52 protein-coding genes and 1 other annotated feature (2 of these 53 running past the window's edge) are annotated in these 55,869 nt (G+C 61.5%); of the genes, 30 read left to right on the forward strand and 22 right to left on the reverse strand.

Going from position 1 to position 55,869, the window contains the following annotated elements; genetic code table 11:
• Window positions 1-1,002 carry the 3' portion of an AAA domain-containing protein gene (locus AC6I7Z_RS12510; RefSeq protein ID WP_497814442.1) on the forward strand. The gene continues 2,604 nt to the left of window position 1, outside the view, so only the last 1,002 of its 3,606 coding nucleotides appear in the window; its start codon lies beyond the left edge, outside the window; it ends in the stop codon at window positions 1,000-1,002.
• A 34-nt stretch (window positions 1,003-1,036) separates the two neighbouring features.
• Here the strand turns inward: AC6I7Z_RS12510 and AC6I7Z_RS12515 are convergent, their stop codons facing one another.
• The gene (locus AC6I7Z_RS12515; RefSeq protein WP_497814443.1) at window positions 1,037-2,248 is read right to left on the reverse strand and encodes an MFS transporter; all 1,212 of its coding nucleotides are present in this window, start codon (window positions 2,246-2,248) and stop codon (window positions 1,037-1,039) included.
• Between the two features lie 245 nt (window positions 2,249-2,493).
• Here AC6I7Z_RS12515 and AC6I7Z_RS12520 point away from each other — a divergent pair, with 245 nt between their 5' ends.
• Window positions 2,494-3,690 carry an MFS transporter gene (locus AC6I7Z_RS12520; protein WP_048782253.1) on the forward strand — a complete coding sequence of 399 codons (1,197 nt, stop codon included), beginning with the start codon at window positions 2,494-2,496 and terminating at the stop codon, window positions 3,688-3,690.
• A gap of 43 nt (window positions 3,691-3,733) precedes the next feature.
• Here AC6I7Z_RS12520 and AC6I7Z_RS12525 read toward each other — a convergent pair whose 3' ends face one another.
• Window positions 3,734-4,756: an LLM class flavin-dependent oxidoreductase gene (locus AC6I7Z_RS12525; protein ID WP_497815442.1), complete on the reverse strand. Its 1,023-nt coding sequence runs from the start codon at window positions 4,754-4,756 to the stop codon at window positions 3,734-3,736.
• A gap of 210 nt (window positions 4,757-4,966) precedes the next feature.
• Here AC6I7Z_RS12525 and AC6I7Z_RS12530 point away from each other — a divergent pair, with 210 nt between their 5' ends.
• Both AC6I7Z_RS12530 and AC6I7Z_RS12535 read left to right on the forward strand, forming a co-directional pair.
• Window positions 4,967-6,025, forward strand: a complete 1,059-nt coding sequence (locus tag AC6I7Z_RS12530) for a fatty acid desaturase (RefSeq protein ID WP_497814444.1) — start codon at window positions 4,967-4,969, stop codon at window positions 6,023-6,025.
• A complete protein-coding gene (locus AC6I7Z_RS12535) occupies window positions 5,931-6,689 on the forward strand; it encodes a phosphate/phosphite/phosphonate ABC transporter substrate-binding protein (protein ID WP_497814445.1) in 759 nt (252 codons plus the stop codon). Before AC6I7Z_RS12530 ends, AC6I7Z_RS12535 begins: the two co-directional genes overlap by 95 nt.
• A gap of 1 nt (window position 6,690) precedes the next feature.
• Here the strand turns inward: AC6I7Z_RS12535 and AC6I7Z_RS12540 are convergent, their stop codons facing one another.
• The 8 genes from AC6I7Z_RS12540 to fusA all read right to left on the reverse strand — a co-directional run bounded on the left by AC6I7Z_RS12540 (window position 6,691) and on the right by fusA (window position 17,706).
• A complete protein-coding gene (locus AC6I7Z_RS12540; RefSeq protein WP_497814446.1) occupies window positions 6,691-8,025 on the reverse strand; it encodes an LLM class flavin-dependent oxidoreductase in 1,335 nt (444 codons plus the stop codon).
• 11 nt (window positions 8,026-8,036) lie between these two features.
• Window positions 8,037-9,638, reverse strand: a complete 1,602-nt coding sequence (locus AC6I7Z_RS12545) for a dipeptide ABC transporter ATP-binding protein (protein WP_497814447.1) — start codon at window positions 9,636-9,638, stop codon at window positions 8,037-8,039.
• Entirely contained in the window at window positions 9,635-10,468 is an 834-nt protein-coding gene (locus AC6I7Z_RS12550; protein ID WP_497814448.1) for an ABC transporter permease, read from the reverse strand. Before AC6I7Z_RS12550 ends, AC6I7Z_RS12545 begins: the two co-directional genes overlap by 4 nt.
• Window positions 10,468-11,457 (reverse strand): ABC transporter permease, encoded by a 990-nt coding sequence (locus tag AC6I7Z_RS12555; protein WP_497814449.1) that lies wholly within the window; start codon window positions 11,455-11,457, stop codon window positions 10,468-10,470. The genes AC6I7Z_RS12550 and AC6I7Z_RS12555 overlap by 1 nt, the downstream gene beginning before the upstream one ends.
• Window positions 11,458-11,469: 12 nt before the next feature.
• Window positions 11,470-13,083: an ABC transporter substrate-binding protein gene (locus AC6I7Z_RS12560; protein ID WP_497814450.1), complete on the reverse strand. Its 1,614-nt coding sequence runs from the start codon at window positions 13,081-13,083 to the stop codon at window positions 11,470-11,472.
• Between the two features lie 39 nt (window positions 13,084-13,122).
• Window positions 13,123-13,647 (reverse strand): GNAT family N-acetyltransferase, encoded by a 525-nt coding sequence (locus AC6I7Z_RS12565; protein WP_497814451.1) that lies wholly within the window; start codon window positions 13,645-13,647, stop codon window positions 13,123-13,125.
• Window positions 13,648-13,820: 173 nt separating this feature from the next.
• Window positions 13,821-15,437 carry an ABC transporter substrate-binding protein gene (locus AC6I7Z_RS12570; RefSeq protein ID WP_497814452.1) on the reverse strand — a complete coding sequence of 539 codons (1,617 nt, stop codon included), beginning with the start codon at window positions 15,435-15,437 and terminating at the stop codon, window positions 13,821-13,823.
• Window positions 15,438-15,609: 172 nt separating this feature from the next.
• Window positions 15,610-17,706: an elongation factor G gene (fusA, locus tag AC6I7Z_RS12575; protein ID WP_497814453.1), complete on the reverse strand. Its 2,097-nt coding sequence runs from the start codon at window positions 17,704-17,706 to the stop codon at window positions 15,610-15,612.
• 141 nt (window positions 17,707-17,847) lie between these two features.
• On the opposite strand from fusA, the gene AC6I7Z_RS12580 reads away from it, so the two are divergent.
• Both AC6I7Z_RS12580 and AC6I7Z_RS12585 read left to right on the forward strand, forming a co-directional pair.
• The gene (locus tag AC6I7Z_RS12580) at window positions 17,848-18,153 is read left to right on the forward strand and encodes an ArsR/SmtB family transcription factor (protein ID WP_033750046.1); all 306 of its coding nucleotides are present in this window, start codon (window positions 17,848-17,850) and stop codon (window positions 18,151-18,153) included.
• 71 nt (window positions 18,154-18,224) lie between these two features.
• A complete protein-coding gene (locus tag AC6I7Z_RS12585; RefSeq protein ID WP_497814454.1) occupies window positions 18,225-19,136 on the forward strand; it encodes a ketopantoate reductase family protein in 912 nt (303 codons plus the stop codon).
• Here the strand turns inward: AC6I7Z_RS12585 and AC6I7Z_RS12590 are convergent, their stop codons facing one another.
• Entirely contained in the window at window positions 19,137-19,916 is a 780-nt protein-coding gene (locus tag AC6I7Z_RS12590) for an ElyC/SanA/YdcF family protein (protein WP_497814455.1), read from the reverse strand. It lies immediately after the preceding gene.
• 85 nt (window positions 19,917-20,001) lie between these two features.
• Here AC6I7Z_RS12590 and AC6I7Z_RS12595 point away from each other — a divergent pair, with 85 nt between their 5' ends.
• From AC6I7Z_RS12595 to AC6I7Z_RS12605, 3 genes are read left to right on the forward strand one after another with little or no spacing between them, the layout of a single operon-like run.
• Window positions 20,002-21,063, forward strand: a complete 1,062-nt coding sequence (locus AC6I7Z_RS12595) for a LacI family DNA-binding transcriptional regulator (RefSeq protein ID WP_497814456.1) — start codon at window positions 20,002-20,004, stop codon at window positions 21,061-21,063.
• A 52-nt stretch (window positions 21,064-21,115) separates the two neighbouring features.
• The gene (locus AC6I7Z_RS12600) at window positions 21,116-21,352 is read left to right on the forward strand and encodes a DUF4160 domain-containing protein (protein ID WP_497814457.1); all 237 of its coding nucleotides are present in this window, start codon (window positions 21,116-21,118) and stop codon (window positions 21,350-21,352) included.
• Window positions 21,333-21,596, forward strand: a complete 264-nt coding sequence (locus AC6I7Z_RS12605; RefSeq protein WP_096073440.1) for a DUF2442 domain-containing protein — start codon at window positions 21,333-21,335, stop codon at window positions 21,594-21,596. The genes AC6I7Z_RS12600 and AC6I7Z_RS12605 overlap by 20 nt, the downstream gene beginning before the upstream one ends.
• A 122-nt stretch (window positions 21,597-21,718) precedes the next feature.
• On the opposite strand, the gene tmaR is transcribed toward AC6I7Z_RS12605, so the two are convergent.
• Both tmaR and AC6I7Z_RS12615 read right to left on the reverse strand, forming a co-directional pair.
• Window positions 21,719-22,039: a PTS system regulator TmaR gene (gene tmaR / locus AC6I7Z_RS12610; protein WP_033791495.1), complete on the reverse strand. Its 321-nt coding sequence runs from the start codon at window positions 22,037-22,039 to the stop codon at window positions 21,719-21,721.
• Between the two features lie 161 nt (window positions 22,040-22,200).
• Window positions 22,201-23,259: an FUSC family protein gene (locus AC6I7Z_RS12615; protein WP_497814458.1), complete on the reverse strand. Its 1,059-nt coding sequence runs from the start codon at window positions 23,257-23,259 to the stop codon at window positions 22,201-22,203.
• A 207-nt stretch (window positions 23,260-23,466) separates the two neighbouring features.
• On the opposite strand from AC6I7Z_RS12615, the gene AC6I7Z_RS12620 reads away from it, so the two are divergent.
• Genes AC6I7Z_RS12620 through AC6I7Z_RS12630 form a run of 3 tightly spaced genes read left to right on the forward strand, consistent with a single transcriptional unit; the run spans window position 23,467 to window position 27,190 of the window.
• A complete protein-coding gene (locus tag AC6I7Z_RS12620; RefSeq protein ID WP_497814459.1) occupies window positions 23,467-24,219 on the forward strand; it encodes a gluconate 2-dehydrogenase subunit 3 family protein in 753 nt (250 codons plus the stop codon).
• Complete coding sequence (locus AC6I7Z_RS12625; RefSeq protein WP_497814460.1) at window positions 24,216-25,979, forward strand: GMC family oxidoreductase; 1,764 nt, start codon at window positions 24,216-24,218, stop codon at window positions 25,977-25,979. Before AC6I7Z_RS12620 ends, AC6I7Z_RS12625 begins: the two co-directional genes overlap by 4 nt.
• Complete coding sequence (locus AC6I7Z_RS12630; protein ID WP_497814461.1) at window positions 25,976-27,190, forward strand: cytochrome c; 1,215 nt, start codon at window positions 25,976-25,978, stop codon at window positions 27,188-27,190. Before AC6I7Z_RS12625 ends, AC6I7Z_RS12630 begins: the two co-directional genes overlap by 4 nt.
• 34 nt (window positions 27,191-27,224) lie before the next feature.
• Here AC6I7Z_RS12630 and dacD read toward each other — a convergent pair whose 3' ends face one another.
• Window positions 27,225-28,388 carry a serine-type D-Ala-D-Ala carboxypeptidase DacD gene (gene dacD, locus AC6I7Z_RS12635; RefSeq protein ID WP_497814462.1) on the reverse strand — a complete coding sequence of 388 codons (1,164 nt, stop codon included), beginning with the start codon at window positions 28,386-28,388 and terminating at the stop codon, window positions 27,225-27,227.
• A 169-nt stretch (window positions 28,389-28,557) separates the two neighbouring features.
• Between dacD and sbcB the strand changes: the two genes are divergently transcribed.
• From sbcB to AC6I7Z_RS12670, 7 genes are all read left to right on the forward strand, one after another.
• On the forward strand, window positions 28,558-29,988 hold the full coding sequence (sbcB, locus tag AC6I7Z_RS12640) for an exodeoxyribonuclease I (protein ID WP_497815443.1): 1,431 nt from the start codon (window positions 28,558-28,560) through the stop codon (window positions 29,986-29,988).
• 675 nt (window positions 29,989-30,663) lie between these two features.
• Window positions 30,664-31,278, forward strand: coding sequence for a helix-turn-helix transcriptional regulator (locus AC6I7Z_RS12645; RefSeq protein WP_497814463.1), 615 nt, complete (start codon window positions 30,664-30,666; stop codon window positions 31,276-31,278).
• A gap of 20 nt (window positions 31,279-31,298) precedes the next feature.
• Entirely contained in the window at window positions 31,299-31,844 is a 546-nt protein-coding gene (locus AC6I7Z_RS12650) for a fimbrial protein (protein ID WP_497814464.1), read from the forward strand.
• Window positions 31,845-31,887: 43 nt separating this feature from the next.
• Window positions 31,888-32,655 carry a fimbria/pilus periplasmic chaperone gene (locus tag AC6I7Z_RS12655; protein ID WP_497814465.1) on the forward strand — a complete coding sequence of 256 codons (768 nt, stop codon included), beginning with the start codon at window positions 31,888-31,890 and terminating at the stop codon, window positions 32,653-32,655.
• Window positions 32,627-35,188: a fimbrial outer membrane usher protein gene (locus AC6I7Z_RS12660; protein ID WP_497814466.1), complete on the forward strand. Its 2,562-nt coding sequence runs from the start codon at window positions 32,627-32,629 to the stop codon at window positions 35,186-35,188. Before AC6I7Z_RS12655 ends, AC6I7Z_RS12660 begins: the two co-directional genes overlap by 29 nt.
• Before the next feature lie 4 nt (window positions 35,189-35,192).
• Window positions 35,193-36,521: a fimbrial usher protein StbD gene (gene stbD / locus AC6I7Z_RS12665; protein ID WP_497815444.1), complete on the forward strand. Its 1,329-nt coding sequence runs from the start codon at window positions 35,193-35,195 to the stop codon at window positions 36,519-36,521.
• Window positions 36,487-37,209 carry a fimbrial assembly chaperone gene (locus AC6I7Z_RS12670; RefSeq protein WP_497814467.1) on the forward strand — a complete coding sequence of 241 codons (723 nt, stop codon included), beginning with the start codon at window positions 36,487-36,489 and terminating at the stop codon, window positions 37,207-37,209. Before stbD ends, AC6I7Z_RS12670 begins: the two co-directional genes overlap by 35 nt.
• Window positions 37,210-37,244: 35 nt before the next feature.
• Here the strand turns inward: AC6I7Z_RS12670 and AC6I7Z_RS12675 are convergent, their stop codons facing one another.
• From AC6I7Z_RS12675 to ltnD, 5 genes are all read right to left on the reverse strand, one after another.
• Window positions 37,245-38,600, reverse strand: a complete 1,356-nt coding sequence (locus tag AC6I7Z_RS12675) for a GntP family transporter (protein WP_497814468.1) — start codon at window positions 38,598-38,600, stop codon at window positions 37,245-37,247.
• A gap of 108 nt (window positions 38,601-38,708) precedes the next feature.
• Window positions 38,709-39,494, reverse strand: a complete 786-nt coding sequence (locus tag AC6I7Z_RS12680; protein ID WP_497814469.1) for an HPr family phosphocarrier protein — start codon at window positions 39,492-39,494, stop codon at window positions 38,709-38,711.
• Entirely contained in the window at window positions 39,494-40,120 is a 627-nt protein-coding gene (otnC, locus tag AC6I7Z_RS12685; RefSeq protein ID WP_497814470.1) for a 3-oxo-tetronate 4-phosphate decarboxylase, read from the reverse strand. Before otnC ends, AC6I7Z_RS12680 begins: the two co-directional genes overlap by 1 nt.
• A complete protein-coding gene (otnK, locus tag AC6I7Z_RS12690; protein ID WP_497814471.1) occupies window positions 40,113-41,381 on the reverse strand; it encodes a 3-oxo-tetronate kinase in 1,269 nt (422 codons plus the stop codon). Before otnK ends, otnC begins: the two co-directional genes overlap by 8 nt.
• Before the next feature lie 2 nt (window positions 41,382-41,383).
• Complete coding sequence (gene ltnD, locus AC6I7Z_RS12695; protein WP_497814472.1) at window positions 41,384-42,283, reverse strand: L-threonate dehydrogenase; 900 nt, start codon at window positions 42,281-42,283, stop codon at window positions 41,384-41,386.
• A 261-nt stretch (window positions 42,284-42,544) separates the two neighbouring features.
• Here ltnD and ygbI point away from each other — a divergent pair, with 261 nt between their 5' ends.
• Window positions 42,545-43,306 carry a DNA-binding transcriptional repressor YgbI gene (gene ygbI, locus AC6I7Z_RS12700; protein WP_497814473.1) on the forward strand — a complete coding sequence of 254 codons (762 nt, stop codon included), beginning with the start codon at window positions 42,545-42,547 and terminating at the stop codon, window positions 43,304-43,306.
• 64 nt (window positions 43,307-43,370) lie between these two features.
• Here ygbI and AC6I7Z_RS12705 read toward each other — a convergent pair whose 3' ends face one another.
• Entirely contained in the window at window positions 43,371-44,726 is a 1,356-nt protein-coding gene (locus AC6I7Z_RS12705; RefSeq protein WP_033750099.1) for an APC family permease, read from the reverse strand.
• A gap of 349 nt (window positions 44,727-45,075) precedes the next feature.
• On the reverse strand, window positions 45,076-46,491 hold the full coding sequence (locus AC6I7Z_RS12710; protein WP_497814474.1) for a glutamine synthetase family protein: 1,416 nt from the start codon (window positions 46,489-46,491) through the stop codon (window positions 45,076-45,078).
• 209 nt (window positions 46,492-46,700) lie between these two features.
• On the opposite strand from AC6I7Z_RS12710, the gene puuD reads away from it, so the two are divergent.
• The 3 genes from puuD to AC6I7Z_RS12725 are packed head-to-tail and all read left to right on the forward strand — an operon-like array spanning window position 46,701 to window position 49,321.
• Window positions 46,701-47,465, forward strand: a complete 765-nt coding sequence (gene puuD / locus AC6I7Z_RS12715) for a gamma-glutamyl-gamma-aminobutyrate hydrolase (protein WP_497814475.1) — start codon at window positions 46,701-46,703, stop codon at window positions 47,463-47,465.
• On the forward strand, window positions 47,462-48,019 hold the full coding sequence (puuR, locus tag AC6I7Z_RS12720; RefSeq protein WP_033750109.1) for an HTH-type transcriptional regulator PuuR: 558 nt from the start codon (window positions 47,462-47,464) through the stop codon (window positions 48,017-48,019). The genes puuD and puuR overlap by 4 nt, the downstream gene beginning before the upstream one ends.
• Before the next feature lie 24 nt (window positions 48,020-48,043).
• A complete protein-coding gene (locus AC6I7Z_RS12725; protein ID WP_497814476.1) occupies window positions 48,044-49,321 on the forward strand; it encodes an NAD(P)/FAD-dependent oxidoreductase in 1,278 nt (425 codons plus the stop codon).
• A gap of 7 nt (window positions 49,322-49,328) precedes the next feature.
• On the opposite strand, the gene AC6I7Z_RS12730 is transcribed toward AC6I7Z_RS12725, so the two are convergent.
• A complete protein-coding gene (locus tag AC6I7Z_RS12730; RefSeq protein ID WP_497814477.1) occupies window positions 49,329-50,156 on the reverse strand; it encodes an SDR family oxidoreductase in 828 nt (275 codons plus the stop codon).
• A 147-nt stretch (window positions 50,157-50,303) separates the two neighbouring features.
• On the opposite strand from AC6I7Z_RS12730, the gene hisL reads away from it, so the two are divergent.
• From hisL to hisA, 7 genes are all read left to right on the forward strand, one after another.
• Window positions 50,304-50,351 (forward strand): his operon leader peptide, encoded by a 48-nt coding sequence (gene hisL / locus AC6I7Z_RS12735; RefSeq protein WP_100396937.1) that lies wholly within the window; start codon window positions 50,304-50,306, stop codon window positions 50,349-50,351.
• Window positions 50,327-50,447: a sequence feature (His leader region), on the forward strand. It overlaps the preceding gene by 25 nt.
• Before the next feature lie 50 nt (window positions 50,448-50,497).
• Complete coding sequence (hisG, locus tag AC6I7Z_RS12740) at window positions 50,498-51,397, forward strand: ATP phosphoribosyltransferase (protein WP_434122924.1); 900 nt, start codon at window positions 50,498-50,500, stop codon at window positions 51,395-51,397.
• A 3-nt stretch (window positions 51,398-51,400) separates the two neighbouring features.
• Window positions 51,401-52,708: a histidinol dehydrogenase gene (gene hisD, locus AC6I7Z_RS12745; protein WP_497814478.1), complete on the forward strand. Its 1,308-nt coding sequence runs from the start codon at window positions 51,401-51,403 to the stop codon at window positions 52,706-52,708.
• Window positions 52,705-53,781, forward strand: a complete 1,077-nt coding sequence (gene hisC / locus AC6I7Z_RS12750) for a histidinol-phosphate transaminase (RefSeq protein ID WP_497814479.1) — start codon at window positions 52,705-52,707, stop codon at window positions 53,779-53,781. The genes hisD and hisC overlap by 4 nt, the downstream gene beginning before the upstream one ends.
• Window positions 53,778-54,845: a bifunctional histidinol-phosphatase/imidazoleglycerol-phosphate dehydratase HisB gene (gene hisB / locus AC6I7Z_RS12755; protein ID WP_497814480.1), complete on the forward strand. Its 1,068-nt coding sequence runs from the start codon at window positions 53,778-53,780 to the stop codon at window positions 54,843-54,845. The genes hisC and hisB overlap by 4 nt, the downstream gene beginning before the upstream one ends.
• Window positions 54,846-55,436 carry an imidazole glycerol phosphate synthase subunit HisH gene (hisH, locus tag AC6I7Z_RS12760; protein WP_239954500.1) on the forward strand — a complete coding sequence of 197 codons (591 nt, stop codon included), beginning with the start codon at window positions 54,846-54,848 and terminating at the stop codon, window positions 55,434-55,436.
• Window positions 55,436-55,869: the 5' portion of a 1-(5-phosphoribosyl)-5-[(5-phosphoribosylamino)methylideneamino]imidazole-4-carboxamide isomerase gene (hisA, locus tag AC6I7Z_RS12765; RefSeq protein ID WP_497814481.1), read on the forward strand. 304 nt of this gene lie beyond the right edge of the window; the window shows 434 of its 738 coding nt (coding positions 1-434); it begins with the start codon at window positions 55,436-55,438; the stop codon falls past the right edge of the window. The genes hisH and hisA overlap by 1 nt, the downstream gene beginning before the upstream one ends.

A 55,869-nucleotide genomic window follows, 5' to 3' on the forward strand; every position in this document is an offset into this window, starting at 1 on the left:
TTTGAGAAATCGGGTGGCCACCATTTAATGTTCTACAGCGTTGAGGGCCAGAAAGGCGATATGGTCAACACCAATGTAGATGAAGTCGATGCTATTGAGCTGCTGCTGAATAAACTGGAGGAATGCGGTTACGATTTGACCGCCGATGTTGGCATCGTCACGCCCTATAGCAATCAGAAATCATTACTGATTAAGCGCCTTGCCCAGCGTATGAATCACTGGCAGAAAAACTGCATTGGTACAGTTCATCAGTTCCAGGGCGTAGGCTTTGAGGTCATAATTTACAGCCCAGTAATTTTTCATCCTCTCGATAAGCCAGCTTTTCAAAACGACGCGCCAAACATGTTGAACGTTGCCGTTTCACGCGCAAAACAGCAATTTATTGTGGTGGGCAACCATCACAGACTACGCCAGGCTGGTGGATATCTAAAAATTCTTGCGGACAGCGTTGCTGAAGACTTTCTTCTTGAACAGGGCAGCCAGCATCCGAACTTTGCCAGCCTGAGCCAGACGCCGCGTTTACAGCGTTATTATCGCGACTGTGAACATATCGCCGCATTTAGTGCCCTGGCGAGCCGCTGTGAGCAGGAGCTGGTTATTATTACTCCCTGGATCCGTCGCGGAGGCAGCCAGTATCAGAGGCCAGAACTGGCGCAACTTATAGCAGCACAGCAGCGTGGCGTCCGGGTTAAGGTTTATTACGGCTACTATCATCAGCATCTGGATCGTGCAGAAGATAATGATGAGTCCCTGGTTGCTGAGTATCGAGAAAAGCTTGGAAAAGACAATGTTATCCGGTTGACGGAAGGGACGCATGAAAAGGTCATAATGATCGATGGCCGCTTCATCGTTCTTGGAAGCTGGAACTGGCTGTCTCATGGCTACCATCATAGCTGCGAGCGTAGCGAGCAGTTCATTCATGCTATTCGTCATGAGATTAGCGCGGAGCTGGATGATGTTTCGCTGGTGAAGGAGCTGAGGGAGAGGTTAACGCTGGAATAGCATTTCGGTTTGAAAGTTGCGGTTATTGTCTTCGCTACTCAGCCTGCCGCAGTTTTCTGATCCCCGGCACCAGGCAGGCCGCCAGCGTCGCCGCCAGCACCGCCGCCACGCAGCCCAGCAGCACCGTCTGGTTGCCGAAGCGCATCGCCAGCGGCCCGGCGGCCAGCTCGCCCAGCGGAATGGTAATAAAAGACCCCATCGCGTCATAGGCGTAAACCCGCGCCAGCCGGTCGCGCGGAATATGGGTTTGCAGCGCCTGCGCCCAGATCACGCCGAACTGGCCGAACCCCATCCCGGCGATGCAGAACGCGACCATCAGCCAGGCCGCTGATGCGCCGCCCGCCAGCAGCAGCATGGGAAACACGCAGAGCGCCACCAGCATCACGCCGGTGAACATGGCGCGGCGCGGACGCCAGCGCAGCGCGATGCCGGAGCCGATAATCAGCCCGACGCTTTGCGCCGCGATCATCACGCCCCAGCGGGCGCGGCCAAAGGCGTCGTCGGCGATAACCGGTCCCAGCACCATCATCATGCCGGTAAAGGCGGCGTTGACCACGGCGAACTGCGCCACTACCGTCCAGACCCAGCTGCGCGAAATGAACTCTCGCCAGCCGTCGCGCAGATCCTGCCACAGCGTAGTGTGAGAATCCGCAGGCGGCGCGCCGGTGCGCACCGCGTAGTAGAGCGGCGCGGCCAGCGCGAAGCCGAGCGCGTCCACCGCCAGCCCCCAGCCCGCGCCGATCGTGCTGGTCAAGATGCCGCCCAGCGAGGCGCCGAGAATGGTGCCGCCATAAACCCCCGACTGAATAAAGGCGTTCGCCTGGCGCAGCTTTTGCGCCGGCACGGTTTGCGGCACCAGCGCCGACGAGGCGGGCAGCGCGATGCCTGCGGCCGCGCCGTTGATGGCGCTCAGCATCGCCAGAGTGATCAGGGTGGCGGCCTGCTCGAGCACCAGCCAGGCGACGCAGCTCTGAGAGAGCGCGGCGACAAGCGACGAGAGCAGCAGCACCCGATTGCGCGAATAGCGATCCGCCAGCACGCCGCCAAACAGCAGAAAGAGAACGTTAAAGAGCGAGCGCGCGGCGACCACTACGCCGAGGTCGGCGGCGGAACCGCCCATATCGAGCACCGCAAAGGCGAGCGCCACCGGCGCGACGCTGTTGCCCAGCACCGTCAGCGTGCGGGCGAAAAAGAGATGGCGGAACGGCGCGTAGTAAAAGGCGTGACGCGGGGTGTTAAGCTTCATGGCCGCGCCCCCGGCTCTCTGTTGTCATCCTGATGCTGCTGATGGTGCCTCCCTGCCGCTGGTTGATAACTGTTCAGGGGATCATAACCGCAGTCAGGCGCGCTGCCCAGATAGATCCTGGTCGTTCAGCGGACTTTGTGGCCGCCGCCTGTCACCCGGCGGCCGAATAAAGGCTGTGCTGCCGCTCGCGTCGCGCTATTTTTCGATTATCCTCCTGTACATCCGTACGACAAACAGGAGTCGTGATGACGCCTCAACAACAGGCTCGCGGCAAGTGGGCCATTTTCGGTCTGATGTTTATTCCCGGCTTTACCTGGGCCTCCTGGGTCAGCCGCACGCCCTTTATGCGCGATACGCTCGACGCCTCAACCGAGCTGATGGGCATGATTCTGTTCGGCTTCTCCTGCGGGTCGATGCTCGGCGTGCTGCTGGCCGGCAAGCTGATCGCCCAGCTCGGCACCCAGCGGGTAATGCGCTACGGCATGGTGCTGCTGCTGATCGGTCTGGTGCTGATGGCGCTCAGCCTGACGATGGCGAGCGCGCTGGGCGTCTTCGCCAGCCTGACGCTGCTGGGCGGCGGCACGGCGCTGATGGATGTGGTGATCAACGTCGAGGGCGCCGCGTTCGAACGGGCGCTGGGCCGCTCTGTCATGACCATTATTCACGGCTTTTTTAGCCTGGGTACGCTGGCGGGCGCGCTGGCGGGGCTATTGATGACCGCCGCGGATATCAGCACCAGCCTTCACTTTGCCGCCGTGCTGCTGGCGGATGTGCTGATCGCTGCCGTGGCGCTGCGCCATCTGCCTGCGACCAGCGACGGCGAACGCAGCGAACAGACGCACAGCGGCGGCTTTATCGCGCAGGTGCGCCATGAGCTGCGCGATCGCCAGCTGCTGATCCTCGGCGTGGTGATCCTGGCGATGGCGCTGGCGGAAGGCTCCGCCAACGACTGGCTGCCGCTGCTGATGATCGATGGCCATAACCTGAGCCACACGCAGGGCACGCTGGTCTATGCCGGTTTCACCGCGGGCATGACGCTGGGCCGTTTCCTCGGCGGCTATGTGGTCGATCGCATCGGCCGCGTCTGGATGCTGCGCGTCAGCGCCTTCTCCGCCGCGTTCGGCCTGATGCTGGTGATTTTCTCCGATAATTCATGGCTGGCTGCGGCCGCCGTGCTGTTCTGGGGCATCGGCGCGGCGCTCGGTTTTCCGCTCACGGTCTCCGCGGCAGGCGACGGCAACAACAGCGCGATTCGCGTCACCATCGCGGCGACCCTCGGCTATCTGGCTTTTCTGGTGGGGCCGCCGGGACTCGGCTTTATCGGCGAGCACGCCGGGCTGCGCATGGCGATGCTGCCGGTGCTGGCGCTGGTGGTGATAGCCCTGTTCTGCGCCGGGGCGGCGGGCAGCCGCAAGCTGGAAAAAGCGCAACAGGCGAGTTGATCCCTGCAAAAAAAACGGCGGCCGAGGCCGCCGTTCTTCACGCTTAGCGCCAGCCTAACTCCGGCGCGACATATTTCAGAATCGCTTCAATCACGTGCGCGTTGTAGGCGACGCCGAGCTGGTTCGGCACCGTCAGCAGCAGCGTGTCCGCTTCGGCAATCGCTTCATCCTGCGCCAGCTGCTTGATCAGCGTTTCCGGCTCCGCCGCGTAGCTGCGGCCGAAAATGGCGCGCGTCTTCTCGTCGAGGAAGCCGACGGAATCCTGCTCCTGGCCGCTGCGGCCGAAGTAGGCGCGGTCCATATCGTTCACCAGCGCAAAAATGCTGCGGCTGACCGAGACGCGCGGCTCGCGCTTGTGCCCCGCCGCTTTCCAGGCTTCACGGTAGGCGCGGATCTGTTTCGCCTGCTGCACGTGGAACGGCTCGCCGGTTTCGTCATCCTTCAGGGTAGAGCTTTGCAGGTTCATGCCCATTTTCGCCGCCCACTCGGCGGTGGCGTTGGAGCCGGAACCCCACCAGATGCGCTCGCGCAACCCTTCCGAGAACGGCTCAAGGCGCAGCAGGCCCGGCGGATTCGGGAACATCGGCTGCGGATTCGGTTTGGCGAAACCTTCGCCGCGCAGCACCTCTAAAAAGGCTTCCGTATGGCGACGGCCCATATCGGCGTCGGTTTCGCCCTCCTGCGGCGCATAGCCGAAGTAGCGATAGCCTTCCACCACCTGCTCCGGCGAGCCGCGGCTAATGCCGAGCTGCAGACGGCCATTGCTGATCAAATCCGCCGCGCCGGCATCTTCCGCCATATAGAGCGGGTTTTCGTAGCGCATATCGATTACGCCGGTGCCGATTTCGATTTTGCTGGTGCGCGCGCCGACCGCCGCCAGCAGCGGGAACGGCGAGCTGAGCTGACGCGCAAAGTGGTGCACGCGGAAATAGGCGCCGTCCGCGCCCAGCTCTTCAGCGGCGACCGCCAGATCGATAGACTGCAGCAGCACGTCCTGCGCAGAGCGGGTGGCGGACTGTGAAGAGGGTGTCCAGTGACCGAAAGATAAGAAGCCAATATTTTTCATCATTCATTTCCTTTCGCGGGCAGATTTCGCCCCTGCGTGAGAGATAAGATTCGATGAGCAAAGGTTACGTCAGCCGCGTCCGCACTGATAGCCAATAGTTTTCAACCGCATCATCAAGTTTTTCGACATAAGTAAGTCACTCAGGATCTTTCTCTTTTTGCTCGCCTTCACGCATGTTGTGCTGAATTCCGTCACCTTCGGCAGGTTGCTATGACAAGAGGCTCGTCCGACTACCTTAACGCGCAGCAGCGCGCGCAAATCCGGCAGTGGAAACAAAGCTGGCTATGGCGCAGCGAGCTGCCGACCTGGCTGCTGATGGCGACGATCTACGGCGGCTGGTTCGCCACGCTGGCCTGCTGGCAGACGCTGGGCCGGTGGCCCGCCACGGGGTTGCTGATCCTGTTTACCAGCTGGTATCTGTCGCTGCAGCATGAGCTGATCCACGGGCATCCGACGCGCTTTCCGCGCCTGAACCAGCTGTTTGGCACGCTGCCGCTGGCGGTCTGGTATCCCTACGGGCTTTATCGCGATTCGCATCTGGCGCACCACCGCAACCACAGCCTGACCGATCCCGACGACGATCCCGAAACCTGGTATGTGTCACCGGCGCGCTGGGCGCGGCTACGGCCCTGGCAGCGCCGGGCGATCCACCTGCGCAATACCTTTCCCGGCCGGTTGCTGCTGGGGCCGCTGCTGGATATTTACGCGTCGCTTCAGTCGCTGCTGCTGGCGATCTGCCGTGTGGAAGGGCGCGCCCTCGTCATGTGGGCGATCCATCTGGCGCTGCTGGCCGTGCTGTTCGCCTGGATGGCGCGCCAGGGCTTCTCGCCGCTCCTGTTTATACTGGCGGTAAGCTACCCCGCGCTGATGCTGACCAAAGTGCGCTCTTTCTATGAGCACCGCGCCGATGCCGATCCGCTGGCGCGCTCGGTCAACAACGAGGCGGGCTGGGCGTGGCGGCTGCTGTTTCTTAATCTCAACTATCACGCGGTGCATCACGACCTGCCCGGCCTGCCGTGGTATGGTCTGCGCAGGGTCTATCTGCTGTGGCGCGACGACTATCACCAGCGCAACCGCGGTTTTCGCGCGGCAGGCTACGGCGAATGGATCAGGAATTTCACCACCACGCCCGTTAACGTTAACGCCCATCCGGGCTGGCAACAGGATCGCTCGCATGAGACGGCTTTCGCTACCGATGTACGACATCCACCGTCCGCACACCCAGAGGCTGACCGCCAGGCTGGCGCAGCGGTTACGGGCGGATGTTGAATGGCCGGAGGATCTGCTGGCGCACTGGCGCGCCGACGATCTGCTGCTGAGCCAGACCTGCGGCTACCCGCTGATGACGCAGCTGCCCGATGTGCAGCTGGTCGGCGCCTTTGAACTCAGCGCGCCGGGCTGCCACGGCGCGCGCTACCGCAGCTGGCTGGTGGCGCGCGAGGAAGATGAAAACCGCGCGCTGGCCGATTTCCGCGGCCGCCGCGCGGCGGCCAACAGCCTCGATTCCCACTCCGGCTATAACGCGCTGCGCTACCTGATCGCGCCGCTGGCGCAGGATGGCCGCTTTTTTAGCGCCACGACGCTGAGCGGCAGCCACCGCCAGTCGCTGGCGCATCTGCGTGACGGGAAAGCGGATATTGCGGCGATTGACTGCCTGACCTGGGCGCTGCTGCGGCGGCACGCCGCGCAGGAGCTGGCGGGGCTGGCGATCGTCGGCGAAACGCCGCTCTGCCCCGCCCCGCCGCTGATTACGTCCGCACAAACGGATGAGGAGACGCTGGCGACGCTGCGCCGCGTACTGACGCAGTTTGTCGAGGAGAAGGCGGCGCGCGCCAGCTTTATTACCGGTTTTACCGTGCCGGAGCGCGCCGCCTATCAGGAGATAATGCGCTGGGAGACGCAGGCCGCCGCGCTCGGCGTGACGGCCCTGTAGCTCAGGCCACCTGCCGGCGGCGCCCGGCGAACTGGTTTTCCGGCTCGGCCAGCCCGAGATTTTCACGCAGCGTCGCGCCTTCATACGCCTGACGATAGATGCCGCGCGCCTGCAACAGCGGGATCACCTGCGCGACAAAATCATCGAACGCCGTCGGCGTGCCGCCGCGCACCACGAAACCGTCAGCCGCCCCGCTGAGGAACCACTCCGCCAGGCCGTCCGCCACCTGCTGCGCGGTGCCCAGGAAGGTCGGGCGCGGCGTCGCTTCTTCCAGCGCCGCCTGGCGCAGCGTCAGGCCGCGCTCGCGTGCGTTACGCTTAATGGCGTCGGTGGTGCTGCGAAAGCTGTTTTCGCCGAGGTCGCCAATCTCCGGAAAAGGCGCGTCGGCGTCGTACTGGCTAAAGTCGTGATGCTCAAAGTAGCGACCGAGATACTCCAGCGCCTTGTCGAGCGTGACCAGTTCCGCAGTCTGCTGATAGCGGCGCTCCGCGTCAGCCTGGCTGCTGCCGATAATCACGCTGATGCCCTGAAACACGCGAATATCGTCGGCGCGGCGGCCGCGCGCCACCAGTCGACGGCGCACATCTTCGCGAAACTCGCGTGCCTGCTCTGGCGTCTCCTGTCGGGTATATATCGCGTCGGCGGCCTCGGCGGCAAAGGCTTTGCCCGCTTCCGACGCGCCCGCCTGGAACACCACCGGGCGGCCCTGGGGCGAACGGCCCACGTTAAGCGGCCCCTGCACCGAGAAGTATTTGCCTTTATGGTTCAGCGTGTGCAGCTTGTCGGCGTCGAAGAACTGGCCGCTCGCCTTGTCGCGCACAAAGGCGTCCGCCTCCCACGAGTCCCACAGCCCCTTCACTACGTCAAGATATTCGCTGGCGACGCGATAGCGCTCGTCATGCTCCGGATGGCTGGCGCGTGAAAAATTCTTTGCCGAGCCTTCAAGCGGCGAGGTCACCACGTTCCAGCCGACGCGGCCGCCGCTAAGGTGATCGAGGCTGGCGAACTGGCGCGCCACGGTAAAGGGCTCGCTGTAAGAGGTAGAGAGCGTCGCCACCAGCCCGATATTTTTGGTGACCAGCGACAGCGCCGACAGCAGCGTAATCGGCTCGAAGCGGTTGAGGAAATGGGGGATCGACTGCGGCGTAATATAGAGGCCGTCAGCGACGAACAGAAAGTCGATTTTCGCCTGCTCCGCCTTGCGCGCCAGATCCAGCACGTAATTGACGTTGATGCTGGCGTCGGCCACCGCGTCGGGGTGACGCCAGGCGGACATATTGCCGGATGCGCCCTGAATAATGGCTCCCAGCCGCAGCTGGCGTTGTGTCTGACTCATTGTAATCTCCTTTATGCGACGGCGGGCCGCCAGGCGGGAAGCACCGGCAAGGCCTGTAACAGTTTTTGCGTCCAGGGATGCTGCGGCGCGTCGAACACCTGACGCAGATCGCCGCTCTCGACCACCTGACCGTTTTGCATCACCAGCACGCGATCGGCGAGATGCTGGATAACGCCGAGATCGTGAGAAATAAACAGCAGCGCGGTGCCGTGCTCAGCCTGCATATCGGCCAGCAGATCCAGCACCTGCGCCTGCACCGACACGTCGAGTGCGCTGACCGGCTCATCCGCCACCAGCAGCGCCGGATTGGGCGCAAAGGCGCGCGCGATGGCGACGCGCTGGCGCTGGCCGCCAGAGAGCTGCTGCGGATAGCGGTCGAGGAAACGGTCGCCGAGCTGCACCTCATCCAGCAGCTGGCGCACGCGCTGGCGGCGCGCATCGCCGAAAAGGCCCGCGCTGTCGAGGCTTTCGCCAATAATCTTCTCCACGGTGTAGCGCGGATCGAAGGAGCTGTACGGGTCCTGAGCGATCAGCTGCAGGCGTGCCCGTCGCGCGCGGCGCGCCTTTTCATGAAGGCGATCCCAGCGGCTGCCCTCCAGCAGCAGCGTGCCGCTGTCCGGCTCGGTCAGCCCCATTACCACTTTCACCAGCGAGGTTTTGCCCGAGCCCGACTCGCCCACCACGCCGAGGGTTTCGCCTGGATGCAGGCGGAAGTGAATATTGTTCAATACCTGACGATCGCCGTAGGCCTTATTCAGCCCGATCGCCTCCAGCAGCGGCGCGTTGCCGGGCTGCGGACGCGGCGGCAGCGGCGTCGGCTCGGTGGCGCTCAGGCGCAGGCCGCGCGTGGCGGGCGTCGGCACCGCGCGCAGCAGCCGCTGCGTCCAGGGATGCTGCGGCTGTGCCAGCAGCGGCCCGCTGCGGCCCTGCTCCACGACTTCGCCGTCGCGCATCACCAGCACGCGATCCGCCAGCTCGGAGACCACCGCCAGATCGTGGCTGATCAGCAGCAGCGCGTGGCCGTCGCGGCGGCGCTGCGCCAGCAGCTGCAGGATCTGCCGCTGCACCGTCATATCCAGCGCCGTGGTCGGCTCATCGGCAATCAGCAGCGCCGGGCTGGCCGCCAGCGCGGCGGCGATCAAGGCGCGCTGGCGCTGCCCGCCGGAAAGCTGGTGCGGGTAGCGCGCCAGCCGGCTTTCCGCGTCGCTAATGCCCGCGGCCTGCAACAGCCGGATACTTTGCGCCTCCAGCGCGCCGCGCTGCCCGGCGGCGCTGAGCGCATCCGCCAGCTGCTGCCCGATGCGGCGCAGCGGATCGAGCGAGACCAGCGCATCCTGCAATACATAGCCGATGCGCCGTCCGCGCAGCGCGCGCCACGCCTCGCGCCCGGCCTGGCGCATATCGCGCCCGTCGATAACAAAGCGATCGGCGCTGAGCGTCGCCCCGTCGGGCAGCAGCCCGAGCAGGCTGCGCGCCGTCAGGGTTTTGCCGGAGCCGGACTCCCCTACCAGCGCCACCGATTCGCCCGGCCGCACCTGCAGGTCGAGGTTTTTCACCACGTAGTGCGGGCCAAAACGGATCGAGAGATTTTGAATGTCGATAACCGGGTTCATGCTTCGCCTCCTTCAAAACGCGCCTGCCAGTAGCGGCCCAGCGTGTTGACGGCAATCACCGTCAGGGTGATAAACACGCCGGGCCAGACGGCGATCCACCAGGCGTTGCGCAGATAGTTGCGCCCTTCCGCCAGCATCAGCCCCCATTCCGCGGTCGGCGGCTGCGGCCCCATGCCGAGAAAGCTCAGCCCAGCGGTGCCGATAATGGCGGTGCCGAGCCCCAGCGTCGCCAGCGCAGGCACCTGCGCAATGGCGTGCGGCAGGATATGGCGCAGGATCAGCGTAGTGCGCGACAGGCCAAAGGTGCGCGCCTGCTCAACGTAGCCGGAGGTCATGACGCGCCAGGTTTGCGCGCGCACCACGCGGGCAAAGCGCGGCACCGACGCCACGCCGAGCGCGATGATCAAATTGGTGGTGCCTGGCCCGGTAAAGGCGATCAGCATCAGCGCCAGCAGCAGATCGGGAAAGGCGGAGATCACGTCCACTGCGCGGCTCAGCAGCTCGTCGACGATGCCGCGGGCGAGCGCGGCGGCCAGCCCCAGCAGCGTGCCGAACAGCACCGCCAGCGCCATCGCCGCCACGCTGATCAGCAGCGAATAGCGGCTGCCGTAGATCACCCGCGTCAGCAGGTCGCGTCCGAGCTGATCGGTGCCGAGCCAGTGCTGCGCCGACGGCGGCAGCTGGGCGTTGAGCGGGTCGGCCAGCAGCGGATCGCTATGCGCCAGCCACTGCGGGGCCACCACCGCCAGCAGCACCAGAAACAGAAAAACGATCGCTGCCCACACCGCGGCAGGCAGCGCAAAGGAAACGCGTTGCAGAATGGCTTGCATTACTGGCTCTCCCCACGCAGACGCGGATCGATCCACAGCGCCAGAATGTCCACCAGCGTGCTCATCACCACGTAGATCAGCGCCGATAAAATGGCGACCGCCAGCACCACCGGCAGATCTTTCGCCAGCACCGCGTCGACCGTCAGCTTGCCGAGTCCCGGCCGGCCAAACACCTGTTCGGTGATCACCGCGCCGCTCAGCAGGCCGCCCACCAACCAGCCGGTCAGCGTGACGGCGGGCAAGGCGGCATGGCGCAGCGCGTGGCGCAAGCGAATCCTGGTTTCGCCGACGCCCCAGGCGCGCAGCGTCAGGGTAAAGGGCGCATCCAGCGCGCGCTCCAGCTCGCGCCGCAGCAGCTGGGCCACCACCGCGCCCTGCGCCAGCCCCAGCGCCAGCGCGGGCAGCACCAGCGCGGAAAGCGTGCGGTCGCCCGCCACCGGGAACCAGCGCAGCGTGAAGCTGAAAACAAACAGCAGCACAATGCCCACCCAGAACGACGGCGTTGAGGCGAGCAGCAGCTCCACCGCATTGGCCACGCGGCGGCCCCAGCGGCGATGCGCAGTGGTGACCGCCACCGCCACGGCGAAGAGAATGCTCACCAGCAGCGCCGCCAGCGTCAGCTTGATGGTCGGCCAGAGCTGCGTCGCCAGCAGATGGCTCACCTCGGTATTGAGGATGTAGGAGCGCCCGAAATCGCCGTGCAGCACGCGCCATAAATAGTGCAGATATTGCAGCCATAAAGGTTCGTTCAGTCCCCATTCGGCGCGGATCGCCGCCTCAATGGCCGCCGTGCGCACCTGTTCGCCAATCAGCAGGCTCACGATGTCGCCCGGGGCCAGATGCACGCCGAGAAACGCCAGCGTAACGGCCGCCCACAGCACCAGCACGCCGCCGAGCAGCCGCCCGGCAATGCGCCGCGCCAGCGCATTGCGCCAGAATAACGGCGTCGGCTTACGCGGCGCGCGGGTTGCGATGCTCTCCAGACTCATCCTCGCCTCCTGTTAGTGTTCGCTGAGCCAGACGTCGTAAACGCTTTCCGGCATCTGTTTGTAGCTGCGGAAGCCGTAGCCGTGCACATAGCTGGCCGTGGCGAGCTGGTCTTCCGGCTCGTAGAGCGGCAGCGCCAGCGCCAGGTCGGTCAGCGCCCGCGTTTGCAGATCGCTGTAGGCCTGACGGCGCTGCGCGATGTCCAGCGTGCCGGCGGCCTTATCCAGCAGCGCGTTGATCTGCGCGTCGTTAACGCGGCTGTAGTTGATGGCGCCGCCCTGTTTGATCGGCCGGTAGTGGTTTTCAATATCGACGCCGTCGGTTGGCGTGTTGGAGTTGGCGATGGTGCCGAACTTGCCGCTGGCGCGCACCTCGGTGTAGGTGCCGGAATCGACATAGTTGAGTTTCAGGTCGACGCCGAGACGCTGGCGCGCCTGCGCCTGAATCGCCTGAAGCAGCACGTCGCGCTGGTCGCGCACCGTGGCCTGCGCCTGGATTAGCTCGATGCGCAGCCGCTGGCCATCTTTGGTGCGGAAACCCTCGCTGTCGCGCGCGCGCCAGCCCGCCTCATCCAGCAGTCGGTTGGCGGCCTCCGGCTGGTTGCCATATTTGCCCTCCAGCGCCTTGTCATACAGCGGATCGACCGGCGAGGTGATGCCCCACGCGCGGGTGCGTTCGCCGCGATAGACCGATTTCAGCAGCGGATCGATCTCCAGCCCCTGCAGCAGCGCCTGGCGCACGCGCACATCCTGCGTCGGGCCATATTCGACGTTAAGGAACAGCGAGTACGGCGTGCCGGTATTGAGCGCGTGCTGGTAAGTGAAGTCGCCGTTGTCTTTAAATTCGCCCGCGTCGTTGCCGGAGATGCCTTCGATGGCGTCCACCTGGCCGGAGAGCAGCGCGCCGGTGCGCACCGACGATTCCGGCAGGAAGCGGTAGGTGACGCGTTCCAGATACGCCGGTCCCTGATGTTTCGCCGTGGCGGGCGCCCAGTGATAGTTCGGATTGCGGACGAAGGTGACCTGCTGCCCCTTCTCGTAGCTGTCGAGAATAAAGGGGCCGGTGCCGGCGATCTCTTTGCCGCCCGACTTGAGCTGCGTCGACTGCCAGCTGGCGGGCGCAAGGATTTGCAGCCCGGCGGCGAACGACAGGAACGGCGCATAGGTGGCGTTAAGATTAATCACCACCGTGGCGTCGTCCGGCGTCTCGATGCTGGCGATATGGCTGCCCATCAGGCACAGGCTGGTGCCGGCGCAATATTTCGCGTCCTGGGTGTGACGAAAGTTTTCCGCCACCGCGTTCGCATTCAGCTTCTCGCCGTTAGAGAAGGTGACGTCGCGGCGCAGCGTAAAGCGCAGCGTTTTGCCGTCCGGGCTGATCTGATAGCTCTCCGCCAGCCAGGGCACAAAGCTGCCGTCGGGGCGGCGCGCCAGCAGCGACTCCCAGAAATTACGCAGGGTGATTTCCGCTTTGTCCTGGCCGTTGAGCTGCGGGTTAAAGGTGGTCGGTTCGGTCTCGACGCCAACCGTCAAACTGCCGCCGCTGCGCGGCGCGTCAGCGGCCAGCAGAGGTGATGCGCTTCCCAACAGAGAGGTGAAACCCAGCGCCAGGGTAAAAATCTTTTTCATATTATCCTTATTAGGTGCAGGTGTGTTTTATTATAAAAATCAGGCCGAGCGAGCAATGTCGCTGGTGACTTCCGGCTGGAATTCCTTCTTCAGAAACACCAGCGCTTCACCCAGCGGGTTGGTGCGGTGATAAAAAGGCTGATAGCCGCGGCGCTGATATAATTCACTCAGCCACGGATGTTTAACCGCCGTGGCCAGATAAACGCCCGGCGCTTTTAACGTCTCTTTTAATAAATGATCCTCCGCCCAGCTGATTATTTCACGGCCATAGCCCTGGCCTTTAAAATCGGGATCGACGGCGAACCAGTGAATAAACGGCAGCTGCGACGGCGCATTCGCCTGCTGGGTCCAGGGAAAGCGCACCGTCACCGTGGCGACCGCGCGCTGCCACTTGCGCAGCACCAGCACGGTTTCGCGCTCGATGGTCTGACGCACCTGGTTTACGTTGCCCTGCGTAATGGTGAAATGAATATCCTGCTCCAGCAGCGAGGCGTAGGCGCGCTGCAGCAGGGCGAAGATCTCTTCTGCATCGTCGGGTTTTGCCACCTGAACGGACTGACTCATATTTTCGCTCTCTCGGTTAATTACCGGGAAATTATTAAAATCCGGCGCGAAGAATGTAAACCGACAATAATGACAATCGTTTTGTTGAATATGGGAATCCGCCCCGGCCTGGCGCAGGGATAATTGCGCCAGGCGCATATTGAAATAACAAATTTATCTGAGCCTGGCGTAAATTAACGATCGCTTAGCCAGATCTCATAGGCGTTTTCCGGCATCTGCTTAAAGCTGCGGAAGCCATAGCCGTGGACATAGCGCGCGGCGGCGATCTGATCTTCCGGCTGATAGAGCGGCACCGCCAGCGCCAGCTGGATCAGCGCGCGGTTTTGCAGTTCGCTGTAAGCCTGACGGCGCTGCGCGACGTCCAGCGTGCTGGCGGCTCTATCCAGCAGCGCGTTGATCTGCGCGTCATTGACCCGGCTGTAGTTGATCGCCCCGCCCTGGCTGATGGGCCGGTAGTGGTTTTCAATGTCGATACCGTCGGTTTCGACATTGGAGTTGGCAATCGCGCCAAACCTGCCGCTGTTGCGCACCTCGGCATAGGTGCCGGAATCGACGTAGCGCAGCCTGAAATCAACGCCGAGCCGCTGCCGCGCCTGCGCCTGAATCGCCTGCAGCAGCACGTCGCGCTGGTCGCGCACCGTCGCCTGCGCCTGGATCACCTCAATGCTCAGCCGCTGGCCCGCTTTGCTGCGGAAGCCTTCGCTGTCGCGCGTGGCCCAGCCCGCCTCGTCCAGCAGCCGGTTGGCGGCGTCCGGCTGGTTGCCATATTTGCCCTCCAGCGCCCTGTCGTAGAGCGGTTCAACCGGCGAGGTAATGCCCCAGCCGCGCGTGCGTTCGCCGCGATAGACCGACTTCAGCAGCGGATCGATATCGAGCCCGCTGATGATCGCCTGGCGCACGCGGAGATCCTGCGTCGGGCCATAGTCGACGTTGAGGTAGAGCGAATACGGCGTGCCGGTATTGAGCGCATGCTGGTAGATGAAGTCGTGGTTCTCTTTAAACTCGCCCGCATCGTTGCCGGAGATGCCCTCAATGGCGTCGAGCTGGCCGGAGAGCAGCGCGCCGGTGCGCACCGAGGACTCCGGCAAAAAGCGGTAGGTGACGCGATCGAGATACGCCGGTCCCTGATGCTTTGCCGTGGCGGGCGCCCAGCGGTAGTTCGGGTTGCGCACGAAGGTAACCTGCTGCCCTTTTTCATAGCTGTCGAGAATAAAGGGGCCGGTGCCGGCTATCTCCTTGCCGCCCGACTTGAGCTGCGCCGAGCGCCAGCTGGCGGGCGCGAGGATCTCCAGCGCGGCGGCGAACGACAGAAACGGCGTGTAGCCCTGCTTCAGGTTGATCACCAGCGTAAAATCGTCCGGCGTCTCGATGCTGCTGATGCGCGCCCCCATCATGCACAGGCTGGTTCCGGCGCAGTATCGCGCATCCTGGGTGTGGCGGAAATTCTCCGCCACCGCCTGCGCATCCAGCTTTTCGCCGTTGGAAAAGAGCACGTCGCGGCGCAGCGTAAAGCGATACTGGCTGCCGTCCGGGCTGGCCTGGTAGCTCTGAGCCAGCCAGGGAACGAAGCTGCCGTCGGGCTGACGCGCCAGCAGCGACTCCCAGACGTTGCGCAGCGTGACATCCGCCTTGGCCTGACCGTTAAGCTGCGGGTTAAAGGTGTTGGGTTCGGTTTCGACGCCGACGGTAAAGCTGCCGCCCGCTCGCGGCGTTTCGGCAGCGGAGACGGCGGCGACGTGGCCCAGCAGGCAGATCGCGCCCAGCGCGCGGTGCAGAGAATTCGCGTTCATAGTGTCCTTGTCCGCAGGAGGAGAAAGGCGCGCGCCAGCGGCGCGCGCAAAGAGTCGAGCCGCGAAATGATTAAACGTGCGAAAAGGGGAAGTAAAACGAGAATAGTGACAATGGTTTGGCGCGAGGCGGGATTAGGGAAAGATGGCGTCCCTGCCATCATGGTGTAGCGGCTTAGTGGCGTGCGGCGATCACCGCGTCGGCCACCTGACGCGGTGCCTGCGCATAGTGGGCGAACTCCATGCTGTAGGTGGCGCGTCCCTGCGTCAGCGAGCGCAGCGCCGTGGAGTAGCCAAACATCTCCGCCAGCGGCACTTCGGCGCGGATAATGCGGCCGCCAAAGTGTTCATCCATGCCCTGCACCTGTCCGCGGCGCGACGAGAGATCGCCCATAATGCCGCCCGCATACTCCTCAGGCGTTTCGACCTCGACCTTCATCACCGGCTCCAGCAGCACCGGATCGGCCAGCTTCGCGGCGGCGCGGAAGCCGAGAATGGCCGCCATGCGGAACGCCATCTCCGACGAGTCGACGTCGTGATAGGAGCCGAAGGTCAGCGTCGCCTTCAGGTCGACGATCGGATAACCGGCAATCACGCCGCTGTTCAGCGCCTCGCGGATGCCCTTTTCCACCGACGGAATATATTCGCGCGGCACCACGCCGCCTTTGGTGGCGTCTTCGAACACAAAGCCGCCGCCCGGCTCCAGCGGTTCCAGCGTCAGCACCACGTGACCATACTGCCCTTTACCACCGGACTGGCGCACAAACTTGCCCTCGACATCGCGCGCCGCCTTGCGCAGCGTCTCGCGGTAGGTCACCTGCGGACGGCCGATATTCGCCTCGACGCCGAACTCGCGCTTCAGGCGGTCGACGATGATCTCCAGATGCAGCTCGCCCATGCCGGAGATAATCGCCTGGCCGGACTCCTCGTCGGTGTGCAGCCGGAACGAGGGATCTTCCGCCGCCAGCCGCTGCAGCGCCAGGCTCATCTTCTCCTGATCGCCTTTGGTTTTCGGCTCGATCGACAGCGAAATGACCGGTTCCGGAAACTCCATGCGCTCCAGGGTAATAATGGCGTTGGGATCGCACAGCGTTTCGCCGGTTGTCACCTCTTTCAGCCCGACGCAGGCGGCGATATCCCCGGCGCGGATCTCCTCTATTTCATGGCGCGCGTTGGCGTGCATCTGCACGATGCGGCCGATACGTTCTTTTTTGCCCTTGACCGCGTTCCAGACGCTGTCGCCTTTGCGCAGCACGCCGGAATAGACGCGCACAAAGGTGAGCTGGCCGACAAAGGGATCGCTCATCAGCTTGAACGCCAGCGCCGAGAAAGGCTCGTCATCGCCCGGATGCCGCTCCGCCTCGTTGCCGTTCTCATCCACGCCTTTGATCGCCGGAATATCGGCGGGCGACGGCATCAGCTCCACCACCGCATCCAGCATGCGCTGCACCCCTTTGTTTTTGAAGGCGCTGCCGCACAGCATCGGCTGGATCTCGTTGCGCAGCGTGCGCTGGCGCAGGCCGGCGATAATCTGGTCATGATCCAGATCGCCGCTCTCCAGCCAGGCTTCCATCAGTTCATCGCTCGCTTCGGCCGCCGCCGAGACCATTTTTTCGCGCCAGGCGTTCGCCTCGTCCAGCAGCGCGTCGGGGATCGGCGCGTAGCTGAAGGTCATGCCCTGCGACGCTTCGTCCCAGTAAATCGCCTGCATTTTCAGCAGATCGACCACGCCGCTGAAGTGCTCTTCCGCGCCGATGGGGATGACGATCGGCACCGGATTTGCGCTGAGGCGATCTTTCATCATCTGCACCACGCGGAAGAAATCCGCGCCCTGGCGATCCATTTTGTTGACGAACGCCAGCCGCGGCACGTGATATTTATTCGCCTGCCGCCACACCGTTTCCGACTGCGGCTGCACGCCGCCGACGGCGTCATAGACCATTACCGCGCCGTCCAGCACGCGCATCGAACGCTCGACTTCGATAGTGAAGTCGACGTGGCCGGGCGTGTCGATGATATTGATGCGGTGCGGCGCGAAGCTGCCGTCCATGCCGGGCCAGAAGCAGCTGACCGCCGCCGAGGTAATGGTGATGCCGCGCTCCTGCTCCTGCGCCATCCAGTCGGTCGTTGCGGCGCCATCGTGCACTTCACCCAGCTTGTGGCTCATTCCGGTGTAAAACAGGATGCGCTCGGTCGTGGTGGTTTTACCGGCATCGATATGCGCGGAGATGCCGATGTTGCGGTAACGCTCAACGGGAAGTGTTCGGGGCATGATGCGTCCTTAGTCGGTTGACGTGTGGCGCGGCGCGCAGGATTGCGCGCCGTCGAAAAGCAGCTTACGCTCACTGTACGACTAAATGCGAACAGTTTGAGCTATAATTGCGCAATTGATAGATCGTAGAACAGGAATACCATGCTGGAAAATCATCCGCAGCCGCACGAGATCAAACTGGAGAACGTGCTGTTTGCGCTCGGCAATCCGATTCGCCTCGCCATTCTCCAGACGCTGGCGCAGCACGGCGAACAGAGCTGCAACGCGCTGCGCGGCGAGATCGCCAAATCGACCATGACGCATCACTGGCGCGTGCTGCGCGACAGCGGCGTGATCTGGCAGCGGCCCGTCGGGAGGGAAAATCTGATTTCGCTGCGCCGCGACTGCCTGGATCAGCGCTTTCCCGGCCTGCTCCCCGCCCTGCTGGCGGCGATAGCGCGGCGCTGAGCAACGCGACGCTGGCAACCGCTGCCGTCAGGTTTTAAGGTAGGAGCCTCAACGGCTAAAGGAAAACGATCATGCGCATTCTTATCGTAGGCGCCGGGGCGACCGGCGGATATTTTGGCGCGCGTCTGGCGCAGGCGGGACGCGACGTCACCTTTCTGGTGCGCGAGCGTCGCTTCAGGCAGCTCAGCGAAAACGGCCTGGTGCTGCGCACGCCGCAGGGCGTAGAGAAGCTGCAGCCGCAGCTGGCGCAGGCGGGATCGCTGCGAGGTCCTTACGACCTGATTATCCTGACGGTGAAAAGTTTTGCGCTGGCGCAGGCGATAGAAGATATTGCGCCCGTCGTGGGCGAACAGACGCTGATTATGCCGATCCTCAACGGCATGCGTCATTTCGACCTGCTGCGCGAGCGCTTCGGCGATAAGGTGATCGGCGGGCTGGTAAAAATCAACGCCACGCTGGGCGAACAGGGCGAAGTGGTGCAGATGACGGCGCTGCACCAGATCTACTACGGCGCGCTGGATGGCCGTAACGACGCGCGGCTGCAGCGCGTGGACGAGGCGCTGCGCGCGGCCAGCGTCGACACCCTTTTTTCCGACAATATTATCGGCGAGCTGTGGGAGAAGTGGCTGCTGCTGAGCACGCTCGGCGCGGTCTGCTGTCTGGCGCGCGGCGATACGCGGCAGGCGCTCAGCGCCGAGGGCGGCGAAGCGCTGCTGCGCGGCCTCTTCAGCGAGGTGCTGGCGACCATTACTGCCGACGGCTACCAGCCGCGGCCGGCGGTGACGGCGAAAATCCTCGAGCTGCTGAGCAATCCCGCGACGCCGATGACCTCTTCGATGTATCGCGATTTATGCCAGGGCTTTGATATTGAAGCGGAACAGGTGATCGGCGATCTGGTGACGCGCGCGGCGCGCAACGGCGTCAGCGTGCCGCTGCTCAACGCGGTGAACGTCAATTTACAGGTCTACTTAAAGAGCCGTTAGCTAGCGCGCGGCCGCCAGCCGCGACCGCACGGCGGGCAGCTGCATCAGGCGATGCCAGGCGGCGTCTACCGCATCGGGCATCTCGACTTCGCCAAAGAAACCGGCGCCGCGTGGACCGTAGCCCTGTTCATCGTTGCGCAGGCGCTGCACTTCGCCCATCAGCAGCTGCACGAAGCGCTCCAGCGACCACAGCCCCTGCGCCGGCGCGCCGATGATGCGCGCCATACCGGAATCGTGCGTCACGACCGGGGTAAATACCGGCCAGTTGATAAAGCGCGGCGCGTCGTCGCGCTCGCGCCACTGCCAGCGAAAGGTGGCGTCGGCGCGGCGCTGCAGCAGCGGATCCTGAATCAGCACCACGCGCTGCGGCCGCAGCTGGCGGGCGTCGAGCAGACGCTGGCTAAAGGCGGCGTTTTCGCCAGAGTTGCGCGACGCCTCCTCCAGCAGCAGATCTTCTTCGTCGAGGCCGCCGAAAACACGGGCGATCGCCGCCAGCATCTGCGCCTCGCTTTTGCCGCGCGTCTCGATATCGCGATAGAGCGGATGCAGCGCCATCGCCTGCGCCAGCGCGCCGGTGGCGTGGCCGATGCCGCCGCTGAGCAGCAAGGGCAGCCTGAACTTTTTCGCCAGCGCCACCGCGCCCTCGATATTCGGCAGCACGGCGTGGCCGGCAAGTATCGCCATATCCGCTTCGATGTCGCCTTCGACGGGCATATCGTCCAGCGCCAGCCAGCCGGCAATAAGATTGAGATCCTGTATGGCCTGATGATTAAGCTGCATCTCTCCTCCTTTCGGGTTGCGCACAGACGCGCCTGCGCGACGAAAATTTTGTTACACTGACCGCCTCTGTCCAGTGGAGAAATCAATGACTTCCCGCGCTATCACTCTTGATGACGTCGCCCGCCTTGCCGGCGTCTCCTACCAGACCGTTTCCCGCGTGCTTAACCATTCGCCGCAGGTCTCCCCGCGCACGCGAGCGAAGGTGGAAGCCGCCATGCAGCAGCTCAACTATGTGCCAAACCGCGTGGCGCAGCAACTGGCGGGCAAAGCGACGCGCACGCTCGGACTCGCCACCAGCGATCTGGCGCTAATGGCGCCGGCGCAGATCGCCTCGGCTATCCAGCAGCGCGCCAGCCGCGGCGGCTACCATCTGGTGATCGCCATGCGCAGCCACAACAGCGCCGCCGAGACCGTCAACGAACTGCTGGCGCAGCGCGTCGATGCGCTGATGATTAACCTGCCGCTGGCCGCTGCGGAAGCGGAGCAGATCCAGACGCTGTGCGGCGACAAGCCGGTAATTTTTATGGATGTCGAACCCCAGGCGCAGGTGGCGCAGTGTCAGTACTCCAACGCGCGCGGCGCGCGGGCCGCCGTCGAGCACCTGGTCGCGCTGGGGCATCGCCAGATCGGCCTGCTGAACGGCCCGACGCAGGCGATTTCTGCCCAGCTGCGCGAAGCGGCGTGGCGCGAGGCGCTGGCGGCGCACCGCCTGACGCCCTTCTGCGCGCTGCGGGGCGACTGGAGCGCCCAGTCCGGCTACCAGGCGATGCTGCAACAGCTGCCCGATCGCCTGCCGCAGGCGCTGCTGGTGGCGAACGATCAGATGGCGCTTGGCGCGATGCGCGCGCTGCATCAGCACGGGGTGGCGATTCCGGGCGAGATCTCGGTGGTCGGCTATGACGATACCGCCGAAAGCGCCTGGTATCAGCCGCCGCTGACCACGGTGCGTCAGGATCTGCAGGCGCTGGGGGAGCAGTGCGTCGAGACGCTGATGGCGCGTCTGCAGGATGCGCCGCCGCCCTCCCGGCCGCTGGAGCCGGCGCTGGTGCTGCGCGCCACCACCGCCGCGCCGGGCGGCGAAGTACCGGATGGCGAGGCGCTGGCGCAGCAGCTGCAGCGCATCGCGCGCCAGCTGCTGCAGCGCTGAGGGTAGAGTAAAAGCGTCTATTCTGTTCATACCGTTTGTCAGGGAGATAAACATGCCGACTGTTCTTAGAATTGGCCCTTACCGCTTCTATTTCTACAGTCATGAACCCAACGAACCCGCGCACATCCACGTTGATAAGGAGAATGCAACGGCTAAAATATGGTTGCATGACTTGAGCGTGGCGCGCAGTGTGAATTTTGCTTCGCATGAGCTACGTGAACTTCAGCGTCTGGTGAAAGAGAACCAGAATCATCTTCAGGAGGCCTGGGATGCTTACTTTACAAAGTGAGAATGATATACGCGTCATGAAGGTCCATATTGACGACGACCGTCTGACTGTGGACCTGATGGATGGACGTACTATCTCCGTGCCAGTTGCGTGGTATCCGCGTCTGGCTGCCGGCACGCCTGAACAGCGTCAAAAATGGGAATTGTGTGGCGCAGGCTACGGCATTCACTGGCCCGATCTTGATGAAGACCTAAGTACAGAGGGTCTGCTGCGTGGTGCAAAGGGGATATTAACAGGACAATGACGCTGATTTTCTCTCTATTCGTACCGTTATTCGGGACGAAATACATATGAAAAAAAACCGCAGACTTAAAAAGCTGCGGTTTTTTTACGCTATGAAGATGAATGTGTCTTCTGTACGGCCAGTTACTGCGCTTTCGGCTCACCCATCGATTTCAGTTTTTTCGACAGGTCGCGACGCTCTTTCGACAGATCGGCGTTTTTGATGATGTATTCATCGACGCGATCTTCGTAGTCGGAACGCATGGAAGCGATGATTTCCTGGATCGCCTCAATGCTCATGCCCGGTTTAATATACTCGCTCAGGTTGTCCAGCAGCAGAACGCGCTTCTGGTTATCACGGATTTTCTTTTCGTTATCAGTGATTTCACGCTGCAGTTTGTTTTTACGACGGAACATACGCACAAACTCCAGTACGTCCTGAAATGATTGCTTGGCATTTTCCATGGTGGCACCTTTTTTTGGGCCTGCTTACGCAGGGAGTAGAGTCATAACCTTCAGCTTAGCGGTTCGCCAGCCGGGGCGACAATTGTCGCCGCTAAAATCGGACTGGCGCTTATCTTAGCGCAAAGAAAGCGCCTTTCGCATTAAGTCATTGTCCCTGGTGATTATTTGCGCAGCGCCAGGCGGATCAGATCGGTCATGCGCTCCAGCTGTTTCGCCAGTTCCAGACTCAGCCAGACATAGCCGTAGATAGGCGTCTCTTCCAGCCGTTCGCTGCCCGCATCGGCGATCAGCTGCTTCAGCTCGCGGGTGATTTCCGTCAGCTCGTGGCTGTTGGCCGCCACCTCGTCGGTCTCACCGCGCAGCGCCAGCGCCGACAGCGCGTGCAGCGTCTTTTCGGTCATCTGCTGGGTGCGCCGCAGCGTCGGCGCGTTGAGCAGGATAAGATGCGTTTCGCGCGAGGCCCACCAGGCTTCGATCTGCATCTCCACCGTGTTCACCATATTGCGGTTGATGGTCTGAATCGCCTCGAATACCGATTTGGGAATACGCGTCTCTTTACTCGCCGGCACCAGCAGCGCGCGCATTTTCACGACGTTGGTCAGCAGCTTGCCTAGCGGCTTTTTCAGGCGCGGCTTCTCTATCAGGTTTGGGGAAAAACCGGCGTGATGAATTTTGGCGATCTCCGCCAGCGAGTCCGACAGCTGGATGCGCCAGTGGGTGTAGGCGCGCTGCGCCCAGATGGCGCTGAACAGCAGCGCCAGCAGCGAGCCGAGGATCACGTCGCCGCCGCGCCACAGCGCCACGGTGAAATCGCCCGCCGGCGCGCCAACCACCACGCTGAGCGTAATGCCGATCAGCAGCGCCATATAGGGATGCTTGCCTAACGTCAGGTAGCCGCACACCATCATCACGATGCCGCACCATGCCAGCATCACCGGCAGCGACATCAATTCCAGCTTCAGGGCGATCAGGCCCGAGATCGATCCGGCGAAGGTGCCGCAGATACGCTGGATAGCGCGCGGAAACACGTTGCCCCAGGTGGAAATTGGCCCCATTACCACCACCAGGGTGATCAGCGGCCAGGTACCCTCTGGAATGCCGGTCAGCCGCACCAGCAGAAAGGTGAGTAAAAAGGCGATGGCGATGCGCACGCCATGCACGCTGCGGTAGTGGCGATAGAACCAAAACTCAATATTCGATATGGGCTTATCTGGTCGCAAAGTGGCTTTCCGGCTGAGGATCATAAAGTGCGTTATTTTATCCCATGACGTTGCTAAGGCTTACCGTCGCTTCTACATTTCAATACAGTTTTGACACCTTCTTACAATTATCAACATTGCCTTTACAAGCACCCAAAATCATAAAAACAACCACATAACCATATCTCCTATTTTCGTTTATTTGATAACACGACTTAAGGAAGCGATATGAAGAAAAGAGCCAAAACCTTGCCGGGCGTCACGCGACGGCAGGTGTTGACCTGGTCTACGCTAGGCGTAGCCGCCAGCGTTACCCGCGCGGCCGACGCCGTCTCCCTGAAAGGTTCGCCGGGCTGGACGCCCTTCTCCGATAATCCCCCTGAAACCTTCGACCAGCCCGGCTGGCTCTTTTTCACTCAGGAAGAAGCTGAAACCATTGAAGCCATCGTCGATCGCCTGATCCCCGCCGACGAGCTGAGCGTGGGCGGTAAAGAGGCGGGCTGCGCGCAGTTTATCGATCGTCAGCTGCACGGTTTTTACGGCACTTTTGAGCGCATTTATATGGAAGGCCCGTTCCAGAAAGGCACCGCTGAGCAGGGCGATCAGTCGCCGCTGGTGCCGCAGCAGCGCTATCGTCAGGGCCTGGCCGCGCTCGACCGCTACGTGCAGCAGACCTCTCAGAAACGCTTCAAAGATCTGACGCCGCAGCAGCAGGACGCGCTGCTGGCCGCGATGGAAGCGGGCAAGGTGCACTTCGAAGGCTTTGATGCGCAGTCGCTGTTTATCGAGGTGCTGAACAACACCATGGAGGGCTTTTTCGCCGATCCCATCTACGGCGGCAATCGCGATATGGCGTCGTGGAAAATGCTGGGCTTTCCCGGCGCGCGCTACGACTATCGCCCCTACATCGAGCGGCACAATGAAGATCTGCATCTCGAACCCATCAGCATCGCCCAGTGGAAAGGCAGGGATAAGCCATGAAAAAATTACCTAAAACAGATGTCGTGGTGATCGGCCTCGGCTGGGCGGGGTCGATTATCGCCAATGAGCTGGCCGACGAAGGGTTAGAGGTAATCGGCATCGAGCGCGGTCCGTGGCGCGATACGGCGCGCGATTTCAATATCGGCACCGTGACCGACGAACTGCGCTATGTGATGCGCGAAGAGCTGATGCTGCGCACGCGACAGAATACCTGCACCATGCGCAATAACCCGTCGCAGACCGCGCTGCCGATGCGCACCTGGGGATCTTTTCATCCCGGCAACGGCACTGGCGGCGCGGGCAACCACTGGGCGGGCATTACTTTTCGCTTTCAGCCGCACGAATTCCAGCTGAAGAGCTATCTCACCGAGCGTTACGGCGCCGACGCGATGCCCAGCGAGCTTGTTTTGCAAGACTGGGGCACCACCTGGGAAGAGATGGAGCCGCACTATATGCAGTTTGAGCGCGTGGCGGGCACCTCTGGCTACGCGGGCAACCTCAACGGCGAGAAGCGCGCCGGCGGCAACCCGTTCGAAGGCCCGCGCAGCGGCGACTATCCGACGCCGCCGCTGCGTCAGCCCTACGGCCCGACGCTGTTCGCGCAGGCGGCGAAAGAGATGGGCTATCAGCCGTTCCCTGTGCCCTCTTCGCTGGTCTCCGAGGCCTATACCAATCCCTACGGCGTCACCATGGGCCCCTGCACCTTTTGCGGCTTCTGCACGAACTACGGCTGCGCCAACTACTCCAAAGCCAGCGCCATTACCACTGTGCTGCCCGCGCTGATGCGCAAAGAGAACTTTACCGCCTACACCAACTGCGAAGTGCTGGAGGTGCTGACCGACTCCAGCGGCAAAAAAGCGACCGGCGTCACCTACGTCGACTCCTCCGGCGATAGCTGGGAACAGCCCGCCGATCTGGTGATTGTCGCCGCCTTTACCTTTGAAAACGTGCGCCTGATGCTGCTGTCGCAAATCGGCGAGGCCTACGATCCGGTCACCAACAAGGGCACCACCGGCCGCAACTACGCCTATCAGACCGCCAACAACGTGACGCTGTTTTTCGATGACAAGAACTTCAATCCCTTTATTGGCGCGGGCGCGGTCGGCATGGGCATCGATGAATTCAACAACGATAACTTCGACCACAGCGGCCTCGGCTTCTTTGGCGGCGGCAGTATCCGCGTGACGCCGATCGGCTCCGCGCCCATTGGCTATCGCCCGCTGCCGCCCGGCACGCCGAAGTGGGGATCGAAATGGAAGCGCGCGCTAAAAGATAACTACCTCAGCACCATGTCGATCGGCTGCGAGGCCAGCAGCTACACCACCCGCACCAACTACCTTTCGCTCGATCCCAACTATAAAGATCCGCACGGCCGTCCGCTGCTGCGCATTACCTTCGACTTTTCGCACAACGACCTGAAGATGGCGCAGTACTGCACCGGCAAAGTGGCGGAGATCGCCAAATCGATGAACCCGCGCGAGATGATTGTTAAACCGATGACCGGCCACTGGAGCAGCGTGCCCTATCAGTCCTCTCACGTCGTCGGCGGTTTTGTGATGGGCGCCGATCCCAGCACCAGCTCGGTCAACAAACATCTGCAGGTCTGGGACGTGCCGAACCTGTTCGTGGTGGGCGCCTCCGCCTTTCCGCAGAACCCCGGCTACAACCCGACCGGCACCGTGGGGGCGCTGGCGTTTAAGGCGGCGCACGCCATCCGCACCTGGTATCTGAAACGTCCGGGGGAGATGATTACCGCATGAAAACGCTGAATGCACTCTCCGCCGCGCTGCTGCTGGTTGCAAGCGTCGGCAGCCAGGCGCAGCCGGAGTATGACCAGTATGCGCGCGGCAGCTACCTCGCCACGCTCGGCGACTGCACCGCCTGTCATACTACCGATGCGAAGCAGCCCTATGCGGGCGGCGTCAAGATTAATACCCCGTTCGGCGTGCTGGCCGGCGCCAATATCACGCCGGATCGCGAGACCGGCATCGGCGAATGGAGCTATGACGATTTCCGTCGCGCCATGACGGAAGGCATCGGCCACGACGGCAAACGGCTCTACGGCGCGATGCCCTTTACCGCCTATACCAGGATGTCCGAGCGGGACCTGCAGGATCTCTGGGCGTGGATACAGACGCTGCAGCCGATCCATCATGAAGTCGAAACCAACCAGCTGCCCTTCCCCTTTAATATCCGCACCAGCCTGATTGCCTGGAACTGGCTTAACTTCGATAAGGGCACGTTTATCCCGGATGCGAAAAAGTCGGCGGAGTGGAACCGCGGCGCTTATCTGGTGCAGGGCCTGGGCCACTGCGGCACCTGTCACACCTCGAAAAACTTTCTCGGCGGCGATAAGGGCGATCGCTTCCTCAGCGGTAGCGAAGTAGAGGGCTGGTATGCGCCTAATCTCGGCGCAGATGCCCATACCGGGCTGGGCAAATGGACGCAGGAGGATATCGTCAGCTATCTGCGCACCGGCGTGAACCGCTACGCCATCGCTTCCGGTCCGATGGCCGACGCGGTGCGCCACTCAACCCAGTACTGGCGCGAAGAGGATCTGCGCGCGGTGGCGACCTTCCTGAAAGAGGGTAAAACCCACGATGAAGAGGTACCGCAGCCGCTGGCCGCCAGCGACGATCGCATGAAGCTCGGCGCGCAGATTTATGAGGCGAAGTGTTCCGCCTGTCACAGCCCCGGCGGACGCGGCGAGAGGAATATTTTCCCGCAGCTGGCCTCTAATCCGCTGATCAACCAGCCGAACGCCACCTCGCTGATCCGGGTGGTCAGCGCGGGCAGCCGCGGCGTCGATACCGACGCCCGACCAACGGCGCCCGCCATGCCCGCCTTTGCCGGGGTGCTGGATGACGAGCAGATCGCCGCCGTGCTGACCTATGTGCGCAACAGCTGGGGCAACGCCGCCGCGCCGGTGTCGGCCAGCGACGTTAAGGATGTGAAGGACGATCTGAAGTAATCACCAGAGGCGGCACGGAAGCCGCCTGTTGCCGTCAGAACCTCTGCTTCAGGTAGTCCTGAATACGCGTGAATACCCCCGCCTTCTCTACCGCAGAGAGCGTGACCAGCGGGTAGCTCGCCAGCTGTTTGTCCTTATCGATCACCTGAATCTCGCCGATGGTTTCGTTGGCTTTCAGCGGTGCCTCAAGCTCCTTACGGTTAATCACATATTTAGCCTTCACGTTCTGGATCTCGCTGCGCGGCAGCGACAGATAGACGTCGTTAGCGGTGCCAACGGCGACGCTGTGCGGCGCGCCGTACCAGACGTTTTCAGTGCCGATTTTCTTGCCCGCGTGGAACAGCTGCACGGTGTCGAAGGTGTTCTGGCCCCAGACCAGCAGCTTGCGCGCCTGCTCTTCACGCCCTTTCGGACTTTTGCCGCCCATCACGACCGCGATCAGACGATGCTGACCGACCACGTTAGAGGCGATGATATTGAAGCCCGCCGTTTCGGTATGGCCCGTTTTCAGGCCGTCGACGTGCAGATTGTTGTCCCACAGCAGCCCGTTGCGGTTGTTCTGCGTGATGCCGTTCCAGGTGAGGGTTTTCTCGCTGTACATGGCGTAGAAATCGGGCTCGCCGCTGATAATGGCGCGCGACAGCTTCGCCATGTCCCGTGCGGAGGAGAACTGGCCCGGCGCGTCGAGGCCGTGCACGGTCTCGAAGTGCGTATTGGTCAGGCCCAGCTTCTGTACGTACTGATTCATCATATTGACGAAGTTCTGCTGACTGCCCGCTACGTAGTCGGCCAGCGCCACGCAGGCGTCGTTGCCGGAGTCGATGATGACGCCGCGGCTGAGGTCGCGCACGGTGATCTTGTCGCCAGGCTTAATAAACATCAGCGAAGAGCCTTTAAATACCGGATTGCCCGCCGCCCAGGCGTCTTTGCCGACCGTCACCACGTCGTCGCGGGTGATTTTTTTCGCGTCGATGGCGCGATCGACCACATAGCCGGTCATCAGCTTGGTCAGGCTGGCGGGGTTGCGGCGCTCGTCCGGATTGCCGGCGGTCAGCACCTGTCCGGTGGTGGCGTCCATCAGTACCCAGGAGGCGGCGTCAATCGACGGTGGCGTCAGGGGAAACGGCATATCGTCAGCATGCGCCAGCGAAGCCAACAAGAGAGTTCCAGATACAGTAATCAACAGACGCCTTTTCAACACTTCATCCTCAGGGTTACGGGGAAAACAGCGGCTCGTTTTACGGCAAAAGGCATAAACAGGTTTGATTAAATTGAAAAAAAGTGTGATCGGCCCGCCTCACCCGCAGGCGTGGTTGTGACCCGCGACGCAAGCGACTATGCTGTGCGTTGTTTTCTCAGTACAGGATATGCTCGTGCCCGCCTCTGAACGCACTTTTCTGTTTCACGATTACGAAACCTTCGGTAAAAGCCCGTCGCTGGATCGTCCGGCGCAATTTGCCGCGCTGCGCACCGACAGCGATTTCAACCCTGTCGGCGAGCCGCAGATTTTCTACTGCCGTCCCGCAGACGACTATCTGCCGCAGCCGGAAGCGGTAATGATTACCGGCATTACGCCGCAGGTCGCGCGCGCGCGCGGCGTCTCGGAGGCGGAGTTCGCCGCCCGCATCTATGCGCTGTTTACCGAAGAGCAAACCTGCGTGGTGGGCTACAACAATGTGCGCTTCGATGACGAAGTCACGCGCAACATCTTCTACCGCAACTTTTACGATCCCTACGGCTGGAGCTGGCAGAACGGCAATTCGCGCTGGGATCTGCTCGATGTGATGCGCGCCTGCTACGCGCTGCGTCCCGACGGCATCGTCTGGCCGGAAAATGAGGACGGCTTTCCCAGCTTCAGGCTGGAGCACCTCACCAAAGCCAACGGCGTGGCGCATGAGAATGCGCACGACGCCATGTCCGACGTCCACGCCACGCTGGCGATGGCGAAGCTGGTGAAAGAGAAACAGCCGAAGCTGTTTGAGTTCCTGTTTACGCATCGCAATAAAAACAAGCTGATGACGCTGATCGATATTCCACAGATGAAGCCGCTGGTGCACGTCTCCGGCATGTTCGGCGCGGCGCGCGGCAATACCAGCTGGGTCGTGCCGCTGGCATGGCATCCAGACAATCGCAACGCGCTGATCGTCGCCGATCTTGCGGGCGATATGACGCCGCTGCTGGAGATGGACGCGGATGCGCTGCGCGAGCGGCTCTACACGCGTAAAAGCGATCTGGCCGACGACGAAGCGTCGGTGCCGATTAAGCTGGTGCATATCAACAAGTGCCCGGTGCTGGCGCCCGCCAACACGCTGCGCCCGGAAGACGCGGCGCGTCTGGGTATCGATCGTGAAGCCTGCCTGGCGAATCTGGCGCTGCTGCGCCAGCATGCCGAAGTGCGTGAAAAAGTGGTGACTCTGTTCGCCGAGGCGGAACCCTTTACCGCGCCGGACGATGTCGACGCGCAGCTCTATGACGGCTTCTTTAGCGACGCCGATCGCGCCGGAATGAATATTCTGCGTCAGACCGCGCCCGCCAACCTGCCGGCGATGGATCTCGCCTTCCAGGATGCGCGCGTGGCGAAGCTGCTGTTCCGTTACCGCGCGCGCAACTTCCCCGGCACGCTGGATGACGCCGAGCAGCAGCGCTGGCTGCAGCACCGTCGCGAAGTCTTAAACGCGGAGCGGGTGCAGGCATTTTTGCTGGAGCTGGAGTCGCTGGCAAGCCTGCACGAAGGGGATGCAGAAAAGATGGCGCAGCTAAAAGCGCTTTATCTCTACGCGCAGGAACTGGTTTCCTGACGCGACGCGCCGGCAGAGATATCGCCTCTGCCGGCTTTCACTTTGCACGGCTCTTTTATCCTCGCTCATTTCCTGCCAACACAGTGCTCTCAATTTATTCTTTTTGCCCCTCTCACAAACATTAAACCAACATATTAAATGATATTTTTTTCCATTGACCAATATTAATTAACGAAATTAGCAGGGACATTTAAAGATAAAAGCAGCAACGGATAAAATGTAAGAATATTCTTATTCGCAGCACTATAAATATTGCATAACGCGCAGGAGGTTTATAAAGGAAACTATTAGACTCCATACTTTATATATTAATTTTAGTTTTACGTAATCAGCCGATATTCAGCTTCACTCATTCCCAGGGAGCTTAGCTTCGCCATCAGATCATCCCCGCTTGCGTTTATTTTTAGCAAATAGTGCGGAAATTTTATTGATCTAAACAGTCTGTTTTACTGATTATTCCTAAGAGAGAAAGAACTTTCCTAACCCTTAAGAACTAAATTTAGAAATTAAACGAACCAAGTTGAGAAAACTCAATGATTTTTTCACTGATTTACCCTTGAACCACTTAAGATTATTCTTAACTATCAATGTGTGCGTTCTTTTTAACTTATTGAAACAGAAGGAATAAGCTGCCAGGATAGTAGCAACTCTCTTAGCAAGCGGATAAATCAGCTTATGAGAAACATCACCAGAGAGGATCTGTGCTGCGCCAGCTGCAAATATGGCTGCCAGCTAATAAATCGTAATAATGAAGTTATTAATCGATGTCCCATACAAAAAATAGCGATATGGCCGGACGGCAATCATTACCTGAAAAAAGGGATACTCTCCCTGGTGGCAGGACACTACGAGACCGTATTCTGTAAAGGATGTATATTTGTCGACTTTTCAGTACATCGCCTTCGCTATTTTACCAATAACAACTGGCTCGATTACCTGAAATCGACTGGCTTGAGCATTATTATCGTCAGCGATCGGCCGATGGGCCCGCTGGCTGCCTACTGGGGCAAGAACGGCAGCGTTTATTCCGTCATCTACTGCGGAATATCCATAGAGAAAATCAAGAAGCAAATTAATTTCTATTATTATGGTTTAAAAGGAGGAGTGGCCAGCAAAAAAGTGAATGCGCTCTCCAGAGAAGAGGTCATGTTTCTGGATCTGGCGGTAAATGGATATTCACTTTCATTAATAGCGAAAAAAATGAATCTTGACGTTAAAAAAATCTACAACATTAAAGAATCCGTTCGCAGAAAAACCGGGCGCAGCCTTAATCAACTGCTTTCGGGCTAATGAGTACAAAGGATTATATTATGAAGAGTCAAATTACTAAATCACCGCTGGCACTGCTTCTTGGCGGTTTACTGTTGTCCACTTCTGCGCTTGCCGCGTCAGAAAACACCATTAATTTCCAGGGCGAAGTCTCCGACGAAACCTGTTCGGTCGCGGTAAACGGCAACGCCGCCTCGCCAGTGGTGCTGATGCCTACCGTCAGTAAAAAAGAGCTGGCGACCAGCGGCGCAACCGCCGGCCAGACCAGCTTTACCGTGGGCCTGACCGGCTGTACCGGCAGCAGCACCGCTTCAACCAAGGTCTCTACGGTGTTTGTCGGCAATAACGTCAGCTCAAGCGGCAATCTGCTCAATACCGGTACGGCTAAAAACGTCGAAGTGCAGCTGCTGGATACCAAAGACGCCGTCATCAATCTGACCGGCGGCTACACCGGCAGCGGCGATCTGACGCTGGGGATCGACGAAACAGAAGCTTCCGCGACTTATAACGCGCAGTACTATGCCACTGCCGCCGCAACGGCGGGTACAGTGACCGCCTCGCTGCAGTATGCCGTTACCTATCAGTAATATCTAAACCGGTGCGTGCTGAATGGATCGGCACGCACCCTTTATGGATGAGATCCTGAGTATGTTTTCTCTTGTTAAGTCCGCGCTGCTCAGCATGAGCATGCTGCTTGTTATGGTCTCTGCCGCGCAGGCTAGCGTGACTATGCTGGGAAGCCGAATTATTTATCCTGCGCAGGCGGCTTCCATAGACGTTCAGTTTAAAAATAACGATGACTTCCCCTATATTATTCAGGCATGGTTTGACAGTGGAAATATAAATTCTCTTCCTCAGCAAAAGAGCGACGCGCCTTTTATTATTACACCGCCGGTTTTCCGTATTCAGCCGAAAGCGGGACAAATCGCACGCATAATTTTTAACGGCACCTCATCGCTGCCGCAGGATCGCGAATCACTATTTTGGTTTAACAACCTGCAAATTCCGCCCTCCACGCGCGGCGCAGAGAGCAAACAAAACGCCATGACGGTGATGCTACGCAACAGGGTGAAATTATTTTATCGCCCGACGGCGATTGGCAACCCTGACAATATTCTAAAAGGCGTACAGGTTAACTATGTGTTTGACAGCAAAAAAGGCAGCGGCATTGAAGTTAATAACGCACAGCCCTGGCATCTCTCGCTGGTTGCGCTGTCGCTGAAAATAGCGGGAAAGAAACTCTCCGCCGAAGCACAGATGCTTTCACCCTACGCTAAAAAAACCTTCTGGTTCAGTCATGGTAAACAACGCTTGCAGGGCGCAGGCACGGCAACCCTCGCCGCGATAAACGATCAGGGAGCAAGACTAAGTGAAGATTTTGCGGTTAATTCCCAGTAACGTTAAATTTAACTTTTTCGTTTTAGGTGTATCCGCTTCTTTTTGCATGCCGGGATATGGCGAGGATTTTTATTTCGACTCTTCGCTTTTTAAAGGATCCGCGTTTGGACAAAACATCGAGCAGTTTAATCATGCGGCCATTCCGGCCGGTGATTATCTGGTCGATGTCTGGTTGAATAATCAGCTGGTCAAATCCGGGGTGAAGCTGACATTTATCGCCGCGGAAAAAGAGAAAAATGCGGTTCCCTGCCTGCCTCTTTCGCTGATCGAGATGATGCAAATCAAGCTGAACAAGGCGCAGGCGTCGGGCGAAAGCTGCGCGCCCCTTTCAGTCTGGGTGCCGGCGGGAAAATGGGCGTTCGATCCCGCCGCGCTGCGCCTGCAGCTGACTGTTCCGCTCTCCGCCCTGCACAGAACGCCGCGTGGCTATATTCCGCCCGCGCAGTGGGATAAGGGCATCAGCGCGCTATTTATTCGCCACAATACTAACTACACCTGGACGGAAAACAGCAGCGCCCATTATCGTTATCAATATTTATGGAGCGGCATCACGGCGGGCACTAACCTCGACAGCTGGCAGCTGCGCCATCAGGGCAATTTACGCTATCTCAGCAGCAGCACCGAGGGCGGGCGTTACCATTACAACAGCGTCCGCAGCTGGGTTCAGCATCCTGTTGAACGCATTAACAGCCTGATTTCGTTCGGCGATAACTATACCGACAGCTCGCTCTTCGGCAGTCTGGCGTTTAACGGCATTCGCCTCGCCACCGATGAACGCATGTGGCCGCAGGGCCGCAGAGGTTACGCTCCTGAAATTCACGGCATCGCCACCTCAAACGCGCGCGTTGTGGTGAGACAGCTTAACAACGTGATCTACGAGACCAGCGTGCCGCCGGGTCCGTTTGTGATTGACGATCTCTACAACACGCGTAATCAGGGCGACCTGGAGGTTGAGGTCACCGAAGCGAACGGCAAAACCTCTTCCTTTACCGTGCCCTACTCGTCGGTGCCGGATTCGGTGCGCCCCGGCAACTGGCGCTACTCGCTGGCGCTGGGCCGGGTTCGCCAGTACTACGCGGTGCAGAACCGCTTTTTCGAGGGTATCGTGCAGCGCGGCGTCAGCAACAGCCTGACCGCAACGGCCGGCGCCAGGCTGGCGGAAGATTATCAGGCCTGGCTGCTGGGCGGCGTCTGGGCGACGCAGGCTGGCGCTATCGGCGTCAACACCACCTACTCTCAGGCGAAGGCGGAGAATAACGCACGCACATCAGGCTGGCGCGCGGAGCTGAGCTACAGCAAAACCTTTCAGACCGGCACCAACCTGGTGCTGGCCGCCTGGCGCTACTCCACTAGCGGCTTCCGCGATCTGCAGGATGTGCTGGGCGTGCGGCGCGAGCAGCAGGCGGGCATTCACTACTACTCCGATTCGCTGCACCAGCGCAATCGGCTGTCGGCGACGCTCAGCCAGTCGGCGGGCGATTATGGGCTATTCAGCCTGAGCGCCAGCACCGCCGACTATTACAATAACCAGTCGCGCATTTCGCAGCTTCAGCTTGGCTACAACAACAGCTGGCGCAATATCAGCTATAGCCTCAACGTGGCGCGTCAGCGTACCGCGTGGATAAGCCGCAGCGCGTTCGACATCCGCGACAATGACGATCAAAGCCGTCGTCAGAAATATACGGAGAACACGGTTTCCCTGAACATTTCCGTGCCGCTCGACTGGGGCAAAGGGCTTGCCTCGGTGGCTTATAACTACAACCAGTCGAAACAGAACCGCTCCTCTACCGTGTCGCTGACCGGTTCCGCGGGCGAACAGCGCGACTTCAGCTATTCGCTCTACGCCGGTCGCGATAGTTACCGCAACGGCACCGACGCCGAGGCGACCTCTTTCGGCGGCAACCTGCAGCAGAACACCCGCATCGGCGCGCTGCGCGCCAGCTATGGCCAGGGCAATGATTATCGCCAGGTGGGATTAGGCGCCTCAGGAACGCTGTTGATCCATCGCGGCGGCGTCACGGCTGGCCCTTACGCCAGCGACACCTTTGCGCTGATCCATGCGGAAGGCGCGGAAGGCGCGGTAGTTCGCAACGGTCAGGGCGCGGTTGTCGATCGTTTCGGCTACGCCATTCTGCCCTCGCTGACGCCCTATCGCGAAAACACCGTCAGCCTCGACACGCGCAAGATGCGCGCCGATACCGAACTTAGCGGCGGCAGCCAGCGGGTCGTGCCCTATGCCGGCGCCGTCAGTCGCGTCAGCTTCGCCACGCTCAGAGGTAAAGCGGTGCTTATCTCCCTTGCCACGACGGATGGCGAGACGCCGCCGATGGGCGCGGAAGTTCGCGATGCCGAAAAGGTGCTGGTGGGCGTGGTGGGCCAGGGCGGCCAGCTATACGCGCGCGTGCCCCACGACTCCGGCACGCTGAAGGTGAGCTGGAACAACCAGAAAAGCGTCTGCCTGGTCACTTACCAGATCACCGGACGTCAGCAATCAGATCTTATCCCTCTCAACGGGTCATGCAGGAAGGAGTAATATGATGAGGCTAACACAGACTCTGCTGGCGCTTACGCTGCTCGTCTTATCCCCCGCTCCGCTCTGGGCGAAATGTATCAAGGTGACCAGCAGCTCTTCGCTCTCCGCGGAGGCGATTGCGGCGGGCTACACCGCCGCCTCCTGGACCGGCGCATGCGATACCTGCTCCGGCAATATCGGGCTGCCGTCGGTGATCAGCATCAATACCGGCACCACCTTCCAGCCAGCGGGCACGCTGCTGGCCAGCGCCATGGGGTCGTTTCTCTCCGCCGCCAGCAACGCGCCCTATTCGCCCAACCAGATCCTTTTTCGCTGCGCGGCGGAGGACGCAGGCAGCCTGTATGAGATGTACGCCACCAACGGCGACAGCACCTACGCGGGCAAATACGTCAGCAGCGAAATCGACGGCGCCTACTACGACGTGGCGCAAAACGTCGCCGTGCGTATGACCAATCTCTCCACCGGCGAGTACTACAGCCGCTACTGGAAATCACGCCAGCTTACCGCCAGCAGCTGGTACAGCGACGGAACCTATATCTATATTCCGGCCAGCGCCTTCAGCAACGTGCTGTATGAGATGTTTAAAATCAGCTCCACCAGCTATTACGTCAGCGCCGCTAATCGCTATGTCGATACCTGGACGCAGCCGCGCGGCTATATCGCCTTTAAAGGCCCAGGGTTAAGCACCGACAGTCTGGCGGACGGCCAGGATAGCGCGACTAACTGGAACGGCTGGTACACCTACTGGCCCGCCGCCTGGAGCACCTATAAAAACGTGACCTACGTGCGCGGTGCGCTGTGTGAGGTGAAAGACTATCCGTCGGTGGTGCTGCTTCCAACCATCAGCGTCGGCGCGCTCGCCGCCGGCAACAGCAGCCAGGCGCCCTTCAGCGTGTCGGTGCAGTGCGAGTCGGGCGCGGTTTCCAGCACCGCCACCTCCACCAGCAGCTCGGCCAATGTGTCGATGGGTTTTCTGGTCAATCAGCCTCACGCCGTCGCGCAGGCGACCCAACTGGGGTTGACCACCTCCGGCGGCGGCCTGACGTGGCTGCTCGATACCCGCTACGGCAGCAGCGGCGTCGCCTCGGGCGTCGGCATCAAGATCTATGACGCCAACGGCGCCGCCATCAACCTGCTGCCCGATCTCTCAACCACCGGCACGGGAAACAGCCGCGGCTGGTATGCCTATAAAGATTTAACCTCGCTGGTCTCTTCCGGCGCGAGCGATATTTACAGCGGCGATTTTATCGCTTCCCTCGAAGCGATAAGCGGACAAACAATAACAGCAGGAACGGTGAATGCGCAGTTACAGGTCGTGGTCAGTTTTCAGTAAGGCGCTGGCGCTTATCGCTCCGCTGCTGGTTTTTCAGGCGCGGGCGGTGGTCAACGTGGATAAAACGCGCCTTATTTTTAACGAAGGAGAAATAAGCCAGACGCTCAACCTGAAAAACGGGCAGGAAAATCCGGTTATCGTGCAGATATGGAGCGACGAGGGAGACATGATGCTTTCGCCCGATATCAGTAAAACGCCGCTGATCGCGCTGCCGCCGGTGGTGAAAATGTATCCGGGCGAGCTGCGTTCGGTGCGCATTATGCTGACCAGCAAAGCGCAGCTCTCGCCCGACAAAGAGAGCCTCTACTGGCTGAACATTTATCAGATTCCGGCGCTGGCGACATCCTCGGCGAAGGCGGAGAGAAAAGTCGTCCTGCCGCTGCGCATTCGACTGAAGATCTTTATCCGGCCGGCCGGCGTGGCCGCCCCGCGTGCCGAAGAGGTGCAAAAGCTACGCTTCGTCGCGCAGGGCAAGACGCTAAAAATAGTGAATCCGCAGCCGTGGTTTATGAATATGCGGCTGCGCGTCGGCGATAAGCTGCGCGTGGATGACCTGGTGGTTGCGCCGCAGTCTCAGCAGATCCTGCCGCTGACTGCTCCCCTTGCGCCCGGCGAGAAGGTCAGCTTCGAGGTGTTGAACGATAACGGCAATCCGGTGCGCTACCTGGGCGCGATAACCGCCTCCTGATGACGCCTTCCCCCTGCGGGGAAGGCGTCGCCGCATTACACCAGCGCCCACACCAGCCAGGTGAGCGCAAAGCCGCTCAGCCCCATAATGGTGGTCAGCACCGTCCAGGTTTTCAGGCCGTCGCCGACCGACAGCCCCAGATAGCGCGTGACCACCCAGAAGCCCGCATCGTTAACGTGCGACAGACCCAGACCGCCGAAGCAGGCCGCCAGCGTCACCAGCACGCGCTCCATATCGCTGGTGCCGCTCACCGCGGAGGTGAGCAGTCCGCTGGTGGTGAGGATCGCCACCGTCGCGGATCCCTGCGAGGCGCGCAGCGCCAGCGACAGAATAAAGGCGGCGGGCACCAGCGGCAGATGCAGCGTCTCCAGCGTCAGCGCCAGCGCCTTGCCAACGCCCGACTCCACCAGCACTTTGCCGAAGGCGCCGCCCGCCCCCGCCACCAGGATCACGCTCGCCGATCCTGGAATGGCGCGGCCGGTCAAATCTTCCAGCTTGTCCTTGCTCCAGCCGCGACGCACGCCCAGCAGCCAGGCGGCCAGCGCCAGCGCAATCAGCAGCGCGATGGGCGGCGTGCCGATCACCGTCATCACTTTACCCGGCAGGCTATCCGCCGCCAGCAGCGAGTGAGAAATCGTGCCGAGCACAATCAGCAGGATCGGGACCACAATCAGTCCGGCGATAGTCAGCGCGCCCGGCGGCGCCGGCTCGTTCTTCTTCTCCGCGCCTTCCGGCTTCGCCATTTGCAGTTGCTCCAGCACCTCGACCGACAGATGATACTGGCGGCGATTCATCGCTTTCGCGACGTAGTAGCCGATAATGCCCACCGGCACCGAAATCGCCAGGCCGATCATCATCAGCCAGCCCATGTCGGTGTGCAAAATGCCTGCTGCCGCCGCCGCGCCCGGATGGGTCGGCAGCGCCACGTGAACGGTGAGCATGACGCCCGCCATCGGCAGGCCGAACTTCAGCGGCGAGACGCGCGCAACCTTGGTGAAGCCGTAAATCAGCGGGATGACGATAATAAAGCCGACCTCGAAAAACACCGGTATGCCGAGGATAAAGGCGGCCATGGTTAACGCCGCCACGGTGCGCTTAATGCCGAGGCTCTTGCTGAAGCGCTGAGCCAGCGACTCCGCGCCGCCCGAGGCCTCAATCACCGCGCCGAGCATGGCTCCCAGCACGATGATAATGGCGATATGACCGAGCAGGCCGCCCATGCCGCTCATAATGGTTTCCATAATCTTTTCGGCCGGAATGCCCGTCGCGATGGCGACCAGCAGGCTAACAATCAGCAGGGCAACGAAGGGATGGACTTTGGCTTTAATGACCAGTAGCAGCAGGATAACGATGCTGGCGGTGGCAATGGCTAACAGCAGTGCGGTAGACATGGTAAACCTCAGATAGGGTTATCTTTATATTAATAATGAGTACAGTGATGCCTGGCCCAGGTGCAGGATGAAAACCGGCGTCGCCACGCCGGGATGTTCAGTATCTCTTCAGGATTTTTTCGACCAGGGCGCGAACCAGCCAAGGCCGTCCAGCGTATTGCCGCGCGGAATATATTCGCAGCCGATCCAGCCGTCGTAGCCCACCTCGTCCAGCAGGTTAAACAGCCACGGATAGTTAATTTCGCCCTCATCCGGCTCATGGCGGTCCGGCGCGGAGGCGATCTGGATATGGCGGTAGCGCCCGATATTGTCGCGTATCAGACCGCTGAGATTGCCGTCCACCAGCTGGGCGTGGAACAGATCGAGCTGGGTAAAAACGTTGGGGCGATCGATGCGCGCCGCCATCTCCAGCGTCTGATACTGGCTGGCATAGAGATAGCGCGGTTTGGTGACCGGGTTGAGCGCTTCCAGCAGCAGGTTGATGCCGTGCGGCGCAAAGCGATCCGAGGCATAGTGCATATTGCGCACAAAGGTCTCGACCCAGGCTTCGCGGTCCGCGCCTGCGGGCACCGTGCCGGCCATGATATGCACCTGCGGCACCGCCAGCGCCAGCGCATACTCCAGCGCCCGGTTGATATCGGCACGCGCTTCCGCCTCACGGCCGGGAATGGCCGATACGCCCCACTCCCCCGCGGCCACGTTGCCCGGCGCGGTGTTGAACAGCACCAGCTTCAGGTTGTTCTCGTCGAGCAGCTGCTTTAGCTGCGCCGCCGGGTAGTCATAAGGGAAGAGAAACTCGACCGCGTCAAAGCCGGCCTGCGCTGCGGCGGCGAAGCGCTCGGTAAAGGGCACTTCGTTAAACTGCGTTGAGAGGTTTGCGGCAAACTGCGGCATTATCGGCTCCTTAATTCTGCAACTTCGCTGTCGCTGAGATAGCGGATAGCGCGGTCGCCCAGGGTAAACATCAGGCGGGCGGTCTCTTCCAGCTCCTCGGTATTGTCGGCGGCTTCGCGCAGCGATTTGCCGACCACCACCGGGCCGTGGTTCGCCAGCAGGAAAGCGCGATACTGTCCCGCCAGCTGCGATAGATCGTCCGCCAGCCGCGTGTCGCCAGGCTTGTAGTAAGGCACCACCGGCACATCGCCGACGCGCATCACCACGTAGGGAGTAAACGGGCGAATACAGTTTTGCGTATCCAGCCCCTCCAGACAGGAGAGCGCGGTCAGGTAGTGGCTATGCAGGTGCACCACCGCTTTGCAGTCGGGGTCGCCCGCGTAGAGCGCGCGATGGAAGGCGATCTCTTTCGACGGCTTGTCGCCCGAGAGCCACTCGCCTGCCAGCGTCACCTTCGACAGGCGATCGGCGTCCAGCTCGCCGAGGCAGGAGCCGGTCGGCGTGGCCAGCAGCGTGCCGTCTTCCAGCAGCAGGGAGAGATTGCCGGCCGAGCCGGTGGCGTAGCCGCGGGCAAAAAATGAGGCGCCCAGCTTCACCATCTCTTCGCGGGCCTGTTGTTCAGTCATAGGCAAACTCCGTTTGTGCGCGGCGGAAGAAGTGTTCGTCGCCAAAATTGCCGGATTTCAGCGCCAGCGACAGCGGCTGATGGATATCCCGCACCCAGGGCACGCCTGGTGAGATCGTCGGGCCAATGTGGAACGCGGTAACGCCAAGGCTCTGCGCCACCACGCCAGAGGTTTCGCCGCCCGCCACGATAAAGCGCTGCCAGCCGCGCGCCTTCAGCTCGCGCGTCACGGCGGCGAACAGCTGCTCGACCGCCTCGCTGCTGCGCTGCGCGCCATGCTGCTGCTGGATTTTTTGCAGCTGCTGCGCATCGGCGGTGGCGTAGAGCAACGGCGCCAGCGGCTGGTCGCTGTGCGCCGCCACCCAGTCGCACAGCGCCTGCGCGTAGGCGTCGGCGTTCTCCAGACAGCGCGTCACCTCGACTTCATGAGAAGGCGCCTGCTGACGATAGGCGCTGACCTGGCGGTTGGTCATCTGCGAGCAGGAGCCGGAGATCACCACGGCGCGCTCGCCCTGCGGACGACCTGCGTTTTCCGCATCGTCGCCCGCGCTGCCGGCCTCGGCCCACTGGCGCGCCAGTCCGATGGCCAGGCCCGAGCCGCCGGTCACCAGGCGCATATCGCGCAGCGCTTCGCCCTGGATCAGCAGATGCTGCTCATTGAGCGCGTCAAGCACCACGTAGTTAACGCCCTGCGCCTTTAATTCGTTCAGCTGCTCACGTACCGCCGGCGCGCCCCGATCCAGCAGCGGCGCAGCGATCAGCCCCGCTTTACCGGCAGACTGGCGCGCCATCAGGCGCAGTAGATTGCTGTCGGTCATCGGCGTCACCGGATGGTGCCGCATGCCGGAGTCGCTCAGCAGCTGCTCGCCGACGAACAGATGTCCCTGGTAGACGGTGCGGCCGTTAACCGGCAGCGCCGGAGAGATCGCCGTCTGGGTTTCGCCCAGCGCCGCCAGCAGCGCATCGGTGACCGGCCCGATATTGCCCTGTTCGGTGCTGTCAAACGTGGAGCAGTATTTGAAGTAGAAGCGATCGCAGCCCTGCGCCTGCAGCCAGCGCAGCGCAGTGAGCGACTGCGCTACCGCCTGCTCTGGCGGACAGGAGCGCGACTTCAGGCTGATGACGATCGCCTGCGCGGTCAGCGCGTCATGCTGCTGCGGCACGCCGTTGAACTGAATGGTGGAGAGCCCGTTCTGCACCAGAAAGCTGGCGATGTCGGTGGCGCCGGTAAAGTCGTCGGCGATGATGCCTACACGCGTCATGCTCACCCCTTTGCCTGCGGCAGCTCGATACCGCTGAAAATCTTGATCACCGCGCTGTCGTCTTCGCGGCCGTGGCCGGCGTTGCTGGCTTCGGTAAACATATTGAGCGCCGTGGAGGCGAGCGGCAGCGGGAAGCGCAGCGATTTAGCGGTATCCGCCACCAGCGTCAGATCCTTAACGAAAATATCGACGGCCGATTTCGGGCTGTAGTCGCCGTCCACGACGTGACGCATACGGTTCTCGAACATCCAGGAGTTGCCCGCCGCGTTGGTCACCACGTCATACATGGTATCGAGCGGGATACCGGCGCGCGCCGCCAGCGCCATCGCTTCCGCGCCGACGGCGATATGCACGCCCGCCAGCAGTTGGTGAATGATTTTAACCGTCGAACCGAGGCCGATTTCGCTGCCGACGCGGTATACCTTAGCCGCCACCGCATCCAGCACCGGCTGCAGGCGCTCGAACGCCGCGTCGCTGCCGGACGCCATCACCGTCATCTCGCCGGTTGCCGCTTTCGCCGCGCCGCCGGAGACCGGCGCGTCGAGCATCAGCAGCTGATGCTGCGCCAGCTGCTGCTCAATCTGCTGCGCGTCCTGCGCGGAGATGGTCGACGAGACCATCACGACGGTGCCGGGCTTTAGCTTCGCCGCCAGCCCGCCGTCGCCGAACAGGATGCCCTTCACCTGCGCGGCGTTCACCACCAGCAGCAGCACCGCTTCCAGCTGGTCAGCAAAGCCGTCGGCCGAGGATTGCGCATCGCGCGCGCCCGCCTGGCGCAGCGTCTCCAGCGCGGCGGGATTGAGATCGACGCCCCAGGTATTTAGCCCGGCGCGAATACAGGACGTCGCCGCGCCCATTCCCATGGAACCTAACCCGATAACACAGACGTTTGAGAGTGGCACTGTCGGCCTCCGCTGTTAATTTAAGTGATTATTTGTTTGATGTTGTTAATTCTGGCAGGATCGCGGGGGGATAAACGTGCTTTATGTCACATATTTTCACCAAACAGACTAGACCTGAACATTTATTCACATAGCGTGCATAGCATTGAAATTTATCAGTATTAATCAAAAAACCGCCCAGAAAGGCGGCAATTTTTTTCATTCAGCTGATGAAGTAAATGCTTTACACTGTGAAAAATTGATAAGCATGGAGTGCAGGGAATGATACCGATTGAACGCCATCAGCAGATCCTGGCGCTGGTCGCCGAGCGCGGCGTGGTCAGCATTGCCGAACTGACGGAACGGCTCGGCGTGTCGCATATGACGATTCGGCGGGACGTGCAGAAGCTGGAGGAGCAAGGCGCAGTGCTGTCGGTCTCCGGCGGCGTGCGTTCGGCCGACCGGCTGGCTGCGGAGCCGTCGCATCAGACGAAAACAGCGCTCTATAACGCCGAGAAGAATGCCATCGGCCGCTATGCCGCCCAGCATATTCCGCGCAACAGCTGTATCTATCTGGATGCGGGCACCACCACGCTGGCGCTGGCGCGCGAGCTGCTGGACCGCGACGATCTGCTGGTGGTGACCAATGACTTTATGGTGACCAACCTGCTGATGGAGGCGAGCGACTGCCGGGTGATTCACACCGGCGGCACGGTGTGCCGCGACAACCGCTCCTGCGTAGGCGAAAGCGCGGCGCGTAGCCTGCGCCATCTGGCGATCGATATCGCCTTTATCTCCGCCTCCTGCTGGGGTCCGCGCGGCCTGTTCACCCCCGACGAGGATAAGGTAACGGTGAAGCAGACGGTGAGCGAGGTCAGCAGCAAGCGCGTACTGCTGAGCGACAGCTCCAAGTACAACAAAATCGCCACTTTTCTGGCGCTGCCGCTGGCGCGTTTCGACAGCATCGTGACCGATACGCAGCTTAGCGCCGCCGCGCGCAGCGCGCTGCGCGAAGGCAGCTGGGAGCTGGTGCTGGCGGAGTAAGTGCGAAGACGCGCATAAAAAAAGGGTGAGGCTCGCGCCTCACCCTTTTTTAACCGCCAGCGAACTACACTTCTTCGCTGTACTGCGGCACCGGATTACGGAAGCTGCGGGTGACGAACGCGAGGTAAACAATCCCCACGGCGGCCCAAATCAGGCCCAGCACCATCGAACTCTCTTCCAGGTTAATCCACAGCGCGCCAACCGTCAGCGCGCCGAGCACCGGCAGCACCAGATAGTTGATATGGTCGCGCAGCGTGCGGTTACGCTTCTCGCGGATCCAGAACTGGGCGATCACCGAGAGGTTAACAAAGGTAAAGGCCACCAGCGCGCCGAAGTTCACCAGCGCGGTCGCAGTCACCAGGTCGAAACGGATCGCCATCAGCGCCACGGCGCCGACCAGCAGTACGTTCAGCGACGGCGTACGCCATTTCGGATGGATATAGCCGAAGAAGCGCTCCGGGAAGACGCCGTCACGGCCCATCACGTACATCAGACGCGATACGCCGGCATGCGCCGCCATACCTGACGCCAGCACCGTCACCACCGAGAAGATCAGGATGCCGAACTGCAGCACGTGGCCCGCCACGTACAGCATGATTTCCGGCTGCGACGAATCGGGATCCTTGAAGCGCGAGATATCCGGGAAATAGAGCTGCAGGAAGTAGGAGGCCACGATAAAGATCAGGCCGCCGATCAGCGCCGTCAGGAAAATCGCGCGCGGAATGGTGCGCTCCGCGTCTTTGGTCTCTTCCGACAGCGAGCTGATGCCGTCAAAGCCCAGGAACGAGAAACAGAGGATAGTCGCGCCGGTAATCATCGGCACCACATGGGCGTCAGGGGACCAGAACGGTTGCGAGCTGGTAAGCGTACCTGCGCCTTCGCCGTGCGCCACGCCGTAAATCACCATGCCGGTAATACCGATCATCACCACAACCTGCAGCACCACGATCACGCTGTTGAAGTTGGCCACGGTTTTAATGCCGCGCAGGTTGGACATCGTCATAAAGGCCACCAGCAGCACCACGAAGATCCATGACGGAATGCCCGGCACCAGCGCTTCGAAATAGTTTTTCGCCAGCAGAATGTTGATCATCGGCATGAACAGGTAGTCCAGCAGTGATGACCAGCCGACCATAAAGCCGACGTGCGGACTGATCGCCTTCTGAGCGTAGGTATAAGCGGAGCCCGCAGATGGGAAGCGGCGTACCAGCTTACCGTAGCTTACGGCGGTAAACAGAATCGCAATCAGCGCGAAGGCGTAGGCGGTGGCGACGTGACCGCTGGTCAGACCCGACACGATACCGAAGGTATCAAACAGGGTCATCGGCTGCATGTAGGCAAGGCCAATCATGACGACCGGAAGCAGGGTCAGAGATTTTTTCAGGTGGGCACGCTGTGGTGCTGAGGTATCAAGCGACATGTTTCAGACCTCCCTGAGCTGCAACCTGACTGGATTGCATCACGGGAGCGAGGAAGGCGGCGTTATGAGCCTGCGCGGCGCCGTAGTCATCACGGAAACGAGAGCCAGCGCGGGCTGGCTGAATGAATAACATCCCCATCTTTGTATCCTCAGTTCGTACGCTTGCGCGTTTTTTAACGTGTATCTATCCGGGCGCGCCCGGCCTCATGCGAATCGGCTAAGTACATGCAAAAAAAATAACCGAGGCTCTTAAAAGCATCGGTTATATTCGGAATTTTGCAGGCCGCGTATTTTGCCCCAAAACGCGGGAAAAACACAAGACCTGCTGATAGGTATAGCGAATTTTTTCTCAGGCGTTTTTGAGCATCCAGTCGATCTCCGTGGCGGTGACCAGCCGCTCGAACTGCATCATCTCGTGGCGCTTACAGCTGTGCCACACCGCGCCGAAACGCTCGCCCAGCAGTTTTTGCAGCGGGAAGCTGCTTTCAAATTCGAACAGCGCTTCGCTCTGGCGCACCGGCAGCGAGATGCCCTCCGCCTCATGACCGTTGCCCTGTACCGGCTGCGGCAGCGGCAGCGCGGTATCCAGACCGTGCAGAATGCCCGCCAGAATCGCCGACATCACCAGATAGGGGTTGGCGTCCGCGCCTGCGACGCGGTACTCGACGCGGTGATTATCCACGTCGCCGCAGGGAATGCGCAGCGCCACGGTGCGGTTGTTGTGTCCCCACGACGCCCGCAGCGGCACGTAGGCGTCCGGCACAAAGCGGCGATAGGCGTTGACGTTGGGCGCCAGCAGCGCCATCGAGGCGGGCATCAGGTCGAGCATGCCCGCCAGCGCGCGTTTCAACAGCGGCGAGTCGCTGCCGTCATCGGCGGCGAAGGCGTTATGATCGGCGGCGTCCAGCATGCTGATATGCACGTGCATGCCGCTGCCCGCGTACTCTTCATAGGGTTTGGCCATAAAGGTGGCGGTCATGCCGTGGTTCTCCGCCACCTGGCGGATCAGCCTTTTAAGCTGGACCGCGTGGTCGCAGGCGCTCAGCACGTCGCGGGTGTGATGCAGGTTGATCTCAAACTGGCCGGGCGAGGCTTCCGCCAGCGCGCCGTCGGCGGGAATGTTCTGCTGGCGCGCCAGCGCGTCGATATCGCGCAGCACCGCGCCGAAGTGATCGAGATTATCCACCGAGTAGACCTGGCTCTGCATATTGCGTTCGCTGCTGCCTGGCGCGCACGGCGGCTGAATATAACCCTCAGCGTCGCGGGCCTTGTCGACCAGATAGAACTCCAGCTCTACCGCTACCACCGGAAAGAGTCCTCGGTTGCGCAGCTGCTGCCACAGCCGGTTCAGGACATTGCGGGGTTCAACGTCAAAGGGAGTGCCATCTTGGTTGCACATGGTCAACAGCAGTTGAGCGATGTGCACAGGATCGGAAGCAGAGGGAACTAAGGTGCCGGGAACCGGCATGCAGAGGTTGTCAGGTTCGCCGAGAGATTGCCCGAGGCCGGCCTCTTCGACGGTGTTGCCGAGGATATCCATAGCGAAAACCGAGGCCGGGAAATAACACCCTTTTTCCAGCTTCGCCAGCGCGGCTATCGGAATGCGTTTGCCGCGAAAGACGCCATTTAAATCATTTAATAAAATATCGACATACTGCGTTTCAGGATGGCGTTCCAGCCAGTTTTTCACTTCTAGCTGGAACGCGCTGGTTCGTCTCTCTTCACTGTGACGCGTGAAGTCTTCTACTTCCACGAGGTTCGTCATATCCCACCCGCCTTCTACCGTTGATTGGTTTGCGCAATGCTCAAAATAACAGCCACTCCTCTAACATAGCGCCAACACAAAAAGTGTGCAAATGTAACAATTCTGTTTGAGAAACAAACAGCGCATTGCTAGATTGAAAAAATATTGCACGTTTTTACCCGCTGCGGGCCCGATCGGTGAATTTTTTGAACGGCGAGTCGAGGAATGAGATGGGCATTATTTTTAACAACCCTTTGATCGGCGTAGCGATGTGCCAGATTGATCACGATGGCCATCCTACTCAGTCGGTGCACAACAAATATCTGACCGCGATAACCCAGGCGGGCGGCGTGCCGCTTGCCCTGCCTCAACAGCTTTGCGCGACGCCTCATCTGCTGGAGCAGGCGCTGGCGAGGCTCGACGGCGTGATGCTCACCGGCAGCACCAGCAATATCGAACCCTGGCACTACGGCGAAGCGGGCAGCGAGCCGCACGCCGATCCCGGCCGCGACCGGCTCGCCTTCGCCCTGATTACCTGGGCCACCAGCCGCGGGATGCCGCTATTCGGCATTTGTCGCGGCATGCAGGAGCTGGTGGTGGCCAACGGCGGCGCGCTGTGGCGCGATCTTGATCAGCGTAAAACCGGGCTGCCGCACCATGCCGAGGCGACGCTGCCGCTAAGCGAGCAGTACGCCCCGGCCCACGACATCTTTCCCGAAGCGGACGGCCTGCTCGCCTCACTGCTGGGCGACGACGCCATCCTGGCGGTCAATTCGCTGCATCATCAGGGCATCCGCGAAACGGGCCCGCAGCTGCGCATCGAGGCGCGCGCGCCGGACGGCCTGATCGAAGCGGTCAGCCTGCGCCACCATCCGTTCGCCCTGGCGGTGCAGTGGCATCCCGAATGGCAGCCGGAACAGAACGACGCCTCGCGCGCCCTTTTCGCGGGGTTTATCCACGCCGCACAGCACTATCACGAGGAAAAATCACCATGAACGATGCCGCTCTGGCGCCTGGACGACGCTTATCGCAAATCCGGCAAGAGTTGGGATTGTCTCAGCGCCGCGCCGCTGAACTGTCAGGTTTAACCCATAGCGCAATCAGCACCATTGAACAGGACAAGGTCAGTCCGGCGGTCAGCACGCTGCAAAAGCTGTTAAAAGTGTACGGGCTGTCGCTGTCGGAGTTCTTCTCCGAACCCAAACACCATGACGCGCCGAAGGTGATCGTCAGGCCAGACGATCTGGTGGAGATCGGCAGCCAGGGCGTGTCGCTGAAGCTGGTGGACAACGGGCAGGCGAAGCGCTCGCTCGGCATGCTGCTCGAGACCTATCAGCCCGGCGCCAGCACCGGCGAAAAGCTGCGGCATCCGGGCGAAGAGACCGGGACGCTGCTGGAGGGAGAGATCACCCTGGTGGTCAACGGACAAAGCTACCACCTTAACGCGGGCGAAAGTTATGTGATCGATACCGGGCTGCCGCACAGCTTCACTAATCTTTCGGCGCAGCCCTGCCGTATCGTCAGCGCCCATACGCCCGCTAATTTCTGACCTGTTCGCAGGCAGGAGGTTGAGATGAAACATGTTGAAAGCTACTACGCGGCGACCGCCAACGACCATGCGCCCTGGCCGACGCTGCAGGAGAGCATCCAGTGCGACGTCTGCATCATCGGCGCGGGCTTTACCGGCCTCTCCGCCGCGCTCTACCTCACCGAGGCGGGCTATGACGTGGTGGTGCTGGAGGCGGCGCGCGTCGGCTTCGGCGCCAGCGGCCGCAACGGCGGTCAGGTGGTCAACTCCTACAGCCGCGACGTGGACGTCATCGAACAGCGCTACGGCAAAGAGAGCGCGCGCATGCTCGGCAGCATGATGTTCGAGGGCGCCGACATTATTCGCGATCGCATCGACCGTTACGCCATCGCCTGCGACTACCGGCCCGGCAATATCTTCGCAGCCCTTAACCCGCGTCAGATGAATCACCTGCGCCGCCAGCAGCGGCTGTGGGAAAAGTATGGCAATCAGGATCTGGAGCTGCTCGACGAGCGCGGCATCCGGCGCGAAATCGCCACCGAGCGCTACGTCGGCGGCCTGCTGGATCGACGCGGCGGCCACCTGCATCCGCTCAATCTGGCGCTGGGCGAAGCCGAGGCGATCCGTCGTCACGGCGGGCGCATCTATGAACGCTCCGCCGCGACGGCGCTGACCTACGGCGCGCCCAATCGGGTGAAAACCGCGCACGGCGAGGTGAACGCCACCTTCGTGATTTTTGCCGGCAACGCCTATCTGCCGTCGCAGCTGGAGCCGCGCCTGGCGCGCAACAGCATGGCGTGCGGCTCGCAGATCCTCGCCAGCGAGCCGCTGAGCCGCGATCGCGCGCTGGCGCTGCTGCCGAATAATCACTGCGTCGAGGACTGCAACTATCTGCTCGACTATTTCCGGCTGACGGCGGATAACCGGCTGCTCTACGGCGGCGGCGTGGTCTACGGCGCGCGCGATCCTGGCGACATCGAGGCGCTGATCCGCCCCAAACTGCTGCGCACCTTTCCGCAGCTGCGCGATCTTGCCTTCAGCTACCGCTGGAGCGGCAACTTCCTGCTGACGCTGTCACGGCTGCCGCAGTTCGGACGGCTGGAGAACAACGTCTATTTTATGCAGGGCGACAGCGGCCACGGCGTCACCTGCACCCACCTTGCCGGCAAGCTGATTTGCGAAGCGCTGCGCGGCGATGCGGAGCGCTTCGACGCCTTCGCGAAACTGCCGCACCTGCCCTTCCCCGGCGGACGGCGCTTCAAGGTGCCGCTGACCGCTATGGGCGCCGCCTGGTATGCGCTGCGCGACCGGCTCGGCGTCTGAGCGACGACTATTCCAGCGGCATTTTCGCCGGATCGTCGTAGCTGTATTCGAACCCCAGCTCGTTGCAGATGCGCGAGCCGTCAATCAGTTTGCCGGTGTCGCCGGAGGCTGAGGGCAAAAAGGTTGGCGGCGTCAGGCCCAGCTGGCGCGAGACGGCGGGATAAAAGGTCGCGCGCGACGGGTGTTTCGGCGCGCAGAGGTTATAGACGCGCCCGCCCTTCGGCGTCTGCAGCAGCAGGGTAATCGCGCTGACCACATCATCGAGATGCACCAGATTGACGCCGTGCGCGCCATTCTCCAGCCCGCTTTTCCCCGCCAGGAAGCGGCCGGGATGACGGCTCGGCCCTACCAGCCCCGCCAGCCGCAGAATATCGACCTGCGTGCCGGGCAGATCGTGCAGCCAGCTCTCCAGCGCGGTCAGGGTTTTGCCCGCCACCGTCTCCGGCTGGAGCGCGCTGTTTTCCTTCATTACGCCGCTGCCGCTGCCGTAGACCGAGGTGGAGCTGGTAAAGATAATGCGCGGCACCTGCTGCGCCAGCGCGCTGTCCACCACGTTCTGCACCGCCTGCATATAACTTTCGCCGCCTTCCGCCGTGCGGCTGGCGGGCAAGGTCACCACCAGCGCGTCGACCGCCAGCAGCAGGGCGAGATCCTCGGCGTCGCACTCGATTTCCGGCTTCAGCCGCAGCTGCACCGCGTCGATGCCGCAGCGGCGCGCCGCCTCGACGCCGTCCAGCGTGGTTTTGCTGCCGGTAACCTGCCAGCCTCGCGCCGTAAGCGCCAGACCCAGCGGCATGCCCAGCCATCCCAGACCGATAATTGCGACCTTCTTCATATTGACTCCTGCGCTTGACTCACTGCCCTCCATCTTAGTGCGCCGCGCCGCCGAACCGCAAAGGGTAAAAAAGGGTTGCGCATCGCCGCTATCTTCGCTAGGTTAATCAACACGCAAATGAATACGCATTCAGCAACGGAATTTACTATGACACGCGTTCAGTTCAACCATCATCATCACCATCATCCTGACTAGTCTTTCAGGCGATGTGTGCTGGGAGACATTCAGATCTTCCAGTGGTGCGAACGCAAAGAGAACCCCCGGAAGATCGCCTTCCGGGGGTTTTTTTATGGGCTGGCGCAATACCTTTTCAGACAGGAATGAAACAGAGGACAGGACCGATGTTAGATAACAAGCGAATTCGCATAGCTATGCAGAAATCTGGCCGTTTAAGCGATGACTCACGCGAGCTGCTGGCGCGCTGCGGCATTAAAATCAATCTGCAGCAGCAGCGCCTGATCGCCTTCGCAGAGAATATGCCGATCGATATCCTGCGCGTGCGCGATGACGATATTCCCGGTCTGGTCATGGATGGCGTGGTGGATCTTGGCATTATCGGCGAGAACGTGCTGGAAGAGGAGCTGCTGACGCGCCGCGCGCAGGGCGAAGATCCGCGCTACTTTACCCTGCGCCGTCTCGACTTCGGCGGCTGCCGCCTGTCGCTGGCGATGCCGGTGGATGAAGAGTACAGCGGTCCGCAGTGCCTGAATAACGCCCGCATCGCCACCTCCTATCCTCACCTGCTGAAGCAATATCTCGACAAAAAAGGCCTTAACTTCAAACCCTGCATGCTGAACGGCTCGGTGGAAGTCGCGCCGCGCGCCGGCCTGGCCGACGCGATTTGCGACCTGGTGTCGACCGGCGCCACGCTGGAGGCCAACGGCCTGCGTGAAGTCGAGGTGATCTACCGTTCGAAAGCGGTGCTGATCCAGCGCGACGGCGAGATGGCGGCGGAGAAGCAGGAGCTGATCGACAAGCTGATGACCCGCATTCAGGGCGTCATCAAAGCGCGTGAGTCGAAATACATCATGATGCACGCGCCGAGCGACCGTCTGGAAGAGGTGATCCAGCTGCTGCCCGGCGCCGAGCGTCCGACCGTACTGCCGCTGGCGGGCGATCAGAGCCGCGTAGCGATGCACATGGTGAGCAGCGAAACCCTGTTCTGGGAAACCATGGAAAAACTGAAAGCGCTGGGCGCCAGCTCGATTCTGGTGCTGCCCATTGAAAAGATGATGGAGTAAGCCATGTCCTTTATGACCCCCGTCGAATGGCAGCAGTGCAGCGAGGCGCAGCGCCAGGCGCTGCTGCAGCGTCCGGCTATCGCCGCGTCCGACGCCATCAGCGCCACGGTGCGCGAGGTGCTGGATCAGGTGAAGCGTAACGGCGACGCGGCGCTGCGTGAGTTTAGCGCGCGCTTCGACAAGGCGCAGGTAGCGGCGCTGCGCGTCACCCCCGCCGAGATCGCCGCCGCCGGCGCGCGACTCAGCGACGACCTGAAGCAGGCGATGGCCGTCGCCGTCGCCAATATTGAAACCTTCCACAACGCGCAGCAGCTGGCGACGGTGGATGTCGAGACCCAGCCAGGCGTGCGCTGCCAGCAGATCACCCGGCCGGTGCGCTCGGTCGGCCTCTATATTCCCGGCGGCTCCGCCCCGCTCTTCTCTACCGTGCTGATGCTGGCGACCCCGGCGCGCATCGCCGGCTGCGGCCGCGTGGCGCTCTGCTCGCCGCCGCCCATCGCCGACGAGATCCTCTATGCGGCGCAGCTGTGCGGCGTCGAAGAGGTGTTTCAGGTCGGCGGCGCGCAGGCGATCGCCGCCCTCGCCTTCGGCACCGAGAGCGTGCCGAAAGTCGATAAGATCTTTGGGCCGGGCAACGCGTACGTTACCGAGGCGAAACGCCAGGTGAGCCAGCGTCTCGACGGCGCGGCGATCGATATGCCCGCTGGTCCGTCGGAAGTGCTGGTGATCGCCGATGAAGGCGCGACGCCCGCGTTTGTCGCCTCCGATCTGCTGTCGCAGGCGGAACACGGCCCTGATTCGCAGGTGATCCTGCTGACGCCGTCCCTGACGCTGGCGCAGCAGGTCGCCGAAGCGGTAGAGGCGCAGCTGCAGGCGCTGCCGCGCGCCGCCACCGCGCGCCAGGCGCTGGCGAGCAGCCGCCTGATTGTGGCGCGCGACCTGGAGGAGTGCGTGGCGATCTCCAACCAGTACGGCCCGGAACACCTGATTATTCAGACGCGCCTGCCGCGCGATCTGGTCGATTCCATCACCAGCGCCGGGTCGGTGTTTCTCGGCGACTGGTCGCCGGAGTCGGCGGGCGATTACGCCTCCGGCACCAACCATGTGCTGCCGACCTATGGCTACACCGCGACCTGCTCCAGCCTCGGCCTGGCCGATTTTCAGAAGCGCATGACGGTGCAGGAGCTGACGCCGCAGGGCTTCCTGAATCTCGCCGCCACCATTGAGACCCTGGCCGCCGCCGAACAGCTGGAGGCGCATAAAAACGCCGTTACCCTGCGCGTCGCCGCGCTGAAAGAGGAGCAGGCATGAGCCGCAATATTGAAGAGCTGGCGCGCGACAACGTGCGCGCCCTGACGCCCTACCAGTCCGCGCGCCGCCTCGGCGGCAACGGCGACGTCTGGCTCAACGCCAACGAATTTCCCCTGCCGGTGCCCTTTGAGCTGTCGCAGCAGACGCTGAATCGCTACCCGGAGTGCCAGCCGAAGATCGTGATTGAGCGCTACGCCGCCTACGCCGGGCTACAGCCGGAACAGGTGCTGGTGAGCCGCGGCGCCGACGAGGGCATTGAGCTGGTGATGCGCGCCTTCTGCGAGCCGGGCAAAGACGCCATTTTGTTCTGCCCGCCAACCTACGGCATGTACAGCGTCAGCGCGGAAACCATCGGCATTGAGTACCGCACCGTGCCCGCGCTGGAGAACTGGCAGCTGAACCTGCCGGCTATCGCCGAGCAGCTCGACGGCGTGAAAGTGGTCTATATGTGCAGCCCCAACAACCCGACCGGCAATCTGATCGATCAGGAGGATATCCGCGCGCTGCTCGACATGACCGCCGGAAAAGCGCTGGTGGTGGCCGATGAAGCCTATATTGAATTCTGTCCGCAGGCGACGCTGAGCGGCTGGCTGAAAGATTATCCGCATCTGGTGATCCTGCGCACGCTGTCGAAGGCGTTTGCGCTCGCCGGCCTGCGCTGCGGCTTTACGCTGGCGAATAAGCCAGTGATCGATCTGCTGATGAAGGTGATCGCGCCCTATCCGCTGGCGACGCCGGTCGCCGACGTCGCCGGCCAGGCGCTGAGCGATCAGGGCATCGCGCTGATGCGTCAGCACGTCGCCGAGCTGAACGCCAGCCGCGCCTGGCTGCTGGAGCGGCTGCCCCAGATCGGCCTGGTGCAGCAGGTATTCCCGAGCGAGACCAACTATATCCTGGCGCGCTTCGCTGATTCGCCTGCGGTGTTTAAATCCCTGTGGGATCAGGGCATTATTCTGCGCGACCAGAACAAAAATCCGGGCCTTGCGGGATGCCTGCGCATCTCAATCGGCACGCGTACAGAGTGCGAGCGCCTGATCGCCGCGTTACAGGCTTTATCTGTGGAGAGAGCATGAGTCAGAAGACCCTTTTTATCGATCGCGACGGCACCCTTATCGCCGAGCCGCCTGAAGATTTTCAGGTGGATCGCCTGGAGAAGCTGGCGTTTGAAGCCAACGTCATCCCGGCGCTGCTGGCGCTGCAAAACGCCGGCTACCGGCTGGTGATGATCACCAACCAGGACGGGCTGGGCACCAGCAGCTTTCCGCAGGCGGATTTCGACGCCCCGCATAACCTGATGATGCAGGTGTTCAGCTCGCAGGGGATCCATTTCGACGACGTGCTGATCTGCCCGCACAAACCGGAAGATAACTGCGACTGCCGCAAGCCGAAGACCAAAATGGTCGAGGCCTGGCTAGCGGAAGGCGCCATCGACGTGGCGAACAGCTATGTGATCGGCGACCGGCTGACCGATATCCAGCTGGCGCAGAATATGGGCATCCAGGGCATCCGCTTCGGCCGCGAAGGCGAGGAGTGGAGCGCGATTCAGGCGCGCCTCACCAAACGCGATCGCCATGCGCTGGTCAACCGCAACACCAAAGAGACGCAGATTCAGGTCGAGGTGTGGCTGGACCGCGAAGGCGGCAGCAAAATCAACACCGGCGTCGGCTTCTTCGACCATATGCTGGACCAGATCGCGGTGCACGGCGGCTTCCGCATGAATATCGAAGTGAAAGGCGATCTCTATATCGACGATCACCACACTATCGAAGACACCGGACTGGCGCTCGGCGAGGCGCTGCTGAAGGCGCTGGGCGACAAGCGCGGCATCGCCCGTTTCGGCTTCGTGCTGCCGATGGATGAGTGTCTGGCGCGCTGCGCGCTCGATATCTCCGGCCGGCCGCATCTGGAGTTCAAGGCGGAGTTTAACTATCAGCGCGTCGGCGATATGAGCACCGAGATGGTCGAGCACTTCTTCAGCTCGCTCTCCTACGCCATGATGAGCACCCTGCACCTGAAAACCAAAGGCAAGAACGATCACCATCGCGTGGAGAGCCTGTTTAAAGCCTTCGGCCGCACCCTGCGCCAGGCGATCCGCGTTGAGGGCAACACCCTGCCCAGCTCGAAAGGAGTGCTGTAAATGAACGTGGTGATCCTCGATACCGGCTGCGCCAACCTGTCGTCGGTGAAGTGGGCGGTAGAGCGCCTTGGCTACACGCCCGACGTCAGCCGCGACCCTGACGTGGTGCTGCGCGCCGACAAGCTGTTTCTGCCGGGCGTCGGCACCGCGCGGGCGGCGATGAACCAGCTGGAAGAGCGCGATCTCGTCGACCTGATCAAAGCCTGCACCCAGCCGGTGCTCGGCATCTGCCTCGGCATGCAGCTGCTGGGCAGCAGCAGCGAGGAGAACGGCGGCATCCCCACCCTCGGCATTATCGACGCCGAATGCGGTCTGATGGACACCCGCGGCCTGCCGCTGCCGCATATGGGCTGGAACCAGATCACTGCCCAGGCGGGCAACCACTTGTTTCGCGGCATCGACGAAGAGAGCTACTTCTATTTCGTGCACAGCTACGCCATGCCGGTCAACGCCAGCACCATCGCCCAGTGCGATTACGGCCAGCCGTTCACCGCGGCGGTGCAGAAAGATAACTTCTTCGGCGTGCAGTTCCACCCCGAGCGTTCCGGCAAAGCGGGCGCGCAGCTGCTGAAAAACTTCCTGGAGATGTGATGATTATCCCCGCGTTAGATTTGATTGACGGCAAAGTGGTGCGTCTGCATCAGGGCGATTACGGCCAGCAGCGCGACTACGGCAGCGATCCGCTGCCGCGCCTGCAGGATTACGCCAGCCAGGGCGCCACGGTGCTGCACCTCGTGGACCTGACCGGCGCGAAAGATCCGGCGCAGCGCCAGATCCCGCTGCTGAAAACGTTGCTGAACGGCGTTGAGGCCGTGGTGCAGGTCGGCGGCGGCATCCGCACGCGCGACGATGTGAAAGCGCTGCTGGAGGCGGGCGCCAGCCGCGTCGTCGTCGGCTCCACGGCGGTAAAAGCGCCGGAAGAGGTGAAAGCCTGGTTCAGGGAGTTCGGCGCCGAGGCGATCGTGCTGGCGCTGGACGTGCGCATCGATGCGGCGAACCGCAAAGAGGTCGCCATCAGCGGCTG

It is taken from the genome of Pantoea sp. X-Soil-MYKO-1289 (assembly GCF_059730625.1).

Bases quoted from the DNA above. Each gene is read 5' to 3' on its own strand.
- AC6I7Z_RS12515 (WP_497814443.1), bottom strand. From the start codon at position 2,248: ATGAAGCTTAACACCCCGCGTCACGCCTTTTACTACGCGCCGTTCCGC.
- AC6I7Z_RS12520 (WP_048782253.1), top strand. From the start codon at position 2,494: ATGACGCCTCAACAACAGGCTCGCGGCAAGTGGGCCATTTTCGGTCTG.
- AC6I7Z_RS12525 (WP_497815442.1), bottom strand. From the start codon at position 4,756: ATGAAAAATATTGGCTTCTTATCTTTCGGTCACTGGACACCCTCTTCA.
- AC6I7Z_RS12530 (WP_497814444.1), top strand. From the start codon at position 4,967: ATGACAAGAGGCTCGTCCGACTACCTTAACGCGCAGCAGCGCGCGCAA.
- AC6I7Z_RS12535 (WP_497814445.1), top strand. From the start codon at position 5,931: ATGAGACGGCTTTCGCTACCGATGTACGACATCCACCGTCCGCACACC.
- AC6I7Z_RS12540 (WP_497814446.1), bottom strand. From the start codon at position 8,025: ATGAGTCAGACACAACGCCAGCTGCGGCTGGGAGCCATTATTCAGGGC.
- AC6I7Z_RS12545 (WP_497814447.1), bottom strand. From the start codon at position 9,638: ATGAACCCGGTTATCGACATTCAAAATCTCTCGATCCGTTTTGGCCCG.
- AC6I7Z_RS12550 (WP_497814448.1), bottom strand. From the start codon at position 10,468: ATGCAAGCCATTCTGCAACGCGTTTCCTTTGCGCTGCCTGCCGCGGTG.
- AC6I7Z_RS12555 (WP_497814449.1), bottom strand. From the start codon at position 11,457: ATGAGTCTGGAGAGCATCGCAACCCGCGCGCCGCGTAAGCCGACGCCG.
- AC6I7Z_RS12560 (WP_497814450.1), bottom strand. From the start codon at position 13,083: ATGAAAAAGATTTTTACCCTGGCGCTGGGTTTCACCTCTCTGTTGGGA.
- AC6I7Z_RS12565 (WP_497814451.1), bottom strand. From the start codon at position 13,647: ATGAGTCAGTCCGTTCAGGTGGCAAAACCCGACGATGCAGAAGAGATC.
- AC6I7Z_RS12570 (WP_497814452.1), bottom strand. From the start codon at position 15,437: ATGAACGCGAATTCTCTGCACCGCGCGCTGGGCGCGATCTGCCTGCTG.
- fusA (WP_497814453.1), bottom strand. From the start codon at position 17,706: ATGCCCCGAACACTTCCCGTTGAGCGTTACCGCAACATCGGCATCTCC.
- AC6I7Z_RS12580 (WP_033750046.1), top strand. From the start codon at position 17,848: ATGCTGGAAAATCATCCGCAGCCGCACGAGATCAAACTGGAGAACGTG.
- AC6I7Z_RS12585 (WP_497814454.1), top strand. From the start codon at position 18,225: ATGCGCATTCTTATCGTAGGCGCCGGGGCGACCGGCGGATATTTTGGC.
- AC6I7Z_RS12590 (WP_497814455.1), bottom strand. From the start codon at position 19,916: ATGCAGCTTAATCATCAGGCCATACAGGATCTCAATCTTATTGCCGGC.
- AC6I7Z_RS12595 (WP_497814456.1), top strand. From the start codon at position 20,002: ATGACTTCCCGCGCTATCACTCTTGATGACGTCGCCCGCCTTGCCGGC.
- AC6I7Z_RS12600 (WP_497814457.1), top strand. From the start codon at position 21,116: ATGCCGACTGTTCTTAGAATTGGCCCTTACCGCTTCTATTTCTACAGT.
- AC6I7Z_RS12605 (WP_096073440.1), top strand. From the start codon at position 21,333: ATGCTTACTTTACAAAGTGAGAATGATATACGCGTCATGAAGGTCCAT.
- tmaR (WP_033791495.1), bottom strand. From the start codon at position 22,039: ATGGAAAATGCCAAGCAATCATTTCAGGACGTACTGGAGTTTGTGCGT.
- AC6I7Z_RS12620 (WP_497814459.1), top strand. From the start codon at position 23,467: ATGAAGAAAAGAGCCAAAACCTTGCCGGGCGTCACGCGACGGCAGGTG.
- AC6I7Z_RS12625 (WP_497814460.1), top strand. From the start codon at position 24,216: ATGAAAAAATTACCTAAAACAGATGTCGTGGTGATCGGCCTCGGCTGG.
- AC6I7Z_RS12630 (WP_497814461.1), top strand. From the start codon at position 25,976: ATGAAAACGCTGAATGCACTCTCCGCCGCGCTGCTGCTGGTTGCAAGC.
- sbcB (WP_497815443.1), top strand. From the start codon at position 28,558: ATGCTCGTGCCCGCCTCTGAACGCACTTTTCTGTTTCACGATTACGAA.
- AC6I7Z_RS12645 (WP_497814463.1), top strand. From the start codon at position 30,664: ATGAGAAACATCACCAGAGAGGATCTGTGCTGCGCCAGCTGCAAATAT.
- AC6I7Z_RS12650 (WP_497814464.1), top strand. From the start codon at position 31,299: ATGAAGAGTCAAATTACTAAATCACCGCTGGCACTGCTTCTTGGCGGT.
- AC6I7Z_RS12655 (WP_497814465.1), top strand. From the start codon at position 31,888: ATGGATGAGATCCTGAGTATGTTTTCTCTTGTTAAGTCCGCGCTGCTC.
- stbD (WP_497815444.1), top strand. From the start codon at position 35,193: ATGAGGCTAACACAGACTCTGCTGGCGCTTACGCTGCTCGTCTTATCC.
- AC6I7Z_RS12670 (WP_497814467.1), top strand. From the start codon at position 36,487: ATGCGCAGTTACAGGTCGTGGTCAGTTTTCAGTAAGGCGCTGGCGCTT.
- AC6I7Z_RS12675 (WP_497814468.1), bottom strand. From the start codon at position 38,600: ATGTCTACCGCACTGCTGTTAGCCATTGCCACCGCCAGCATCGTTATC.
- AC6I7Z_RS12680 (WP_497814469.1), bottom strand. From the start codon at position 39,494: ATGCCGCAGTTTGCCGCAAACCTCTCAACGCAGTTTAACGAAGTGCCC.
- otnC (WP_497814470.1), bottom strand. From the start codon at position 40,120: ATGACTGAACAACAGGCCCGCGAAGAGATGGTGAAGCTGGGCGCCTCA.
- otnK (WP_497814471.1), bottom strand. From the start codon at position 41,381: ATGACGCGTGTAGGCATCATCGCCGACGACTTTACCGGCGCCACCGAC.
- ygbI (WP_497814473.1), top strand. From the start codon at position 42,545: ATGATACCGATTGAACGCCATCAGCAGATCCTGGCGCTGGTCGCCGAG.
- AC6I7Z_RS12705 (WP_033750099.1), bottom strand. From the start codon at position 44,726: ATGTCGCTTGATACCTCAGCACCACAGCGTGCCCACCTGAAAAAATCT.
- AC6I7Z_RS12710 (WP_497814474.1), bottom strand. From the start codon at position 46,491: ATGACGAACCTCGTGGAAGTAGAAGACTTCACGCGTCACAGTGAAGAG.
- puuD (WP_497814475.1), top strand. From the start codon at position 46,701: ATGGGCATTATTTTTAACAACCCTTTGATCGGCGTAGCGATGTGCCAG.
- puuR (WP_033750109.1), top strand. From the start codon at position 47,462: ATGAACGATGCCGCTCTGGCGCCTGGACGACGCTTATCGCAAATCCGG.
- AC6I7Z_RS12725 (WP_497814476.1), top strand. From the start codon at position 48,044: ATGAAACATGTTGAAAGCTACTACGCGGCGACCGCCAACGACCATGCG.
- AC6I7Z_RS12730 (WP_497814477.1), bottom strand. From the start codon at position 50,156: ATGAAGAAGGTCGCAATTATCGGTCTGGGATGGCTGGGCATGCCGCTG.
- hisG (WP_434122924.1), top strand. From the start codon at position 50,498: ATGTTAGATAACAAGCGAATTCGCATAGCTATGCAGAAATCTGGCCGT.
- hisD (WP_497814478.1), top strand. From the start codon at position 51,401: ATGTCCTTTATGACCCCCGTCGAATGGCAGCAGTGCAGCGAGGCGCAG.
- hisC (WP_497814479.1), top strand. From the start codon at position 52,705: ATGAGCCGCAATATTGAAGAGCTGGCGCGCGACAACGTGCGCGCCCTG.
- hisB (WP_497814480.1), top strand. From the start codon at position 53,778: ATGAGTCAGAAGACCCTTTTTATCGATCGCGACGGCACCCTTATCGCC.
- hisH (WP_239954500.1), top strand. From the start codon at position 54,846: ATGAACGTGGTGATCCTCGATACCGGCTGCGCCAACCTGTCGTCGGTG.